The sequence below is a fragment of the bacterium genome, from assembly GCA_004299235.1.
Classification (GTDB): Bacteria; Chloroflexota; Dormibacteria; order Dormibacterales; family Dormibacteraceae; genus SCQL01.
In genome coordinates, this window is the sequence record SCQL01000002.1 from 57,306 (window position 1) to 112,332 (window position 55,027).

General features: G+C 66.5%; 59 protein-coding genes, 3 tRNA genes and 1 riboswitch (2 of these 63 only partly in view). Of the genes, 40 read left to right on the forward strand and 22 right to left on the reverse strand.

The window, feature by feature from the left end; genetic code table 11:
• The 4 genes in view from EPN29_00820 to EPN29_00835 are tightly spaced (at most 37 nt apart) and all read left to right on the forward strand, a layout consistent with a single transcriptional unit that may run on beyond the window.
• A protein-coding gene (locus EPN29_00820; GenBank protein ID TAN34893.1) for a CoA-acylating methylmalonate-semialdehyde dehydrogenase crosses the window boundary here: on the forward strand, nt 1-1,148 show its 3' portion. The gene continues 280 nt to the left of window position 1, outside the view; only the last 1,148 of its 1,428 coding nucleotides appear in the window; its start codon lies beyond the left edge, outside the window; its stop codon occupies nt 1,146-1,148.
• A 37-nt stretch (nt 1,149-1,185) separates the two neighbouring features.
• Complete coding sequence (locus tag EPN29_00825; GenBank protein ID TAN34894.1) at nt 1,186-1,737, forward strand: amino acid synthesis family protein; 552 nt, start codon at nt 1,186-1,188, stop codon at nt 1,735-1,737.
• A 5-nt stretch (nt 1,738-1,742) separates the two neighbouring features.
• Complete coding sequence (gene dhaK / locus EPN29_00830; GenBank protein TAN34895.1) at nt 1,743-2,744, forward strand: dihydroxyacetone kinase subunit DhaK; 1,002 nt, start codon at nt 1,743-1,745, stop codon at nt 2,742-2,744.
• The gene (locus EPN29_00835; GenBank protein TAN34896.1) at nt 2,741-3,397 is read left to right on the forward strand and encodes a DAK2 domain-containing protein; all 657 of its coding nucleotides are present in this window, start codon (nt 2,741-2,743) and stop codon (nt 3,395-3,397) included. The genes dhaK and EPN29_00835 overlap by 4 nt, the downstream gene beginning before the upstream one ends.
• Nucleotides 3,398-3,412: 15 nt before the next feature.
• Here the strand turns inward: EPN29_00835 and EPN29_00840 are convergent, their stop codons facing one another.
• From EPN29_00840 to EPN29_00855, 4 genes are all read right to left on the reverse strand, one after another.
• Nucleotides 3,413-4,573 (reverse strand): sugar ABC transporter permease, encoded by a 1,161-nt coding sequence (locus EPN29_00840; protein TAN35025.1) that lies wholly within the window; start codon nt 4,571-4,573, stop codon nt 3,413-3,415.
• 109 nt (nt 4,574-4,682) lie between these two features.
• Nucleotides 4,683-5,768 carry a sugar ABC transporter substrate-binding protein gene (locus EPN29_00845; protein ID TAN34897.1) on the reverse strand — a complete coding sequence of 362 codons (1,086 nt, stop codon included), beginning with the start codon at nt 5,766-5,768 and terminating at the stop codon, nt 4,683-4,685.
• 430 nt (nt 5,769-6,198) lie between these two features.
• Complete coding sequence (locus EPN29_00850; protein TAN34898.1) at nt 6,199-6,630, reverse strand: hypothetical protein; 432 nt, start codon at nt 6,628-6,630, stop codon at nt 6,199-6,201.
• A 99-nt stretch (nt 6,631-6,729) separates the two neighbouring features.
• A complete protein-coding gene (locus EPN29_00855; GenBank protein ID TAN34899.1) occupies nt 6,730-7,167 on the reverse strand; it encodes a hypothetical protein in 438 nt (145 codons plus the stop codon).
• Nucleotides 7,168-7,308: 141 nt separating this feature from the next.
• Between EPN29_00855 and EPN29_00860 the strand changes: the two genes are divergently transcribed.
• Together EPN29_00860 and EPN29_00865 are read left to right on the forward strand one after the other, a co-directional pair.
• Nucleotides 7,309-8,310: a hypothetical protein gene (locus EPN29_00860; protein TAN34900.1), complete on the forward strand. Its 1,002-nt coding sequence runs from the start codon at nt 7,309-7,311 to the stop codon at nt 8,308-8,310.
• Between the two features lie 124 nt (nt 8,311-8,434).
• Nucleotides 8,435-10,168 (forward strand): exo-alpha-sialidase, encoded by a 1,734-nt coding sequence (locus EPN29_00865; GenBank protein ID TAN34901.1) that lies wholly within the window; start codon nt 8,435-8,437, stop codon nt 10,166-10,168.
• On the opposite strand, the gene EPN29_00870 is transcribed toward EPN29_00865, so the two are convergent.
• Complete coding sequence (locus EPN29_00870) at nt 10,149-10,439, reverse strand: DUF167 domain-containing protein (GenBank protein TAN34902.1); 291 nt, start codon at nt 10,437-10,439, stop codon at nt 10,149-10,151. The genes EPN29_00865 and EPN29_00870 overlap by 20 nt on opposite strands.
• Nucleotides 10,440-10,459: 20 nt before the next feature.
• On the opposite strand from EPN29_00870, the gene EPN29_00875 reads away from it, so the two are divergent.
• Nucleotides 10,460-11,350, forward strand: a complete 891-nt coding sequence (locus EPN29_00875) for a hydroxymethylglutaryl-CoA lyase (protein TAN34903.1) — start codon at nt 10,460-10,462, stop codon at nt 11,348-11,350.
• On the opposite strand, the gene EPN29_00880 is transcribed toward EPN29_00875, so the two are convergent.
• The gene (locus EPN29_00880; GenBank protein ID TAN34904.1) at nt 11,351-12,871 is read right to left on the reverse strand and encodes a carboxypeptidase M32; all 1,521 of its coding nucleotides are present in this window, start codon (nt 12,869-12,871) and stop codon (nt 11,351-11,353) included.
• Between the two features lie 66 nt (nt 12,872-12,937).
• On the opposite strand from EPN29_00880, the gene EPN29_00885 reads away from it, so the two are divergent.
• The 3 genes from EPN29_00885 to EPN29_00895 all read left to right on the forward strand — a co-directional run bounded on the left by EPN29_00885 (nt 12,938) and on the right by EPN29_00895 (nt 15,107).
• Nucleotides 12,938-13,013, forward strand: a tRNA-Arg gene (locus EPN29_00885).
• 697 nt (nt 13,014-13,710) lie between these two features.
• Nucleotides 13,711-14,328 (forward strand): sigma-70 family RNA polymerase sigma factor, encoded by a 618-nt coding sequence (locus tag EPN29_00890; GenBank protein TAN34905.1) that lies wholly within the window; start codon nt 13,711-13,713, stop codon nt 14,326-14,328.
• Nucleotides 14,325-15,107, forward strand: coding sequence for a hypothetical protein (locus EPN29_00895; GenBank protein ID TAN34906.1), 783 nt, complete (start codon nt 14,325-14,327; stop codon nt 15,105-15,107). Before EPN29_00890 ends, EPN29_00895 begins: the two co-directional genes overlap by 4 nt.
• Before the next feature lie 311 nt (nt 15,108-15,418).
• Here the strand turns inward: EPN29_00895 and EPN29_00900 are convergent, their stop codons facing one another.
• From EPN29_00900 to EPN29_00910, 3 genes are all read right to left on the reverse strand, one after another.
• A complete protein-coding gene (locus tag EPN29_00900) occupies nt 15,419-16,297 on the reverse strand; it encodes a hypothetical protein (protein ID TAN34907.1) in 879 nt (292 codons plus the stop codon).
• A 51-nt stretch (nt 16,298-16,348) separates the two neighbouring features.
• Complete coding sequence (locus EPN29_00905) at nt 16,349-16,840, reverse strand: recombinase family protein (GenBank protein ID TAN34908.1); 492 nt, start codon at nt 16,838-16,840, stop codon at nt 16,349-16,351.
• Nucleotides 16,841-18,123: 1,283 nt separating this feature from the next.
• The gene (locus EPN29_00910) at nt 18,124-18,717 is read right to left on the reverse strand and encodes a hypothetical protein (protein ID TAN34909.1); all 594 of its coding nucleotides are present in this window, start codon (nt 18,715-18,717) and stop codon (nt 18,124-18,126) included.
• 6 nt (nt 18,718-18,723) lie between these two features.
• Here EPN29_00910 and EPN29_00915 point away from each other — a divergent pair, with 6 nt between their 5' ends.
• The gene (locus EPN29_00915) at nt 18,724-18,993 is read left to right on the forward strand and encodes a hypothetical protein (protein TAN34910.1); all 270 of its coding nucleotides are present in this window, start codon (nt 18,724-18,726) and stop codon (nt 18,991-18,993) included.
• A 129-nt stretch (nt 18,994-19,122) separates the two neighbouring features.
• Nucleotides 19,123-19,199 (forward strand) — tRNA-Arg (locus tag EPN29_00920).
• Nucleotides 19,200-19,439: 240 nt separating this feature from the next.
• Here the strand turns inward: EPN29_00920 and EPN29_00925 are convergent.
• Nucleotides 19,440-19,859, reverse strand: coding sequence for a hypothetical protein (locus tag EPN29_00925; GenBank protein TAN34911.1), 420 nt, complete (start codon nt 19,857-19,859; stop codon nt 19,440-19,442).
• Between the two features lie 287 nt (nt 19,860-20,146).
• Between EPN29_00925 and EPN29_00930 the strand changes: the two genes are divergently transcribed.
• The 7 genes from EPN29_00930 (at nt 20,147) to EPN29_00960 (ending at nt 26,944) form a co-directional block, all read left to right on the forward strand.
• Nucleotides 20,147-20,572, forward strand: coding sequence for a universal stress protein (locus EPN29_00930; GenBank protein TAN34912.1), 426 nt, complete (start codon nt 20,147-20,149; stop codon nt 20,570-20,572).
• Nucleotides 20,536-21,207, forward strand: coding sequence for a cation transporter (locus EPN29_00935; GenBank protein TAN34913.1), 672 nt, complete (start codon nt 20,536-20,538; stop codon nt 21,205-21,207). The genes EPN29_00930 and EPN29_00935 overlap by 37 nt, the downstream gene beginning before the upstream one ends.
• 44 nt (nt 21,208-21,251) lie before the next feature.
• A complete protein-coding gene (locus EPN29_00940; GenBank protein TAN34914.1) occupies nt 21,252-21,722 on the forward strand; it encodes a DUF1003 domain-containing protein in 471 nt (156 codons plus the stop codon).
• 49 nt (nt 21,723-21,771) lie between these two features.
• On the forward strand, nt 21,772-23,076 hold the full coding sequence (locus tag EPN29_00945) for a magnesium transporter (GenBank protein TAN34915.1): 1,305 nt from the start codon (nt 21,772-21,774) through the stop codon (nt 23,074-23,076).
• A 6-nt stretch (nt 23,077-23,082) separates the two neighbouring features.
• Nucleotides 23,083-24,729, forward strand: a complete 1,647-nt coding sequence (locus EPN29_00950; GenBank protein TAN34916.1) for a divalent metal cation transporter — start codon at nt 23,083-23,085, stop codon at nt 24,727-24,729.
• A gap of 137 nt (nt 24,730-24,866) precedes the next feature.
• A complete protein-coding gene (locus EPN29_00955) occupies nt 24,867-25,802 on the forward strand; it encodes a LytR family transcriptional regulator (GenBank protein TAN34917.1) in 936 nt (311 codons plus the stop codon).
• A complete protein-coding gene (locus EPN29_00960) occupies nt 25,799-26,944 on the forward strand; it encodes a hypothetical protein (GenBank protein TAN34918.1) in 1,146 nt (381 codons plus the stop codon). The genes EPN29_00955 and EPN29_00960 overlap by 4 nt, the downstream gene beginning before the upstream one ends.
• Nucleotides 26,945-26,953: 9 nt before the next feature.
• Here EPN29_00960 and EPN29_00965 read toward each other — a convergent pair whose 3' ends face one another.
• Complete coding sequence (locus tag EPN29_00965) at nt 26,954-27,694, reverse strand: hypothetical protein (protein ID TAN34919.1); 741 nt, start codon at nt 27,692-27,694, stop codon at nt 26,954-26,956.
• 107 nt (nt 27,695-27,801) lie between these two features.
• Between EPN29_00965 and ggt the strand changes: the two genes are divergently transcribed.
• Nucleotides 27,802-29,394 (forward strand): gamma-glutamyltransferase, encoded by a 1,593-nt coding sequence (ggt, locus tag EPN29_00970; protein TAN34920.1) that lies wholly within the window; start codon nt 27,802-27,804, stop codon nt 29,392-29,394.
• Nucleotides 29,391-30,128, forward strand: coding sequence for an SDR family oxidoreductase (locus tag EPN29_00975; protein TAN34921.1), 738 nt, complete (start codon nt 29,391-29,393; stop codon nt 30,126-30,128). Before ggt ends, EPN29_00975 begins: the two co-directional genes overlap by 4 nt.
• Before the next feature lie 6 nt (nt 30,129-30,134).
• On the opposite strand, the gene EPN29_00980 is transcribed toward EPN29_00975, so the two are convergent.
• On the reverse strand, nt 30,135-31,067 hold the full coding sequence (locus tag EPN29_00980) for a nitronate monooxygenase (GenBank protein ID TAN34922.1): 933 nt from the start codon (nt 31,065-31,067) through the stop codon (nt 30,135-30,137).
• Between the two features lie 432 nt (nt 31,068-31,499).
• On the opposite strand from EPN29_00980, the gene EPN29_00985 reads away from it, so the two are divergent.
• A complete protein-coding gene (locus EPN29_00985; GenBank protein TAN34923.1) occupies nt 31,500-32,423 on the forward strand; it encodes a LysM peptidoglycan-binding domain-containing protein in 924 nt (307 codons plus the stop codon).
• Here EPN29_00985 and EPN29_00990 read toward each other — a convergent pair.
• On the reverse strand, nt 32,420-33,715 hold the full coding sequence (locus EPN29_00990) for an MFS transporter (GenBank protein ID TAN34924.1): 1,296 nt from the start codon (nt 33,713-33,715) through the stop codon (nt 32,420-32,422). The genes EPN29_00985 and EPN29_00990 overlap by 4 nt on opposite strands.
• An 80-nt stretch (nt 33,716-33,795) precedes the next feature.
• On the opposite strand from EPN29_00990, the gene EPN29_00995 reads away from it, so the two are divergent.
• A tRNA-Tyr gene (locus tag EPN29_00995) sits at nt 33,796-33,881 on the forward strand.
• A 40-nt stretch (nt 33,882-33,921) separates the two neighbouring features.
• On the opposite strand, the gene EPN29_01000 is transcribed toward EPN29_00995, so the two are convergent.
• From EPN29_01000 to EPN29_01015, 4 genes are all read right to left on the reverse strand, one after another.
• Nucleotides 33,922-34,284 carry a transposase gene (locus EPN29_01000; GenBank protein TAN34925.1) on the reverse strand — a complete coding sequence of 121 codons (363 nt, stop codon included), beginning with the start codon at nt 34,282-34,284 and terminating at the stop codon, nt 33,922-33,924.
• The gene (locus EPN29_01005) at nt 34,047-34,496 is read right to left on the reverse strand and encodes a helix-turn-helix domain-containing protein (GenBank protein TAN34926.1); all 450 of its coding nucleotides are present in this window, start codon (nt 34,494-34,496) and stop codon (nt 34,047-34,049) included. Before EPN29_01005 ends, EPN29_01000 begins: the two co-directional genes overlap by 238 nt.
• A 47-nt stretch (nt 34,497-34,543) precedes the next feature.
• Complete coding sequence (locus EPN29_01010; GenBank protein TAN34927.1) at nt 34,544-35,317, reverse strand: hypothetical protein; 774 nt, start codon at nt 35,315-35,317, stop codon at nt 34,544-34,546.
• Between the two features lie 389 nt (nt 35,318-35,706).
• Nucleotides 35,707-36,543, reverse strand: coding sequence for a hypothetical protein (locus EPN29_01015; protein ID TAN34928.1), 837 nt, complete (start codon nt 36,541-36,543; stop codon nt 35,707-35,709).
• A gap of 143 nt (nt 36,544-36,686) precedes the next feature.
• On the opposite strand from EPN29_01015, the gene EPN29_01020 reads away from it, so the two are divergent.
• The gene (locus EPN29_01020; protein ID TAN34929.1) at nt 36,687-36,929 is read left to right on the forward strand and encodes a hypothetical protein; all 243 of its coding nucleotides are present in this window, start codon (nt 36,687-36,689) and stop codon (nt 36,927-36,929) included.
• 278 nt (nt 36,930-37,207) lie between these two features.
• On the opposite strand, the gene EPN29_01025 is transcribed toward EPN29_01020, so the two are convergent.
• Nucleotides 37,208-38,572, reverse strand: a complete 1,365-nt coding sequence (locus EPN29_01025) for a cobyrinate a,c-diamide synthase (GenBank protein ID TAN34930.1) — start codon at nt 38,570-38,572, stop codon at nt 37,208-37,210.
• A gap of 39 nt (nt 38,573-38,611) precedes the next feature.
• On the opposite strand from EPN29_01025, the gene EPN29_01030 reads away from it, so the two are divergent.
• From EPN29_01030 to EPN29_01085, 12 genes are all read left to right on the forward strand, one after another.
• Nucleotides 38,612-39,508 carry a cobalamin-binding protein gene (locus EPN29_01030; protein ID TAN34931.1) on the forward strand — a complete coding sequence of 299 codons (897 nt, stop codon included), beginning with the start codon at nt 38,612-38,614 and terminating at the stop codon, nt 39,506-39,508.
• Between the two features lie 59 nt (nt 39,509-39,567).
• Nucleotides 39,568-39,626: riboswitch (cobalamin riboswitch) on the forward strand.
• A 159-nt stretch (nt 39,627-39,785) separates the two neighbouring features.
• Nucleotides 39,786-40,661: an ABC transporter substrate-binding protein gene (locus tag EPN29_01035; protein TAN35026.1), complete on the forward strand. Its 876-nt coding sequence runs from the start codon at nt 39,786-39,788 to the stop codon at nt 40,659-40,661.
• A 19-nt stretch (nt 40,662-40,680) separates the two neighbouring features.
• Nucleotides 40,681-41,991, forward strand: coding sequence for an iron ABC transporter permease (locus EPN29_01040; GenBank protein TAN34932.1), 1,311 nt, complete (start codon nt 40,681-40,683; stop codon nt 41,989-41,991).
• Nucleotides 41,992-42,023: 32 nt separating this feature from the next.
• Nucleotides 42,024-42,779 carry an ABC transporter ATP-binding protein gene (locus EPN29_01045; GenBank protein TAN35027.1) on the forward strand — a complete coding sequence of 252 codons (756 nt, stop codon included), beginning with the start codon at nt 42,024-42,026 and terminating at the stop codon, nt 42,777-42,779.
• A complete protein-coding gene (locus EPN29_01050) occupies nt 42,779-44,173 on the forward strand; it encodes a cobyric acid synthase (protein ID TAN35028.1) in 1,395 nt (464 codons plus the stop codon). Before EPN29_01045 ends, EPN29_01050 begins: the two co-directional genes overlap by 1 nt.
• A complete protein-coding gene (gene cobO / locus EPN29_01055; protein TAN34933.1) occupies nt 44,170-44,748 on the forward strand; it encodes a cob(I)yrinic acid a,c-diamide adenosyltransferase in 579 nt (192 codons plus the stop codon). Before EPN29_01050 ends, cobO begins: the two co-directional genes overlap by 4 nt.
• 8 nt (nt 44,749-44,756) lie before the next feature.
• Nucleotides 44,757-46,613 (forward strand): nicotinate-nucleotide--dimethylbenzimidazole phosphoribosyltransferase, encoded by a 1,857-nt coding sequence (cobT, locus tag EPN29_01060; GenBank protein ID TAN34934.1) that lies wholly within the window; start codon nt 44,757-44,759, stop codon nt 46,611-46,613.
• On the forward strand, nt 46,610-47,137 hold the full coding sequence (cobU, locus tag EPN29_01065) for a bifunctional adenosylcobinamide kinase/adenosylcobinamide-phosphate guanylyltransferase (GenBank protein TAN34935.1): 528 nt from the start codon (nt 46,610-46,612) through the stop codon (nt 47,135-47,137). The genes cobT and cobU overlap by 4 nt, the downstream gene beginning before the upstream one ends.
• Nucleotides 47,134-47,865 carry an adenosylcobinamide-GDP ribazoletransferase gene (gene cobS, locus EPN29_01070; GenBank protein TAN34936.1) on the forward strand — a complete coding sequence of 244 codons (732 nt, stop codon included), beginning with the start codon at nt 47,134-47,136 and terminating at the stop codon, nt 47,863-47,865. Before cobU ends, cobS begins: the two co-directional genes overlap by 4 nt.
• 176 nt (nt 47,866-48,041) lie before the next feature.
• Nucleotides 48,042-48,557, forward strand: coding sequence for an aminotransferase class I/II-fold pyridoxal phosphate-dependent enzyme (locus EPN29_01075; protein TAN34937.1), 516 nt, complete (start codon nt 48,042-48,044; stop codon nt 48,555-48,557).
• Nucleotides 48,554-49,120: a histidine phosphatase family protein gene (locus EPN29_01080; GenBank protein TAN34938.1), complete on the forward strand. Its 567-nt coding sequence runs from the start codon at nt 48,554-48,556 to the stop codon at nt 49,118-49,120. The genes EPN29_01075 and EPN29_01080 overlap by 4 nt, the downstream gene beginning before the upstream one ends.
• 359 nt (nt 49,121-49,479) lie before the next feature.
• Nucleotides 49,480-49,740, forward strand: a complete 261-nt coding sequence (locus EPN29_01085; protein TAN34939.1) for a hypothetical protein — start codon at nt 49,480-49,482, stop codon at nt 49,738-49,740.
• Between the two features lie 162 nt (nt 49,741-49,902).
• On the opposite strand, the gene EPN29_01090 is transcribed toward EPN29_01085, so the two are convergent.
• The 3 genes from EPN29_01090 to EPN29_01100 are packed head-to-tail and all read right to left on the reverse strand — an operon-like array spanning nt 49,903 to nt 51,103.
• Entirely contained in the window at nt 49,903-50,307 is a 405-nt protein-coding gene (locus tag EPN29_01090; protein TAN34940.1) for a DUF2255 family protein, read from the reverse strand.
• Entirely contained in the window at nt 50,304-50,684 is a 381-nt protein-coding gene (locus EPN29_01095) for a hypothetical protein (protein TAN34941.1), read from the reverse strand. Before EPN29_01095 ends, EPN29_01090 begins: the two co-directional genes overlap by 4 nt.
• A gap of 2 nt (nt 50,685-50,686) precedes the next feature.
• On the reverse strand, nt 50,687-51,103 hold the full coding sequence (locus tag EPN29_01100) for a cupin domain-containing protein (GenBank protein ID TAN34942.1): 417 nt from the start codon (nt 51,101-51,103) through the stop codon (nt 50,687-50,689).
• Nucleotides 51,104-51,501: 398 nt separating this feature from the next.
• On the opposite strand from EPN29_01100, the gene EPN29_01105 reads away from it, so the two are divergent.
• The 4 genes from EPN29_01105 (at nt 51,502) to EPN29_01120 (ending at nt 54,847) form a co-directional block, all read left to right on the forward strand.
• A complete protein-coding gene (locus tag EPN29_01105; GenBank protein TAN34943.1) occupies nt 51,502-52,191 on the forward strand; it encodes a hypothetical protein in 690 nt (229 codons plus the stop codon).
• Nucleotides 52,192-52,418: 227 nt separating this feature from the next.
• Nucleotides 52,419-53,381, forward strand: a complete 963-nt coding sequence (locus tag EPN29_01110) for an amino acid ABC transporter substrate-binding protein (GenBank protein ID TAN34944.1) — start codon at nt 52,419-52,421, stop codon at nt 53,379-53,381.
• Nucleotides 53,382-53,492: 111 nt separating this feature from the next.
• Nucleotides 53,493-54,167 carry an amino acid ABC transporter permease gene (locus tag EPN29_01115; protein TAN34945.1) on the forward strand — a complete coding sequence of 225 codons (675 nt, stop codon included), beginning with the start codon at nt 53,493-53,495 and terminating at the stop codon, nt 54,165-54,167.
• A complete protein-coding gene (locus EPN29_01120) occupies nt 54,164-54,847 on the forward strand; it encodes an amino acid ABC transporter permease (GenBank protein TAN34946.1) in 684 nt (227 codons plus the stop codon). The genes EPN29_01115 and EPN29_01120 overlap by 4 nt, the downstream gene beginning before the upstream one ends.
• Nucleotides 54,848-54,893: 46 nt before the next feature.
• Here EPN29_01120 and EPN29_01125 read toward each other — a convergent pair whose 3' ends face one another.
• Nucleotides 54,894-55,027, reverse strand: partial view of an amino acid ABC transporter ATP-binding protein gene (locus EPN29_01125; GenBank protein TAN34947.1) — the 3' end only. Its footprint extends 673 nt past the window's final position; the window shows 134 of its 807 coding nt (coding positions 674-807); its start codon lies off the right edge, out of view — the gene reads right to left on this strand; its stop codon occupies nt 54,894-54,896.

Consider the following 55,027-nt stretch of genomic DNA (forward strand, 5'->3'; position numbering starts at 1 on the left):
AAGCCCGAGGTGAATTGCGGCGCGGCATCGAGGTCGTGGACTTCGCGTGCGGGGCGCCCACCCTGCTCCAGGGGCGGACGCTGCGCGATGTGAGTCATAGCGTCGATCAGGACTATTACCGCTTTCCGGTGGGTGTGGTGGCTGGAATCACGCCTTTCAACTTCCCGGTGATGATCCCCCTGTGGATGTTCCCGCTGGCGGTGGTCTGCGGGAACACCTTCGTCCTCAAGCCGTCGGAGAGGACGCCTCTCGGCGTCGCGCGGCTGGCCGAGCTCTTCCTGGAGGCGGGTTTCCCGGAGGGGGTCCTGAATGTCGTCAACGGAGCCAGGGAGGCCGTGGACGCGCTCGTCACCGAGCCGAGGGTGGCCGCTATCTCCTTCGTCGGCTCAGCGTCGGTGGCACACCACGTCTACTCCCTTGCCGCCCAGCATGGCAAGAGGGTCCAAGCGCTGGGAGGCGCGAAGAACCACACCGTCGTCATGCCGGACGCCAACCTGGAGCTGGCGGTGCCGGCGTTGCTGGGCTCGGCGTTCGGCAACGCCGGCGAGCGCTGCCTGGCAGGTAGCGTGGTCGTGGCGGTGGGCAGCGCGGGCGAGCCGGTGGTGGAGGCGCTGAAGGAAGCCGCCGAACGCCTCGTGGTGGGTGCCGGGGATCAGCCGGGTGTCGACGTCGGACCACTGATCCGGCGCGAGCACCGCGACCGGGTCGCGAATTACATCGACGTGGGAGTCGGCGAAGGAGCTCGCCTGCTGGTGGACGGCCGGCGCTACATCGACCAGCCCGGCTTTTTCCTGGGCCCGACCATCCTGGAGGGCGTGCATCCCGAGATGGCCGTCGGCCACGAGGAGATCTTCGGCCCCGTCCTGTCGGTCTCCCGAGCGGAAACGCTCGAGGCGGCGGTTGCCCAGGCCAACAGCATGAGCCTCGGCAACATGGCGGTCATCTTCACCGAGAGCGGGCGCACCGCCCGCGCGTTTCGCGAGAGTGTGGAGGCGGGCATGTGCGGAGTCAACGTGTCCGTGGCCCAGCCCTTCGCCTTCTTCCCCTTCTCGGGCTGGAAGGGCTCGTTCTACGGTGACCTTCACGTCCACGGCACGGACGGAGTCGACTTCTACACGCGCAAGAAGGTGGTTATCAGCCGCTGGTAACGCGGCCGCTCAGTTCGCTTGAACTTTGGAGAAAGCAATGGAACCTGAAATTCGCAAGATCGTGACGGTGACCGAAGAAGTCCGCATTGAGGGCGGCAAGAAGCTCGCCCGGCCGGTGCGGATGTCAGCTGCGATCGCAGTGATCAAGAACCCGTTGGCCGGCAGGTTTGAGGCCGACCTCAGCCTGCTCTCGGGCGACTACAGCACCCAGCTCGGACCGATGCTCGCCGAGCTTGCCATCAAGACGCTGGGGACCAAGCCCGAGGCCTTCGGCAAGGGAGCCCTGGTGGGCACCGCGGGCGAGATCGTCCACGGCTCTTCCATCATCCACACCCCGGCCTTCGGGGGTGCTCTGCGGAAGGTGACCGCCGGCGCGGGCCCGGTGCCTTCGGCTGAGAAGCGCGGCGCGACCGGCGCACAGCTGGACATGTCGATGCGCCACCAGCACGACGCCGGAACCCTCGACGGCACGCGTGCCTCACACCTGTTCAGCTTCTCCGTCAATGTCGCCGACGCTCCCTTCGCGGACGAGATCGTGGTCGTGGCGGCGGTTGCGGACGGAGGAAGGCCGGACGCCCGCCAGGATTGACTCTGATGCAGAAGATCCTCAACCGGCCTGACGACTTCGTCGACGAGATGGTCGAGGGGCTCACCCTCGCCCATCACGATCAGTTGCGAGCGCTCCCTGCCGACCGCCGTGTGATCGTCAGAGTGGCAGCGCCCGCGGCCGGCAAGGTGGCCATCGTGACGGGGGGCGGCTCCGGCCACTTGCCCGTGTTCGTGGGCTACGTCGGTGAGGGCCTGGCTGACGGGTGTGCGGTCGGCAACGTCTTCTCCTCACCCAGCTCCAGCGCCATGCTGAACCTGATCCGCGCCGTCGATGGCGGCGCGGGCGTGCTCCAGCTCTACGGGAACTACGCCGGCGACGGCATGAACTTCGACATGGCGGCCGAGGACGCCGAGGCCGACGGGATCAAGGTGCGGGTGGTGCGAGTGGCGGACGACGTCGCCTCCGCGCCGCGCTCGGCCTGGCGGGAACGGCGGGGCGTGGCCGGCCTCTTCTTCGCCTACAAGATCGCCGGCGCCCGAGCCGCCGAGGGCGCCAGCCTCGATGAGGTGGTGGCGACGGCGCACCACGCGGTGGAGCGGATATCAAGCATGGGCGTGGCCCTTTCGCCGTGCACGGTGCCCGCCGCCGGCCGGCCGACCTTCAGCCTGCCGGAGGGCACGATGGAGATCGGCATGGGCATCCACGGGGAACCCGGTGTCCGGCGCGGCCCGCTGGAATCGGCTGATCGCATAGCCAGGGAATTGGTCGACGCGGTGGCGGCGGACCAGGAACTCGTCCCCGGCACCGGCGTGGCCCTGCTCGTGAACGGGCTGGGGGCGACACCGCGGGAGGAGCTCTACATCCTCTACCGAGCGGTCCACCGGCTCCTTGCCGAACGCGAAGTCAGCGTTGATCGCGCCTATGTCGGTGAATACGCCACGGCGCTCGAGATGGCCGGCGCGTCGGTATCGGTGCTCAAGCTGGATGCCGACCTGACGCGGCTGCTCGACGCGCCGGCACGCTCTCCCTTTTTCATCCAGCCATGAGCGAGGCGGCCGGTTCGACGCTGGACGCAGCCGCAACCGTCGGGCTGCTGCGCCACCTGCTGGCCGTGGTCGACGAGCGCGCCGAGGAGCTCAACCACCTCGATTCCGTCGCCGGAGACGGCGATCTCGGGGTGACCATGAAGCTGGGCATGAAGGGGGCACTCGAGGCGCTGGCGGCGACTCCCGACCCCACTGACGTGGGCAGCGTCCTGGTCACCGCCGGCAAGGCGTTCGGCACCGAGGCTCCTTCCACCATGGGCGCCCTGCTCGCGACTGCCCTGCGTAGCGCCGGCAAGACAGTGCTCGGCCGCCGTGCGGCGGGGCCGGCGGAGGCCGAGGCGATGCTCGCGGCGTCGGTGGCGGAGATCGAGAGGAGGGGCGGAGCCAAGCTTGGCGACAAGACCCTGCTGGACGTCCTGGTCCCGTTCCAGCACGCCCTGGCGGCCCGGCTGGCCGGCGGTGCTGCCTGGCGCGAGGCCTTCGCGGACGCTCTGGCCGCCGCGAAGCGGGGCCTGGACGCCACCGCGACGATGACGCCGCGCGCCGGCCGCAGCCGGTGGCTGGCGGAGCGATCCCTGGGCTCCGTCGATGCCGGCGGCTCGGCCGTGTACCTCCTCCTGGAGGCCGCCGGCAGCTTCCTCCTGGCCCAGTAAGTTAGAGGCGGCGGCTCAGCGCCCCGCCGTCGCCCGGCCCCGGCGCGACACGGCATCGACTGTGACCGCCGCCAGCAGGACGGCCATCTCGACCATGTATTTGACGTCTGCGGGCTGGCCGGTGAGGTCGAGCCCGTTGGAGACGCTCCCGATGACGAGCGCGCCGATGAGCGCGCCCCAGACCGAGCCTCTGCCGCCAAAGAGGCTCGTGCCTCCGATGACGGCCGCGGCGATGGCCTCCAGGAGCAGCGTGCCGCCTCCCGTCTGCGTGCTCGCGGCCGAGCCGCGCGAAACCGCGAGCAGCCCGCCGGCGGCGGCGAGCATCGAGGCCAGCGAGAAGACGGCGATCCGGATCCGTGTCACCTGAATGCCCGCGCGGCGCGCCGCTTCGGCGTTGCCGCCGACGGCGTATATGTGGCGGCCGAACGTGGTCTTGGTCGTGATGAAGCCGAAGACGGCGATCAGGCCGACCAGGATCAGTCCCGCCACCGGCACGCCCTGCCATTGGTTGAGGACCGCCACGCTCACCGCGAGGGCCGAGGCCAGTCCCACCACACGGATCCACAGCTCGATCGGAGACGGCAGCCGTAGCCCGGCCCGCCGCCTTGCCCTGCGCTGCCAGAGCCCGTTCAGCCCGTACAGCAATGAGATGAGCCCCACCGCCACCCAGCCCAAGCTGGGCTCGAGGTAGGTGGTGGTCAGGCTGAGGATCGTGGGATCGAGGACATTCAACGTCCCATAGCTGCCGAGAACGTGCAGCTGCAGCCCGAGCAGACCGAGCAGGCCGGCCAGCGTGACGACAAAGGAGGGGACGCCGACGATCGCGGACCAGCCGCCCTGGAAGGCGCCGATGGCTGCCGCCGCGGCCAGCATGACCAGCGTCGCCAGCCACCAGCTGAAGTGGTGATCCACCACCAGCACGCCCAGGATGGCGGCGCTCAGCCCGACCACCGAGCCGGCTGAGAGATCGATCTCGCCGAGCAGCAGGACGAGGACGACGCCGATCGCGACGGTCCCCGTGACCGCGATCTGCAGGATCAGGTTGTTGAGGTTGCGGGGGGTCAGGAAGTGGGGGTCTTGGAAGTCGAACCAGGCCCACACGAGCGCCAGGCCGACGATGATTGGGACGACTCCCCAATCGCCCTGGACGGCTCGCAGCCGGAGCCCGCGGCCCAGACCCCGGACCGCCGCCCGAAGGCGAGGCTCGGCTTTCGCCGAGGCCTCGCTATCGGGATTGAGTTGATTGGAAACCGTGGTTCGCTGCACCGGTAGGCCCGTCAGTGAATCAGCAGGGACCCGTGCCCGCCGGGATGTCCTTGCAGAGGTCGGCCTTCGTGTAGAGGCCGTTCTGGATCAGCACCTGGATGTTGTCCTTGGTGATGGGGACCGTCGGCACGAAGACCGTGGGGACGTCCACCGCGCCGTTCTTGGTCACCGACTGGAAGAAGTCGGCCGGCGGCTTCTCGCCCTTGATGAGAAACACGCTGAGCTGTGCGGCATCGTCCGCGAAGACCGGGATCGGCTGCAGCACCGACATGCCCTGGGTCCCGAGCAGGATGCGCTGAGTACCCGCCAAGGTGGCATCGAGACCCGTCACCGGCACCTTGCCGGCCAGGTTGTGCTCGCGCAGCGCCGCGATGACCCCGCCTGCCATCCCATCGTTGGCCGAGAGGACGCCCTGCACGTTGTTGCTGGTCTTGGTGAGGACCTGCTCCATCTCTTCCTGGGCCTTGGCCGGGTCCCAGCCGTCGGTCCACAGGTCGCCGACCAGGTGCCGCTCATTCGAATCGAACAGCGGCTTCAAGACGCTCATGTAGCCCTTGTTGAAGAGGTGCGCGTTGTTGTCGGTGGGCGAACCGTTGATCAGCGCGATGTTGTCGCCGGTTTTGGTGTGATCCGCAAGCCACTGGCCCTGGATCTTGCCCACGGCCTCTGAATCCTTGCCGATGAAGTAGTCAAGGTTGGTGTTCTTGATCAGCCGTGAGTAGGCGATCACGGGGACCTTCTGCTGATGCGCCTCGGTCACGATGCTGGCGGCGGCGACGGCGTCGACCGGAATCACGATCAGAACCTTCGCCCCTTTGGCCAGCGCCGCTTCGGCCTGCGACTGCTGCTTGCTGGGATCGTTCAGCGCGTTGTAGACGACGACCGTCGTGCTGGGTGAATGCTTCTTGAACGCGGCTATCAGGTTCGGCCGGTCCTGGCCTTCCCAGCGCGAGGTGGTGTTGTCGGGCAGCAGAAGCGCCACCAGCGACGGGGGGGTGGTGGGAGTGGTTCCGCCCACGGATCCACAGCCGCCGAGGACGACCGCGGCAGCTAATGCGATGACCCCGATCAGACCACGCCCTAACCGGAGCCTCTTGGGAATCATTGAGTTAATCTCCTCCTCAGTCTCTTGCGGCGACTTCCGCTGGCCAGCCAAAACCTGCTCTAGGCGGGCGAATCAGGTCACCGTAGATCCGGGTGATTCGCGAAATTGTGCGAGCGGCAACAAAATGACCGAGGGGCGTGTTTTGCGGCCCTGACGCCGAGCCACCCGCGCCTCGACGAGACGCGGGGCGCGGTGTCGTGACCGACGTCGCCTTACAAGGCGACGACCACGGTCGCGTGCACGATCGGCGAGGTGAAGCTCCAGCAGGAGAATGCGACGATCGTCACCGCCGCGGCCGACAATCCCGGCCGCGCTTGAGCCGCGCCGGATCCGTTCCGGGGCGGCAGGAGCCGGGCATGACCCCTGCCGCCGCCGGCATCAACTTCTACGCGGAGCGGCTGGTATCAGTCCAGGTCATCGTTAGAACCCCCTAGCCGGCCGGGTGCCCGGCGGCCTCGCAGGCCTTGACCTTCGCCTTCTCCGAGGAGTCCTCTGTGCGGTCGGCGGCTTTCTCCGACTTGTCCTCGGCGTGGTCGCCGGCCTTGCTGGCGCGGCCGCTCTTCTCGGAGGTGTCTTCGGTGCGGTCGCCCGCCTTCTCAGAAGCGTCTTCGGTGCGGTCGCCCGCCTTGCAGGCGTCCTCGGTCTTGGACTCGGCCTTGCTCGATGCGATCGCGCTGACGCAATCGCCGTGGGTGTCGCCCGGACCGTGCGGGCACGTCGTCCGTGCCGCCAATGAGACGCTGTCGCCGTGCGAATCGGAGTTGCCGTCGCCGGCGGTCGTCGCCGTGCTGGCGAGGGCGGTTCCGGTTCCCAGAACCACGACGGCGCTCACCCCGAGAATCGCGAGTCGTAACTTGTACATCCGTTGCCTCCTGGCTTCCTGGCTTCGGGCAGGGATACCGCTCCCATCGCCCTCTCCGGCCAGAACAAACGCTGGAGGGTGCGGAAGTACCCGAAACCTCTATGTCAGGTGCCGGAACGGCTCCGGCACGTAATCCGCCAGCACCTGCTTCCACTCGTCGCTGAGCGTGGCCTTGACGGTGGCGTCTTCTTTGGCGAGCCACGCGAGATGGCGGAGGCCGTGCTCCAGGACCTGCCAGGAGGCGATCGCGGTGGGTGCGCTCGTGGTCCCCGCGCGGGCGAGCTCGATGCGGGTGATCGGTACGCCGGCCAGCTGGGGCGCCTGGTGCTCCGCGTTGACGACGACAAAGCTCAGCACGACCGACCCGCGGTGGCGGCGCCACGAGGTCGAGTGCACGAGGAGAGGGGGGCCCATGAGGTCGCGCGAGAGCCGCGCTACGACCGCCACCGGATCGTCGTCGGCCCCGACCTCGACATACCAGGGATCCGGGCCGCAGGGCCCGGCCAGCTCGGCGCTCCCAGCCCGCAGCCGGAGCACGAACACCTCGGCCTGGACCGGCCCGGAGGTCGCCCAGGGTTCGCCGCGCCGAGGGCGTCGTGTCAGCTCGGGCGTGCCATTGCGAGCACCTGCTCGCGCGTCACTTTCATGTTGTGCGCTTCCCGGCCGTGCTTCTGAACGATGGGGACGAGGGTCTTTACCCGGCCGCGAGCCTCGAACCCGCATTCGCATCGCACCACCAGCTCACTGTTCACCCGGACCTCGGTCATGGTGGGCAGAGGCTACCACCGGCGGGCGCGCCCCGGGCGGCGTTCGAGTGGCTGCGGACGACGCCCGAGGCCGCACGATAAGAAGGTGATGGGAGCCAGGTCACGGCTCGCCGGTCTGGCCCTGGCCGGTCTGCTTCTGGGCGCCTGCACGGCCGGCTCCCAGGCGGCGCCGCCGGCGCCGCGGCACGTGTTCGTGATCGTGATGGAGAACAAATCGCCGCAGGAGGCGCTGACCGGGCCCTTCACGGCGTCGCTCGCGGCGAGGTACAGGGAGGCGGTGAACTACCGGGCGGTGGCGCGCCCCAGCGTGCCGAACTACCTGGCGCTGACGTCGGGGCAGACCTGGGGCGTGGCGGATGACGGCTACCACGTCCTCCCGAGATCAGACCTCGGCGACCAGCTGACCGCGGCCGGGGTGAGCTGGCGCGCCTATATGGAGGGCCTTGCCTCGCGGGACTGCCTCGACAGCCCCCTCCCATATGACCCGGGCCACAACCCATTCGCCTTCTACGGCGGGCGATGCCCCGCCAACGTCGTGCCCCTCACCTCGCTCGCGGCCGACCTCGCCGGCCCGGCCCCGCGTTTCGCCTGGATCACTCCCGACCGGTGCCACGACACCCACGACTGCCCGGTGCCGGCCGGCGACGACTGGCTGCGCCAGACCGTGACCCTGATCATGCGTTCGAAGGCTTGGGGCGACGACGCGATCCTGCTCATCACCTGGGACGAGGACGACGGCAGCGCCGGAAATCGCGTCCTGACCCTGGTCGTGGGGCGCTGGCTCAGCCACCGGGTGAGCCACCAGCCATATACCCACTACTCCCTTCTGGCGACGATCGAGGACCTGTTGGGCGTCGGGCGGCTGGGCCAGGCGGCCGGCGCGCGTCCGATGCGAGACCTGGTTTCGCCCTAGCGGCGGGTGCGGCTGAATTCGAGACTGGCGGGGGGCGGCGGTTTGTGGCAGGCTCGGTGGAGAAGGCAGGGGCACTCGAGCGGCGTGGCGCTCGGCGCTCCGATCGGCCAGCAAGGAGGTAGTGGTGAGACGAATTCGATTCCTGCTCTTGCCGTGCACCCTGGTCGTGGTGCTGGCCCAAGCCTCACCGGGCGCGGCCGGCCCGCCGGCCAACATCCGGGTGACCCATGACGCGGGCAGCGTGTACCTCAGCGCCGATCAGCTGAGTGGCGGGACCTATACCGACACCACCCTGGTCCGATGCGGCACCGACCGGCGCATGCAGAACGAGCCGACCCTGGCGATCGATCCGCGCAACACGATGGTGCGCACGTCAGGCAGCAACGACTACTGCACGGTGCCGACCAACCACGACGCGTGGGCCGGTTTCTACCGCTCCGGCAACGGGGGCACGACCTGGGTCGACACCCTGCTCCCGGGCTACTTGCATGACGCCTCCGCTCAGGGCCTCGCCAGCCCGGTGCACCAGATGGCGCTCGGCGGCGCCATCGCCGCCGGCGACCCGGTCCAGGCCTGGGACAAGGATGGCAACCTCTTTTTCATGGGCAACAACTTCAACCGCGGCTTCGAGGATGGAAGATCCGGGGCGTTCCGCGACAACACCGGCGATGTGTGGGTGGCGACCTACGCCCCAGCCAACCCCTCCGACAGCACGACTGACGGTTCGCGTTACGTGCGGACCGTGATCCTCGCGGCCAACACCTTCGGGCTGGGATCCTTCAATGACAAGACCGGGATCCAGGTCGACCAGACCGGCTCGCCTTTTGCCGGCAACGTCTACGCGGCGTGGTCCGATTTCCACGGTGGAGGCTGCAACGAGATCGTCTTCTCGCGCTCGACCGACCACGGCGCCACCTTCAGCGCGCCGATGAAGATCAGCAGCGTGTGCAACAACCAGGGCCCGAACATCGCGATCGGTCCCAGCGGCCAGGTTTACGTCTCGTGGTTCGCCACCACCGGCGGCACCAGGGCCCTGGGCGGCAATTTCGTCGAGGGGGCCGCCTTCGCCAGCTCCTCCGACGGCGGGCAGACCTTCAGCAAGGCGAGCATCGTCGTGCAGTTCAACCCCTTCACCTCGAGCGCTTTCTCCGGGAATGGCGCTCGTGACTGTGGCGACGGCCTGTTCGCCTGCCCGACCGGCTTCACCTTCCCTCGCTTCGACCTCGCCCAGCCGACCATCGCGACCGATGGCGGCAACATCTACATGGCGTTCATGACCGCCCTGCCTTCCGGGCAGGGGCAGACCCAGTTCGTGAAGTCGAGCAGCGGCGGCGCGATCTGGTCCACCGCCGCGGCGGTCGACCCGCAGGCGTCCGGCCATCAGTTCTTTCCGTGGATCACGGCGTCGAGCGGGCGGCTGAGCGTCGTTGATTACGACAGCCGGCATGACGTCAACTACGAACCGACCCGCCCGCCCTGCAACAGTCCGACCGGCGTGGGCAGCGCGTGCCTGGCGGTGCGGTACTCGAGCTCGACCAATGGTGGAGCCAGCTGGTCGCACCAGGAGCTGACCACCGCGTTCACCAACCCCAACCTCGAGCAGTTCGGCGGGCGGCTGGTGCCGTTTTTCGGCGACTACATCACGGTCTCGGCCGTCGGCGGCTCCATCGCCGCGGTCTGGACCGACCAGCGTGACGCGGTCCTGGGTGGCGGGGGCACCGGGGGCGTCGACGGCGATGACGTGCTCGGCGACCCGGCGGCGGGCGGAACCTGCTTGTCGTCGTTTCGCGCCTGCTTCGACACCGGCGGTCTCGACCAGAACATCTACACCGCCAACGTCACGGCCGGCGCCGGCTGATGATCGACGGGCGGCGGGGCGCCACGCTTCCGCCGCCCGCCCCTCGTCGCGTGGCGCGCGCAACCTCCACCAGCTTGGTCCGGCCGCGTGCTCCTGAACGCAACCTGACCGCCGAGATCGGCACTCCGAGCTCGCCGGCGACCGCTTGCAAAACGGCTTGATTGGCGGCGCCGGCGACCGGCGGCGCGGTCACCCAGACCTCGAGCCCCTCATCCTTCCAGGCCACCTTCGCCCGCGACGCGCGGGTATGGACGCGGACGCTGATGAGCACAGCCGATCTACCTTATCTGTGTGTCGGTCATCGTCTGCGACGTCGGCCCCCGTGACGGGCTGCAGAACGAGGCGCGGGTCCTCGACGTCGCCGTTCGGGCCGAGCTGTGCGATCGCCTCGCCGCGGCCGGCCTCAGGCGCATGGAGGCGGCGAGCTTCGTCAACCCCAAACTCGTCCCGCAGATGGCGGGGGCGGAGGGCGTCATGGCGGCGCTGCGGCGGCGGCCGGGAACCGCATATGCCGGCCTGGTCCTCAACGAAAGGGGCTACGAGCGCGCGCTGGCGGCGGGCGTCGATGAGGTCCACTACGCGTTTGCCGCCACCGACGAGTTCGGAAGGCGCAACCAGAACGCCACCACCGAGCAGGGGCTGCAAACGGCGCTGGCGCTGGTGGCGCGAGCGCGCGTCGACAGGCTTCCCATCACGGTCACGGTGAGCGTCTCGTTCGGCTGTCCGTTCGAGGGACCGGTGCCGGCGAAACGGGTGCTCGGCATCGTCGAGCGCCTGATGGCGGTGCCCGCGGATGAAATCTGCCTGGCCGACACGATCGGGGTCGGGGTGCCGGCTCAGGTCAAGGAGCTGGTCGGGGGGGCCAGGCGACTCGGGGCGGCCGCCGGGGCTCATTTTCACAACACGCGCAACACCGGGTTCGCCAACGCGGTGGAGGCGCTCAACCAGGGGGTGGTTTCACTCGATGCCTCGGTCGGGGGAGCGGGAGGGTGCCCGTTCGCGCCGAAGGCGACGGGCAACATCGCCACCGAGGACCTGGTCTACTTGCTACGCGGCCTCGGCGTCGATACCGGCATCGACCTGGCGGCGTTGATCGAGACCTCGCGGTGGCTGGGCGGGCAGCTCGGTAGAGAACTGCCCGGCCTGGTCGCGCGCGCGGGCGACTTTCCCTATCGGAACTAGCTAGTCCCTGGTGGACTCCAGCCCGTACAGGGCGCCGAACTTGCTCTGGACGTACTCGATCCACGGTGCCGCCGTGAGCGGCTTGCCCGTTGCCCTTTCGAGCAGCTCGTTCGGCGTGAACTTTCGGCCGTGCCGGTGCACGTTCTTCCGCAGCCAGCCGAGCAGGTTCGTGAACTCGCCCTTTTCGATCTGCGCGTCCAGGTCGGGGATGTCGGCCCGCATCTTCTCCATGAGCTGCGCGCCGATCAGGTTGCCGAGGGTGTAGCCCGGGAAGATCCCGAAGCTGACCGACGACCAGTGGATGTCCTGCAGGGCGCCCTCGCGGTCGTTCGGCACATCGACGCCAAGGTACGACTCGACCCGAGCCCTCCACGCTTCCGGTAGATCCCTCACCTTGAGCGTGCCCTCGAGCATCTCGTTCTCGAGCTCGAACCGGAGCAGGACGTGCATGTTGTAGGTCACCTCGTCCGCCTCCACGCGGATGAGGGATGGGTACGACTTGTTCACCGCCCTGAAGAACGCCTCGTCATCGACCCCGCGCAGCGGCTCCGGGAAAGTGGCGCGGAGGCTGGGGTAGAAGTGCTTCCAGAACGCGCGGCCGCGGCCGATCAGGTTCTCCCAGAGGCGGGACTGCGACTCGTGCACACCGGGCGAGGCTCCATCCCACAGCGGAGTGCGATCGAGGTCATGGCCGATGCCCTGGTTGTACATGGCGTGGCCTGACTCGTGGATCGAGCCGAAGAGGCACTCGTTGAAGAAGTCGCGCGATACGCGGGTGGTGATGCGCACGTCGCCGGGCCCGAACGAGGTGGAGAAAGGGTGGGTCGAGATATCCTGCCGGCCGCGTTCGAGGTCGTAGCCGAGCGTGGAGACGAGCTCGAGGGCGTACCTGACCTGAAGCGCCGGCTCAAACCCGCGATACAGCACCCGGTCGTCGACGGCGTCGGCATGCCGCGCGATATCCGCGATCAGTGGCACGATGGCCTTCTTGAGCTGGTCGAAAATCGTCTCCAGCTCGTTGGTGGTCATGCCCGGCTCCGTCCGGTCGAGCAATGCGTCGTAAGGCCGCTTCTGGTAGCCGAGTGAGTCAGCGATCCGGCGGTTGAGCTCGACGTTCTTCTCGAGGTATGGGGCGAAGAGCTTGAAGTCGGCGTCGCGGCGCGCCCTCTCCCATACCGGGCGTGCGGTGGAACCCGCCGCCGCGGCCTCCGCCACCAGCTCGGGCGGCAGTTTTCGAGCCTGCTCGTAATCCCGTCGCGTCACGCGGACCAGGCTCGCTTCGTATGAGTCGAACGGCCGGCTCGAAACCTCGTCCTCGAGCGCGTCGAGCAGGCGGCCCACGTCGTCGGAGATGAGGCGGACGTGGGACATCCGCAGGAGCGTCGAGAGCTGCTCAGCGCGCGCGGCGACACCGCCGGGCGGCATGTAGGTTTCCTGGTCCCACTCGAGCAACGCGGCGGCGCGGCTGAGGTCGGTGACCTCGGCCAGGATTGCCTTCAGCCGCTCCAGTTTCTCGCTCATACTCTGTGCCCCAAGCGTGTGCGCGTGCTCGCGAGCCTTGCGCGTATTCTCCCGAATGGCGCAGCCGCCCCGCTAGCTCAGTGGATAGAGCATCTGCCTTCTAAGCAGAGGGTCGGGGGTTCGAATCCCTCGCGGGGCGCCAATGTCCTGTCTCAGGACATAGTGGACTCTTTTGCTCTATGTCTCATGAGATCGTAGACCCGGTGTTGAGAGCGGCCGGCTGACTGTCACGGCCGGGGTCGAGCTGCGGGAGATTGGGTGAGACCGTGCCAGCTCAGTTGGGCTGGCTCCGCTGACGACGACTGCCTCCACGAGGAACCGCCCAAGATCCATGGCCCCACCTCCAGGTGGAGTCCACTATGTCCTGAGACATGCACCCGACTACCGGTCGCTTATGTCTTGAACTCAGACACCTCGCGGGGCGCCAACCCGGCAGCTTTGATGTCTTAGTGTGGGCAGTTGGTGATTGGCCCCAGCGTCGACACCCTTACGCTTGAAAGTGTCTCCCTGGTACCTCGGATGCCAGTGAGCACAAGCAAATCGCCGGCTCCGGCGGCAGAGCCTCCGGGAAAGTCGAAGCCTCTTCCCGTGCTTAGGTCGACCAACGTGGTTAGACCTCCCGACCACCAAATGAGATCATTGCCGGCGATAAACGGAAACTGCGCGAAGTGCATGCCGTCCGCCGGTAGCCCGAAGCTGGTCACGCTTCCGTCCTGGACATCTTGAGCGACCCAGGAGTGGCCGTCAGGCGTCCACACGACGTAATCTGCCGAGCCCGCGGCGTACTCCATCATTCGCGGGCGCTACCCATGGCCCACTCGGCGTGGCCATGAGGTCAAATGGCGAATGTGAGGCAGCCGCGGCCGCTAACTCCGAATCGTGGCGTTAGTAGTTATGTGAGCGAGGTCGCCGTGGCAACGCTCGAGGGAGATCGGCGTTCCCGTGCTAGCACCGGTGCTTTGACGCCACAGGAGCTCTGGGACCGCTATGGGGAGTCTGTATGCAGGTTCGCCGCGTTGGTCGCCAGCAGCGATGCCGAAGCCGAGGACATCGCGCAGGAGTCGTTGCTCCGCGCCATGAGGGCACTTCCACGCTGGACGGCGAAGGGACGCGGCATCGAGGCTTGGCTGTGGCGGATCGTCCAGAACACAGCCCGCGACTTCGGTCGTGCCGCACGCCGGCGAAGGATGTTGGTCGAACGAGTATTCCTGTTACTCGAGCGGAAAGGCCAGCCTTGGCCTGACGTCGACGCTCGCGTCGAGTCCGCGGACATAGTCGCGGCGATCCGCTCGTTGCCTGGGCACAGCCGCACGTTGATCGGTCTACGCTTCGGGGCCGATCTCGACTACGAGTCAGTCGGTAAGGCGGTGGGCCTCTCGCCAGTCGCTGCTAGAGCCGCTACGCGACGAGCGCTTTTGGCGCTCAAACAGGAACTCGAAAGGAGGGGCTCAAGATGAACGCAGAGTTCAGCGAGGGGACGTTGGCCACCCGGATTAGAACCGTCCGTGTGATCGAGCCAGATGTCGTGTGGGAGCGAGCGCACGGCATGCGACCACCAGTGTCCCGAATCACCGGGGTCCATGTTGGTCAGCGTCACCGTCTGGCGGTTGCAATCGTTGCCGCTATCCTCGTGACACTCGTTGGTGGGACGGCCATTGCGGTCACGACGTTGACGCGACCTGCCTTCGTATTCGGGAAACCGGTCACGCAGTCGTCGGGCGGGAACTTTCCGGCCCACATGGGTTGGCCGGGTCACCCCATCATCACGTCTATCGACGAGGCGAGTCGCCTTTCAGGATTCCAGGTGCTAATCGTGGAGCCGCGTGCGGGGATTGCGCTGAACTCGGTCACATACGTGCCAGAGGTTGTTCCGGCGAGCGAGCCGGCCCCAATGACAGGCGGGTCGGTGACGCTGGATTACACGATAGACGGGACCGAAGTTCAGCTCAACGAATTCTTGGATCTCCACCCGTCGGCTCCTCTCGTGATTAATCAGAAAATTGGGCCAGGCTATACGGGACCGCTCTGTTCTAGCGTCGAGACGATTCAAGGCGGACAGTACGTCTTTGTTCGCTGTCCAGATGGCAAGGCCATCGCTAGCGTCTTTTGGAAGACACTTGATGGGGTTGACATTTCACTGGTGCCGGTGATGACATCACCGTCAGGCCAAAAAGGTAGCCAGTCGAATGGGCTGTCGATAGAGGTGATCCAGGCTGTGATCTCCGGCCTTCGATAATCGCCGCGTTTCATGTAGTACATCTTGTAGTCGTTCAGCTGAAGACTTGGCGGGCCGCAGTGACGATCCAGAGGCCTGGCACAGCGTGTTCGAAGGCGTCTGAATGTCGTTGGTCTCTTGGTCACGCAAGCTCACTCGACTCTGGGTGCGGCTGGATTGCGCGCGGCGGAGGATCTCCAAGGCTCCTGTCCGCCGGAGCGTCGCCTTATATGAGCTACGGCCCACCACTGCTTCCGTAACGCGAACCGGCGCAGTGGGAAGCCGGAAGGTTGGGACGATCTTGTCGCGACTCTCGACCCTGACCTCGACGATCAGCTCTTTGAGCAGCGCTTTCGCTGTCCGGGCGTGCCGTTGAGCATCGCGTCGCGGAGTGCCTCCTCCACGTCCCGCACGGCCTTCTTGCTCGGCGCCTCGACGCTTTTCGCGGAGTCGCGGACTTCCTCGAGCTTTGCACGAAGGTCAGTCAACCGACGCTCAAGGGCGTCAACTCGACTAGCGAACCGCGTCTCAGGTAGCCGGCCGTTCTCGAAGGCGTCGAAGTAGCGCTGCACGGCAGACTCGTTCCCTGAAATCTCCGCCTCCAGGCGCCGGACCTGTGACGCGCTGTCGGGTCCTTGTTCGGCGGCCCGTGAGTGCCAACGCTCGATAGCGGCACCGACGACTTCTGAGTCCGCATATGTAGCCATCAGAGACTCAAGGACCGCCTGGTCGAGCAGATCCGCCCGCAGAACGTCAGAGCGACAGCCTTGCCTGCCGTGGCGATTCCTTGAGAAGCACGTGTAATAGCGATAGCGCGCGTTGCGGCCATGAGCGGCGGTACCCACGTAGCGCTTCCCACACGAGGCGCACACAACGAGCCCACTGAGCAGAAAGTCGGTGGTGTTGCTGCGCCGTGCCGAAGCGTCTTCGCAACGCAATCGCAGAAGGCGTTCGGCTTTGGCGAAGACGTCAGCTTCGATGAGCGCAGGGTGAGGCGCGTCGTACCGCACGTCGCGGAAGGCGATCTTGCCCACGTACGCCGGATTCCGGAGCACGTTGAGGACGCTGACATGGCTCCAGAGCTGACCGGGTCGCGACCGGTAGCCGTGGTGCGACAAATAGCTCGCCACGCCGCGCGCGCCAAGTCGCTTCTTCGTGTAGAGGTCGAAGATCAGGCGTGCGACGGGCGCTTCTGCCTCGTTCGTCTCCAAGAGCGCCGTGTCTCGGTTGAGGCGATAGCCGTAAGGAGCTTGCCCACCGAGTCACTCGCCGCGAGCAGCCTTGCGCTCCATGCCCGCAATCACACGGTCGATCAGAGTCGCCCGCTCGAACTCGGCGAATACGCCGAGCATCTGGACCATCATCCGACCCGCCGCCGTACCGGTGTCGAAGGGCTCCGTCGCGGAGCGGAAACTCACGCCGGCGTGGTCGAGGTCTTCGAGGATCTGCGCCAGGCCTCGGACGGAGCGCGACAAACGGTCGACTCGATAGACGAGCAGCATGTCGTAACGCTTCGCTCGCGCGAAAGCGAACGCTTGCTGAAGACCGGGACGATCCAGAGTCGAGCCGCTCATCTGATCGGTGAAGCGATGAACGAGTTGCCAGCTGTCCTGGCTCTGTATGTACGAACCCAGACGTTGCGCTTGGGCTTCGAGCGAGAACGGCTGGTGTTCCTCGTCGGTTGAGATTCGTGTGTACGTCGCCACGCGAACGGCGCTGCTCACGAATGGCGATGGCTTATCAGACACGGACACGTCTTATCACGGACTTCGTTGAAGGGGAATCCCCTTCGCGTCGTCCTAGGTCCACCAGCAGCTCGGCGAGGACTTCAACCGCGCGCGCAAAGTGTTCATCCGACATCGGGACGATCCGCGGCGAAGCGATGTTCAGCACCAGCGAATCCCGTGGATACCGGGGTCCGAGTCTGACCCCCGGTCGCACGTGGGCCGAGGGCGAGGTTCGCCAGCGAGGCGCGTGCCGTTTCATATCTATACAATCTCCATTCAGAAAGGTCCCACTCACCTTGAATCTGCGAGATTTGGTGAAATGCGAGCGCTGAGGCTGGTGAAGCTAGACAAAGCTGCCCACCGTCTGAGGTGCCACGTCGAGACGCTGCGAGTCCACATCCGGACGGGACGGCTGCGGGCGATTCGAGGGCCGCACGGCGCTTACTACGTGGACGCTGAGGTCCTTGCGTCCTATCCGAGACCGCATAGGGGCTGGCCTGCGCCGGAGAAGTTCGCGGAGGAGGACCTGGAACGGTCGTGGTCTTTTGTCGAAGGGGTCCTTCCAAAAGCGAGAGTGTGGCGCGATCGCGAGCTTGCACTCGTGGATGAACTCCACGCACATCCTGAGCGGAACCGTCGGCTGTACCGCTTGATTTCGGTGCATTGCCTTCGCCGGCTCGGCCTGACATTTGGTCAGATCGCCGCCGAGTTGGGCATCACGCCGCGGCACGCCCGTCGCCTCAGCGACGCGAGCCTGTTTCTCGCTCTGCGTCGCGAACTCGTTCGGAGAGACAAAGCTCAGACACAGGCCGCCGCGCTGGCTATGCGCCGCCAGGACCGGGACCTACTTCGACGCCGGCGCTGGCCACCCCGCCGCGCCAGTTGACTCGCGGTCTCGGCGCTTGTCGATGGTCTCTGCGCGGAGGCTCAGGTGACTCGGAGCTGGTTCCCGATCAGCCCATTGGTCGATGTCGAAACTGATTTCTGGCCAACTCTCTCTCGGGTGGTTTGGTCTTCCGGTGAGCTCGAAACGTAACTGGCATGCGCCACTTGAGCGACTACTTGACTGGCAGTAAGCACACGCATGTGTTTACGGATACTGTCCGGAGTTGTGAACGCGTTTTTGATCTCGTTTAGGCCGGTTTTGTGGACTTGACTGCGACCCCCACTGCGAACCCTCTTGCGAAATTGTCGTCGGCTCTCGTCTTTCCGTAACGCGAACCGAAGTCACTCTGTCCTACCGAGTCCAGCCTCCGAGTACGTGTTGGCCGCGCCGCGCCCCCACCCGATCCTCCAGAGACGCTTGGCCGTCAGGCGAGGCGCCACGCGTGTGGATCTTCAGGATCGGGTGCACCGGCGTTCGAGCCGGGCCCCCAAACGATCGCGCGACCCTCTTCGAACACGACCATCGAGCCTTCCGGCATACATAGGTACGGCATGACGAATGGTCGCGGGTGGACCAGGTGAGTGAGGTGGTGACGGTGCCACTGGTCGGCGGGATGATCGGCGCCACCGCAATGCAGCTGCCAACCCGAGCCCCAAGGCGAGGTTGATCGGTCGACCGTACCGCGCTCGGCGACGAGCCTTCCTGTGTAGTCGTCGGTGATGTGGACGCACGCAAGAGCGAAGTGTCCTCGGTTCGGGTAGTCGGCCTGGCCCGTGAGCCGATTGCGGCGCATCACTGCTTCACCGGCCCGCCGCAACGCGATCGCTCGCTGAACCCCCGGTCCCCAATGTGTGGGATGGTCGGGACCCAGCGGTTCGGTGTCTTCCTCGATCTCCAAGATGCTCGGGCGTGAATCGTTGAATCGCAGCATGGTCCATCCGTACGCGAACGTCTGGCCGGCGATGATCCGAGCCCCGGAGTCGATCACATACGCGGCGATGAATCGCAAGACACTCATTACCTGGTGGTCGGCGTCGTGTGGCAGGCCGGCGGGCACGCGGGCGCCGATATCACGCTGACCGATAGCGTCCAGCCCTGCCGATCGCACGATCCGATCGCCAGCTGGCAGCTTGTCGACGGCGTACTGGATTTGCTGCTTGGGGTCGTCGCGCCTGTCGGGAGCCACCGCAGAGATGCTGGCTACTGTACAGGGATGACCTTGATCGCTACGCCCGACTGGGGGATCCTGGCCACTGTCGCGGCGCGCATTTCGTGCCTGATCAACGCCTGCTAATCGGCGGATTCGACACCATGTCGCCGGATCGTCCGGCTTAGGTCGATCGTCGGTCCACACACCTCGATCCGGTTCGCGTTACGGAAACTACGGCCCAGGTCGGAGGACTCGAACCCCAATTCGAAATCGGCCTTCCTAGCGCTTACTACAGTAGGAGCTGCCTTCTAGGCAGAAGGTCGGGGGTTCGAATCCCTCGCGGGGCGCCATTTTTGAAGCCTGAGCCCGAGGTGGGCCCGCGGGATACGTCACACTTGCACACCGTGCCCGTGCGCGCGCTTGAGGTCGAATGGCAACTGACGGACTTCGTCCAGCCATTCGACCCGAGCTTTTCGGCGCGGTTCGCGGAGCCGAAAAATCAATAAGCGGGCCGTAATCGTCGCGGTCGTCGTCGGAGTCGCGGCCGTCGGCGCGCTGATCGGCATGTCCCTGGCGCACAGGTCCGCGGGTCACGCCCGCGCGGCGACGGTAGCCGTCTCCCCGTCACCGACCGTCGCGACGCCGTCGTCGTCTCCGAGCCGGTCTCCTTCCCCGAGCAGCGTCGGCGTACCGGCTCCGTCGCCGGCGCCCGCGGCAACACCGCGTTCGACACCGTCACCGCGGCCGGGAACGTCTCCGGCACCATCGTCGACGCCGTCGCCCTCGCCGTCTCCGAACCCCACGCCGGGCCCATCACCGGTGCCGGCCCCGGTTTCGCTGTCGTGCCGAATCGACAGCCAGAACACGAACGTGCTGGTGACAGCTCCGGGCCAGCCGGTGACCTTTGAGGTCGTCGTGACGGGTACGACCCAGTCGTGGACGTGGACCGCGACCGTGTATCCGAAGTTCGAGAGTCCGACGACGACGAGCGGCGCCGGTACGTCGACCACGGTCGTCCGTCGGACCTGGGCGCGGGTCGTTGTTCAATTCACCGGCGGACCATACGGCGTCACGTGTATCGCGAACCCGCGCCAGGGTGAGTTCAACCAGACACGATGACGGCCGCGCCGAAATAGGCCGGCGCATCGCGAACCCGTGGGCGATGGGCGAGAGGGGAGCCGGCAGCAGCGCCCCGGAACGCGATCGTCTCGACGTGGATCTGCCAGATACGTCAGCGGACGGTGATCCGCTCCGATAATCAACCCCGAGGCAATCGATTCATCACGAGGAGGGCTTGATGTTCGGCAAGATCCTGCTGGCCGTGGGTGACTCCGAAGACGCGGGTGAGACCGTGCCGGTGGTCGCCGGGCTCGCCCATGCGTTCGGCTCCACCGTCCTGGTGATCCACATGCGGGAGCGGATCGTGACGCCGGTGGCCGTTCTGGAGCAGGAGACCATCCCGGAGTCGTTCCGGTTCGGCGAGGCGATCGCCCGGCAGCTCGTCGAAGCGGGTGTCAAGGCCTCATCCGACATCGACAGCCACCGGCCCGACCAGCTCGCCCAGTTCATCCTGGCCAAGGCGGCGGAGTTTCAGGCGGACCTGATCGTGATCGGCAGCCACCGCTCACACAATCTGCGCGAGCGGATCTTCGGCGACGTCGCCAAAACGATCGCTCATGGCACGGAATGTCCGCTGCTGCTGATGCCGAGCCCGCCCGAGTGAGCACGGCGGCGACCCGGCACCGAGCGCACGCCGTCGGGATCGGGGTCAGGCTCGAATTGGTGACCGTCGGCTGGATGGTCGTCGAGGCGGTCGCGGCGCTGGCGGCCGGAATCATCGCCCGCAGCGTGCTGCTCAGCGCGTTTGGCTTCGACTCGTTGATCGAGCTCCTGAGCGGCATCGTGCTGCTGCGGCGCCTGTCGGTGGAGGCTTCAGGCGCGGCCTCGGGCGAGGTCGAGCGTCTGGAAGCGTGGACGGCCCGCGTTGCCGCGGTTCTCCTCGTCCTTTTATGTATCTATGTCGTGGGCACGTCGCTGGCGGGGTTGTTCTTCGGCTTGAAGCCCGACGGTTCGCTCCTCGGAATCGGCGTCGCGGCGGTGGCGCTGGTGGCCATGCCGGTCCTGGCCCTGGGCAAGAACCGGGCGAACCGGATCATCGACAGCGCCTCGCTCCGCGCCGACGTCGCCGAGACGATCACCTGCGCGTTCATGGCCGGCGTCACGCTCGCGGGACTCGGACTGAGCATGCTGTCGGGCATCTGGTGGTTGCAGTACGTCGCCGCCCTGGCGCTTCTGATCTGGCTGGTGCCCGAGACTCGGGAAGCGATCGAGGTGGCAACGGGCGGGCATCGTGACTGAAGGGATCACATCACGTCCACTTCTTGATTGGAGGCAAGCGCGCCATGGCAACGGTTGATTTCGTCCACGAGCCACATCCGCATACGGAGAAGAGAAAGCTGAAGGCGCCACCCAAGGTGGCCGACGAGCACGTCGGCTTCAATGGCCGGCTGGGCGCGGCCATCACTCGCAGCGTGGGCACGATGTGGGCCTTCTATGTCGCGGCCGGGGTCATGGCCGTCTGGATGGTCCTGGCCGGCTTCGTCTGGGGCCCGCTGCACGGCGTCGACCCCTACCCGTTCGCCTTCCTGCTGTTCCTCGGCAACATCGTCCAGCTGCTGCTCATGTTCGTGATCATGGTCGGCCAGCAGGTGCTTGGAGGCGCCGCCGACAAGCGCGCCGTGGTCACCTACCAGGACGCCGAGGCGATCCTGCACGAGTGCCTGCAGATGCAGAGCCACCTGAAGGCCCAGGACCGCGCGCTGGAACACATCATCGCGCACATGCAAGGGCTGGACAGGAAGATGGCAAGATAGTCGGCGCGGGCTGGTTTGGCGAAGTGGAGGACCGCTCAGCGGTATTCAGATGACTGAAAGACCACAGGACGGACACGTGGATCACCCGAAGCGTGCACGGGACCATCGGCGGGTCATGGTGACGCAGCTCCTGCGCAGCCCCGTGCTGAACCCTGCCGGCGAGCCGGTGGGTCGAGTCGAGGATTTGATCGTCAGGCTCCTCGATGGCGGTTACCCGCCGATCACCGGGTTGAAGGTTCGCGTCGGCGCGCAGGATGTCTTCGTCGGGCGAGAGCTGATCGACAAGCTGGCGCCGGGTGCCGTGCGCCTCAACACTCACACCCTGCATACGGCAGCGTTCCAGCGGCGACCCGGCGAGGTGCTGCTGGCCGCTGACGTGCTCGGCCGCCATCTCGTCGACGTCGCGCGCGGCCGCATCGTCCAGGCGCACGACCTCGTCCTGGCGCAGGACGAGGATGGCTGGCGGCTGCAGGGCATCGACCGCAGCCCTCGCGCGATGCTCCGGCGCTGGGTGCCTCGTCGAGGCCGGCCCGACCTCCGCCGTCACGCGATCCTGGACTGGAAGGACGTCCAGCCCTTCGTCGGGCACGTCCCCACCGCCAAGCTGCTGATGCCCCTGCAGCGGCTCCGCCGCCTCCATCCCGCGCAGATCGCGGACATCGTCGAAGGGGCCTCGCACGAGGAAGGCGAGGAGATCATCCACGCGGTCGAGGGCGACGCCGAGCTGACGGCCGACGTGTTCGAGGAGCTCGACGCCGAGCACCGGGTGGAGTTCCTCAGGTCAAGGTCGAATGAGGAGGCGGCGCGGGTGCTCGACCGCATGGCGCCCGACGACGCCGCGGACCTGCTCGGGGAGCTGGACCAGGCACGCCGCAAGCCGGTGTTCGACCTGATGTCGGCAAGCCAGCAGCACAAGCTGCGCAAGCTTCTGCAATACCACCCGAGCACCGCGGGGGGGACGATGAGCCCGGACTACGTCTCGGTGAACCGTGACTCGACCGTCGATGCGGCGCTGGAGGCGGTACGCGCGGATGACAAGTCGCCTCACGCGCTCCTCGGCACCGTTTTCGTCACCGAGCCGGATGGGAAATACGTGGGCAGCGTGGCGGTGGTCGACCTGCTGCGCACTGACGGCACCCGCACGGTCGACGAGCTGGAGCTGACCAACTGCTGCGTCCACGGGAACGCCGACTTCGCCGACGTGACCCTGTTGATGGCGGATTACAACCTGACGGCGCTCGCGGTGACGGACGCCGCCGGGACTCTGATCGGGGCGATCTCCTCGGACGATGTCATTGAGGCCCTGGTGCCCGAACAGTGGCGCAATCGGGTCGAAGCGAGCTCCGGGGTCTGAGCCAGGATGGCTGAGCGCGAGCCACTGCAGGAAAACTCGCGCCCGGTCCCCACCTCGGCCGTTCTCGACACCGCGCACGTCGGCGACATCCACGGCGCCTTCGGCACCATCCGGCTCAGCGACGTCGCCCCCCGCCGGACCTGGCGCCGCCGCCTGCTCACCCTCGCCGCGATCGTCGGCCCCGGGATCATCGTCATGGTCGGCGACAACGACGCCGGCGGCGTTTCCACCTACGCGCAGGCGGGCCAGGACTACGGCTACTCGCTGCTCTGGACGCTGCTCCTCCTGATCCCCGTCCTGATCGTGAACCAGGAGATGGTGGTGCGGCTTGGGGCGGTGACCGGCGTCGGCCATGCGCGCCTTATCAATGAGCGGTTCGGCCGGTTCTGGGGATGGTTCTCGGTTGGCGACCTCTTCATCCTCAACTTTTTCACCATCGTCACCGAATTCATCGGCGTGAGCCTGTCCGCGGAATACTTCGGAATCAGCCAGTACATCGCGGTGCCCCTGGCGGCGCTGATCCTCATCCTCATCACGGTCAGCGGGAACTTCAGGCGGTGGGAGCGCGCCATGTTCGTGTTCCTGGGCGTGAGCTTGCTCGTCCTGCCGCTGGCCGTGCTCAGCCACCCCGAACCGGTGGCGTCGCTCAAGGGCTTTTTCGTCCCCGGTATCGAGGGCGGGTTCACCTCCGACGCGGCTCTGCTCATCATCGCCATCGTGGGCACCACCGTGGCCCCATGGCAGCTGTTCTTTCAGCAGTCCAACGTCGTCGACAAGCGCATCACGCCGCGCTGGTTCAGCTACGAAAAGGCGGACACGGCCATCGGGTCCGTGGTCGTGGTCGTCGGCGCGGCGGCGATCATGATGGCCGCCGCTTCCGCCTTCGCGGGGACCAAAGACTTCGGCAATTTCAGCAACGCGTATTGGACCGCGATCGGGCTCCAGCAGCACATCGGCCCCGTCGTCGGCGCGATCTTCGCGGTGCTCCTGTTCGACGCATCGATCGTCGGGGCGTCCGCCGTGACCCTCGCCACCTCGTACGCATTCGGCGACGTCTTCGGCATCCACCACTCGCTGCACCGCGGCATTCGCGAGGCGAAGACGTTCTACGGCTCATACGCGGCCATGGTCGCGTTGTCGGCGGCGATCGTCCTCATCCCCAGGGCGCCGCTCGGACTCATCACCACCGCGGTGCAGGCGCTGGCGGGCATTCTCCTGCCCAGCGCGTCGGTCTTCCTCGTCCTGCTGTGCAACGATCGCGAGGTCCTGGGGCCATGGGTCAACAAGCCCTGGTTGAACGTCGTCGCGACTTTGATCGTGAGCGTGCTGCTCGAGCTCTCGCTGATCCTGGTCGTCTCGACTCTGATTCCGTCCCTGAACGTGGGCACGCTGGTCGTCGTGCTCAGCGCGCTCCTGGCCGTGGCCATGCTCGCGGCCGCCGTCTTGATCTTGCGAAGCGGTCGTGGTGTCGCGGAACCGCCGATGTCGGCGGCCGAGAAGGAGAACTGGCGCATGCCGGGGCTGGCGCTGCTCCAGCGCCCGCAGTGGTCATTGGGCCGGAGGGTCGCGATGCTGGCGCTTCGCGGCTACCTGGTGGTGGCCGTCATCCTGCTCGTCGTCAAAGCGGTTCAGATCGCTCTGGGTCACCACTAGCTTCTTAACCAACCGCTTACAAGCCTCAACCGGGCCCAGGGCTAGAATGTTCGCCCGTGCCGCTCGGTAGCCGACCGGGGCACCGCGCCCGAGCTTCGCGCCGGCGCTTAAGCCCTCTACGCAGCCTTCTCCTTGCCGTGCTTGCCATCGCCATATCGGCGGCGGCGGGCGGCTTCGCCTACTTCATCCCGGCCGCCGCCGCCGCGATCGGGGCCACCGGCCAGGTGGTGAAGGTGCCATCACCCGCGCCGACGCTGCTATTCACCCCCTCGCCGTCGCCCAGCCCGCAGGTGCAGGGGGGGCCCTTCACGGTCCTGCTGCTCGGCTCGGACGACGACTCGAAGTTCAACGCCGACCACGTTCTGACCCAGTCGATGATCCTGGTCCGCGTCGTCCCGGCCACCAAGCAGGTCACGATGCTGTCGATCCCGCGCGACCTTTACGTGCCGCTGTCCGTCGGGGGTAGTGGGAAGATCGACGGCGCGTACTCGTATGGGGGTCCGGGCGCCGCGATCGCCACCGTCGAGCAGGACTTCGGCGTGCACGTCGACGACTACATCTGGGTGGGCCTGCTCGGCCTGATCAAGGTCATCGACGCTATCGGCGGCGTCGACGTGGTGACCAGCAACCCCGTGATCGATGACTACTACCCGCTGGACATCAACAGCAACTACCCCTACGGCTACCAGCGGGTGGCGGTGCTGGCTGGCCCGCAGCACCTGGACGGGACCCATGCGCTGCAGTACGTCCGGTCGCGGCACGGCGACCTGCAGAGTGACTTCGGCCGATCACAGCGCCAGCAGCAGGTCCTGCTGGCGATCCGTCAGAAGGCCAAGCAGCTCTCACCTGAGGACATACCCGGCCTGGCCACTGCCATCGGCGGAGAGCTCAAGACGAGCATCGGCCTGGATCGCGTGGCGCGCCTGGTGCCCCTGGCGGCCAGCTTTGACAACCCGGACTCGATCAAGCAGATCGTGCTCCTGCCGCCATACACCCACGGCGGAGGTCCGGACGGCAGCGTGATCGCGAACTGGAGCCTGATCCTCCCGCTGGTGCACCAGTACTTCCCATGATCTCGCGCTTCCTGCTCGCCGCCGGACTGGCCCTTTTGATGCTGGTCACCGGGTTCGGCTCGTACATGTACCTGGGCGCCCGCCAGTCGAAGGTCGCCGTGCCGCCGCAACGACCGACGGCGGCGACGCCGCGCGCGCAGGCGGTCACCCTTCCGGGCACGCTCTACCTCGCCCAGGGAGGCGCTCTGTACAGCCTGAGCGCGGGCCGGTTCCACCAGCTGACCGCGGAGGCCGGCTGGACCCAACCCGCTCTGTTCCCCGATGGCAGTAGCCTGCTCGCCGTCAAGCGGAGCGGCTTTTACTCGGACGTCTACCAGCTGGGCCTCTTCGGCCAGGTCCAGCGCCAGCTGACCAACAATGCCGCCGGCCCGCGCAGCTACGACACCGCCGACAACCATTGGTCCTTCTATCCCCGCCTGGCGGGCGACGGGAAGACGCTGTTCATGAGCTACGACGCGCCCAAGTTCGGTTATGACGCCCTGATGTCGGTGTGGGCGGTGCCATTCGGGGGCACGATCCACCAGGGCCGCCTGTGGACCAACTCCAACGACTACACGGGCGGGGACATGCAGCCCGTGCCCCTGCCTGGGGGCGGGATCGTCTACACCAAGTACTCGTACGGCCCAGACGACAGGCTGATCGGCCAGCTGTGGGTCACCACCCGGCCTCTGACTTACGGCCGGGAGTACGGTCATGCCCTGACGTCGCCGTCCGAGGACTGCGCCGAGCCCTCGCTGTCACCGGATGGGCACCAGCTGGCGATGATCTGCACCTACGAGAAGCAGCTCGCCGAGCTGGTCATCGCCCCGTTCGACGGCTCGAACCTGGGTGCACGCAAGACGGTGATCACCGACCAGATGGTGGCGCAGCCGGCCTGGGCGCCGGACGGCTCCGGGATCGCGTATTTCGCGCCGGCGGCGCCTGACGCCCCCTTCCAGCTGTGGTTCCTGCCGAAGGCTGCCTACAATCCGCCGGCGCCGAGCCCGATACCGACTCCGACGCCGACACCGGGAGGACCCCACAACGGCCCGCTGCCGTCCCCGACGCCCGTCGTCGTACAGCCCCCGCCGGTGGTGAGGCCCATCCAGGTCACGACCAACCTGGGCTTCGACGCCACGTCGCCCATCGCCTGGGCCGGCTGAGCGGCAACCTCAGCCAGCGCACCCAGAAGGCTGCGGGGTGCGAACCAGCACCGGCTCGCCGGCGGCGGCTGCGGCCTGAGCCGGCGTGATGTACCCGTGGAAGGCCATGGCCGACAGCACCTGGCCGCGGCGGGCCTGGGCGGCGCCGGGATTCACCGTCGGGTCGTAGATCGACGGCGCCTGGGTCACGCCCGCCAGCAACGCGTACTGCGCGATCGTCAGGTCGGACAGCGGCGCTCGGAAGTAGGCGCACGCGGCCGCGCTCACCCCGTACCGGTTCTGACCGGTGGGGATCTCGCTCAGGTAGTCGGCCAGGATCTGCTGTTTGGTGAGGACGAGCTCCACCTTGAGCGCCAGCACGAGGTCCTGCAGCTTGTTGTAGCCGCGGTCCGATCCATTGAGGTACACGTCCTTGACCAGCTGTTCGGTGATCGTCGAGCCGCCCTGGCAGAGGCAGGCGTTGGCGAGGTCGTAGAGCAGCGCCCGGCCCAGGCCGATCGAATCGATGCCGTGGTGGGAGTAGAAGCGCTCGTCCTCGGTGGCGACGACGGCGTCGGCCAGCAGCGGCGGTATCTCGCCCTCGGACAGGAGGACGACGCCATACGCGTCGGTCCGGTCACGGACCCGCTGCTGGACGTCCCCACCTGAAGGGGTCCAGATCCACATGGTGAGGGCGCTCGGGCTGAGCAAGGCCACGACGGCGGCCAGGGCGAGCGCCAGCCGGCGCGCCGGCACCGGCACCCAGCTCATGCCCTTCCCACTCAGGCTAGCAACGGGCCGGGCAGGAGGCGAGTTACGCAAGGTGGCAAGGACGATCGCCCGCGGCGCCCGGCTCCAAGCCCGATACGCTTACGCCCGTGGCCATCATCGTCTGCCCGCAGCCACAGGCGGCGGAGATCGGGCTCGAGGTCATGAGGCGCGGCGGCAATGCCGTCGACGCCGCCGTCACCTGCGCTTTCGTGCAGGGGGTGATCGACCCGCAGATGTGCGGCATCGGCGGGTGCGGCGTGATGCTCGTGCACGGCCCGAGGAGCGGTGACGCGCTGCTGGAGTTTTACGCCACCGCCGGTTCGCGGGCTCGGGAGGACCAATGGGAGAGCCTCTTTATCCGCGAGGCCGCCGACCGGTACGGGTACGTGCTCGACGGCTGGGTCAACGACGTCGGGTATCAATCGGTGGGCGTGCCGGGCACGGTCGCCGGCCTGTTCGAAGCGCTGACGCGCTTCGGTACGATCTCGTGGGAGCAGGCGATCGCGCCCGCCATCCCGCTGGCGCGCGAAGGCTTCCCGGTGAGCGGCTTCGTGCATGGTTACTGGACCGCCGACTACGGACCGGATGTCGTCCCGAACCGGCAGCGCATCCAGGCGACGCCCGCGGCCAAGGCGATCTACACGCACGACGGCCGGCTCTACGACATCGGCGAGCGGCTGGTGCAGTCCGACTACGCCCAGACGCTCGAACGCTTGGCGCGCGAGGGCCCCGAGGTCTTCTACAAGGGTGAGATCGCGGAGGCGATGGCGGCCGACTTTGAAGCCAATGGTGGCTTCATCACCAAGGACGACCTGGAGAGCTACCGCGTCAACGTGACCGAGCCCCTGCGCGGCACCTACCGCGGCCTGGCGCTCACGGTCGCCGGCCCTCCGGCGGGCGGCCTGACGCTGCTCCAGATGCTGAACTTCCTCGAGGGCTACGACCTGGGCGCCCACGGCTGGCCGAGCACCGAAGCCGCCCGGCTGCTGGTCGAGGCGATGGCCTGGGCGGTGGCGGATCGGGAGCTCCACATCGCCGACCCGCGTTTCATCGAGATCCCCACCGGCGCCCTGGTCGACAAGCAGTACGCCGCCAAAGCCCGTCAGGTCGTCGCCGCCGGGGCCAGGGCTCACGATCGCTCCGACACCACGCAGGTCTGCGTCGTCGATGACCTCGGCAACGCGGTGTCGCTGACGCACACCCTCGGTTCCGCCAGCGGCGTCGTCACCCCCGGCCTCGGGTTTGGCTACAACGACTACATGAACTGCTTCGACCCGCGGCCGGGCAGGCCCAACGCGGTGCGCCCCGGCAAGACGCGCGTCACGATGATGACCCCGACCCTTGTCTTCGACCGCGGGCGGCTGCGCATGTGCGTCGGCGCGCCGGGCGGAACCAAGATCGTGACGGGGATCCTGCAGGTGCTGGTCAACGTTCTCGACCATGACATGTCGCCGGTCGAGGCGGTGAGCGCGCCCCGCGTCGATTTCCAGGGCGACGTGGTGCAGGCCGAGGCGCGGATTCCGCTCGTCGTGTGCCAGGGCCTGGAGAAGCTCGGCTATCAGGTCAACCGGCGAACGCTGAGCTACGACCCGTATTTCTCGCGCCCGCAGGTGATCGTGGCCGAGCGTGATGGCTTTTTGAGCGGGGCGTCCGACCCGCGCAAGGACGGGGGCGCGGCCTTCGACACCGAGACGGCATGAGATTCTCAGCCAAGGTCGCCCTGGTCACCGGCGGCGCAAGAGGCATCGGAGCCGCGACCGCTCAGCTGCTGGCGGCGGAGGGCGCCAGGGTGGCGGTCTCGGACCTGGACGCGGCCCCGGCGGCGGAGGTTGCCGGCCCGATCAAGGGCCTTGCCATCGGGTGCGACGTCACTGACCGCGAGCAGGTAGAGCGGATGGTGGAGCGCACGGTCAAGGAGCTCGGGAGGCTCGACATCCTGGTGGCGTGCGCGGGCATCACCCGCGACAACCTGCTGTTCAAGATGACCGACGACGACTGGGACGCCGTCATCGACACCCACCTCAAGGGCACGTTCCTGTGCGCCCGCGGCGCCCAGAAGCACATGGTCGCGCAGAGGTACGGAAAGATGGTCTTTCTGTCGTCGACGTCGGCGCTGGGCAACCGCGGCCAGACGAACTATTCCGCCGCCAAGGCGGGGCTGCAGGGGATGGCGCGCACGCTTGCCATCGAGCTCGGGCCGTTCAACGTCAACGTCAACGCGGTGGCGCCCGGCTTTGTCGAGACGCGGATGACGAGGGCGACCGCCGAGCGGTTGGGTATCGACTACGAGGCGTTCAAGATCGGCGCCGCATCGCAGATCCCGCTGCGGCGGGTCGGGCAGCCGGCCGACATCGCCGCCGTGATCGCATTCCTGTGCAGCGACGAAGCCGGTTTCGTGTCGGGGCAGACGGTTTACGTCCGGGGCGGGCCGTAGGGCGATTCAGCCGAGAAGCGCCTCCGCCTCCCGCGCGATCCTGGCGACCAGCTCGCCCGCGGGCACGATGTCGTGGACGAGGCCGCTCGACTCGCCCGCGAGGACGAAATCCCCGGCCGCGACAGCGGCTTCGAGAGAGGGCCGCAGCTGGTCGGCCGCCAGCGCCCATTCCTGAGGGCGTTCGGCCCATTCGTCGAGGAGCGGATGCTGGATCGAGCGCACCACGGCGCCCGGCCACAACCGCCCGAGCACGTCGTCGTAGAACTTGCTGGCCACGGTCTGACTGCCCAGCGCGTTGAGGATCACGTCCTTGGAGCGACCGCGGGAGCGCGCTTCGGGGGTGGCCAGGAATCGGGTGCCGATCAAAGCCCCCTGCGCGCCCAGCATGAGCACGGCCGCGACGCCGCGCCCGTCGGCGATGCCGCCCGCGGCCACGACCGGGGTGCCGCCGACCACGTCGACGACCTGGGGTACAAGCGGCAAGGTGGACATCCTGCCGACGTGGCCGCCGCCCTCCGTGCCCTGCGCGACGATGACGTCGGCGCCGTCGGCCGCGACCTGGCCTGCCTCCTCCGGCGTGTTCACCATGTGGACGACCTTGATCCCGGCCTCATGCGCTTGGTAGGTCAGCTCGGCCGCCCGCCCCCAGGCGAGCGAGAGCACCGGCACGCGCTGGGCGAGCGTCATCTCGACGGCGGCGGCGTCGAGATGGCAGACCACGTGGTTGACGCCGAACGGGCGCGAGGTGAGCTCTCGGACGCTGCGAATCTCGCGGCGCAGCTCGTCGAGTGAGCGGCCGAGGCCGCCGATGATGCCGAGGCCGCCGGCGTTGCTCACGGCGGCCACCAGTTCGGGGGTCGTGTTGGTGGCCATCCCCGCCTGGAGGATCGGGAATTCGATGACGAGGAGGTCGCACAGTTGGGTGTGGAGACGGGCCATGCTCCCGACAAGGATAGGTTCGGGCGGCAGACGAGGGCGGGGGCGAGGGGTCGCGCGCGTCACTTATATACCGGTAGGTCAAAGAGGTCACCGCGGTCACGGCCTCGCGCCGGCTCCCGGCAAGGACCGGAGCCGTCTGACGTTGGACTCCTCATGCTCAGCGATGGGCCGGCTGAACCGGCGCCCGGAGTACGAACTGTCGTTCGTCGTCAGGCCCTCTGGGGGACCGCAACCTCGTATTCGGGTCGAGTTGGGCCGGGGGGGCGCGCCAGGCCGTTAAGTGGGGCGGAAGCCAAAGCCCCAGGGTTGACGCGCCGGACGGAGGTCTGCTAGGGTGACGCCCGTCTCTGGGGAGCCCAACCACAGCCGGGCGGGTTCGCTGTTCACGGGGTAGATTTATTGAGAATCCATCGATATTTAACGCATGCTGTCGTGCTCGCCGTGGCGGTCGCGATCTCCAGCTATGCGTCGATGGATCGCCACTTCCCCTCGTCCCTGACGGCTCGGCTGGGCGCCGTGAATGCCGAGGCGGTGGCTGTGACCGAGGGCGGCACCGTGGGCGACGTATCGCTCGGCCGGTACAGCACGATCATCAAGCCGGTCGCCATCCCGACCTCCGCACCGATCAGCCACAGCCCGTTCGTCTACACCGTGGCCGCCGGTGAAAACCTCGCGGCGATCGCGGCCAAGTTCCACGTCACCGTGAGCCAGATCCGGTGGTCGAACTCCAACCTGATCTCCACCGACTCGGTTTCCACCGGCGCCCAGGTCGTGATTCCGCCGGTGCCGGGAGTCGTCGTCACCGCCAAGGCGAGCGATACGCTGGCCGGCCTGGCCACCAAGTACCAGGTCGACCCGCAGGTCATCCTCGACTTCAACCGGCTGCGCAGCTCGCAGCTCACGGCCGGCGCGGTCCTGGTCATCCCGGACGGCGTCGGCGGCGCCTTCCCGCCGCCTCCCGCCCTGTGGCAGCTGCTCGCGCGCACCGGTTCGGGCCAGCCGTTCTCAGCCCACGTCGTCGGCTGCTGCCTCGGCCCTTACCCGGCCACCGGCTTCCCGGCCGGCTGGTGCACCTGGTACGTCGCGACCAAGCGCAACGTGACCTGGCGCGGAGATGCCGGTTACTGGTACGCCAATGCCGCAGCCCAGGGCTACCCGGTCGGCCCCACGCCCAGGGTGGGCTCGATCATGGTCACCTGGGAGAGCTGGGCGGGCCACGTGGCCTACGTCGAGAGCGTGAATCCAGACGGCTCGTGGGTCGTGTCCGAGATGAACTGGCTCGCTTTCAACGTGATCGACGAGCGGACCATCAAACCGGGTCAGCTCGGCAGCAAGCTGGTCGGCTTCATCTACTAACCGAAAGCCTCGGCCGGCTGCGCCGGGCGCGCCGCCCACTCGTCCTCCATCGCCTGGATGTCCGGCCGAACCGTGCGCAAGCCGGTGGCGGCGATCACGGCCGCGACGACGAGCAGGGTCGGCGAGGTGATCAGCAGCGCCGTCTGAAGGCTGCCGATACGGTCGGAAAGGAATCCGATGTCGAACGTCGAGTGCGAGTCGCCGAAGACGTGGGACACGAACAGCAGCATCGTCACTCCGCTGCCGCGCAGCGCGGGCGAGACCACGTTCTGCGAGACGGCGGTGAACGGTCCGGCATGCAGGTACAGGCAGACGACGGTGACCAGGAAGGCGGGGATGAACACCGGGACCGGTCCCACGTTCATCGGAGCGATCAGTGCGATGGTGATGAACACCGCTCCGATCAGAAAGCCGGCGATGCCGACCTCGAGGTGGGCGCCCGGCGTCTTGCGCGCCCGGCGGTCGGCGATCCAGCCCCCCGCCAGCGTGCCGATGAGGCCGCCCCCGACCAGCACGACCCCCGCGAGTAGCCCTGCTTGGCCCACGGACAGCCCGAATCGCCGGTGCAGGAGCAGGGGCAGCCAGAAAGCGTTGGAGGCGAGCACGAAATAGAGGACGGTCTGAGCCAGGATCGCGGCGCGCAGAGTGGGGATGCGCATGAGATCCAAGAACTTTCGCCAGCCGGCGTCATGGGTCTGTTTGACCGCCGGGCCTCGACTCTCGGCGCTGCCGCGAAGCGGTTCGCGCAGCCCGAACGCGAGCAGCGCGAAAAGGATCCCTGGAAGCGCGGCCATGTAAAAGGCGCTGCGCCACCCGAACTTCTCGGCGATGTAGCCGCCCCCCGCAAAGCCGACGGCGATGCCGAGAGTGCTGCCGGCGCCCCAGATCGACATCGTGCGGCCGCGCTGCTCCTTGGGGAAGTAGTCCGACAGCAGGGAGGTGCCGGCGGGGTAGTAACCGGCCTCGCCGATGCCGAGCACCGCGCGGCTGAGGAACAGCTGGGTGAAGCTGCGCGCGAACCCGGTGAACAAGGTCGCGAGGCTCCAGAGCGCGACTCCGACCCCGACCACCGTGCGGCGGACGCCGCGATCGGCCCAGTAGCCGAAGGGCAAGGCGGCGACGGCGTACACGAGGAGAAAGGCCGAGCCGAGCAGGCCGATCAGCGCGTCGCTGAGGCCGAACTCCTTCTGGATGAGGGGCGCGGCCGCCGAAGCGACCCACCTGTCCATGTAGTTGAGGAAGTTGATCCCAACCATGACGGCGAGGACATACCTGGCATAGCCCCGCGCCACGGGGCCATTATGGCGTCGGGCCCAACGCCTGAACGGCTACGATAGTTTTCGCGCCTCCGACTGCTTCGGCGGCAAGCTGTGGGTCGGCAATGGGCATCTGGCGAGCCCAACGGTCTGTAAAACCGCCGCGAAAGCTTTGGGGGTTCGACTCCCTCCCGGCCCACCAGCCCGATTTGTTCTGGGTTCGCAGGTGCTGGATGCGGCATTTAGACGACGAAGGGAAGGCCGTTATCGCTCATCAGTTGCAGCGGCCGGCCGCACAGCTCAAAGCATTCGTCGAGCCATCGAAGGATGGGCGCCGCCTTGGTTTCGGTCAGGATTCGAAGTCCGATCACGAAGCGCGAATGGTCGTCGACCAGGCCAACGATCCAGGTCTTGATGTAACCCCTGCCGCTGAGGTTGATGAAGAACGGACCCTTGATGTCGACGTGCCAGAGCTCGTTGGGTCGCAGGCCGGGATCGTCGGGCGCAGTTGGAGCGGGCTCCGGGACCGGTTGACCAGCCCATCGATGCCGGTCTCCTGGTAACGGACCATCCAGCGATACAGAGACCTGCGAGGGACTCCCGATTCTCGACTCGCCGTCTCCACGCCAGCCTCCAAGGCTCGCTTCACAGTTCGCATCCTTCGCCGCACTCCCTCAAGGCCAGGCCCGGCCTGATGCTCCATAGTCGGCCGGCCGTTCTGAGTGGCCAGGAAAAGGAAACCGGGCCCCTCCTGGTAGTGGTGGCGCCGAACCCCTCGGCGCGGGTCGGACGCGGTGGTTTCGTAGGCTTCTGGCACACCAGCAACGTAGATCCGGCTGTGCCATATCTATCCGGGAACTTCAACTAGTTTCCGATCGCACCGACTTGGGCGAAACGGATCGTGCTTGTGCCACCGTCATAACCGGGAGCGACAGCGAAATACAAGCGGCCGCCACATAGCGCAAATGGACCTTGCGGATCGGGCCAGCTTCCGAGCTCAAGGCGGTTAAGTTGATGGTCATGCAATCCAAACATGAGAAATCCATGCGACCGGGAGTCATACCAAACTACTACCGAACCATTTGTTTGGGGAATGCCCAAATAGTTTCCGATGACAGTTAGATGCCCCCCTCCTAGCGGCATGGTTCTTATTGACGGCCCACTTAGAGCCTGCGCAAACCAGGTGACCTGTGAACCCGCCGCCTGGACCGCGTATGCGGATGGCTCAGTATCTAGTATGGTCGTTCGTCCCGTGAGGATGTCGTAGCGCACGAGACTGCCCTTGCGCCCGAGCCAATCTTCCTTGTTGCTATTGGGATCGGTACTGTTATCAACAAATACGATTTCATTGCCTGAGATCGCCGGGTTGACGGGGAAGGTGCCGGCGGGAGTTGCGACCGTAATTGCGCGCAGCGTCGCAAAATCGTACAGACGCAGCACCGGATTGCCACCTGAGTCGAACTGATCCCAAACTGCGTGTCCGTCCGCCGCATCGTAGCGGGGCAGTTCTTGTAGGGCGGGTCCCGCGGTTGCGTTCGCTAGTTCCAGGACCTGACCGGAAACTACGTTAGCCGCGTCCAAATACCAGAAATCTGCGCTCGACGACTCGAGATGCTGCTGGTACTCAATGTATACCAACCAAGGATATGTAATGGGCACTGGCGAGTCGAGGTCGCCACCGTGCTGTGCCGTCGCAACTACTCTCGGCGGGCCCCCGGTTGTTGTTATGAGTTCGACGATATCCCTTCTTGGCACGATGCCATTTGCAATTGGCGCCGAGTCGGTCGGCCAAGCTACCTCAGTGGCGTTGCAGTTGATTGCGCCCACTCCCCGCGGACCCAGAGCTGCGAGAGATTGGGGCTCCAATCGCAGTGGGCTAGGGCTTGAAGAGCTCAGGGATGGTGACGGAGGTGGAACCGCGGTCAAAGTCCCGCAAGCTGTCAGCTGGAGAACAAGCAACAGGCTAGCAATCACCGGGGAAGCCGCGCAGCGGCTGCCCCGAAGGTCTACGTGACTAATGAATCTCCTTACCAGGTGATTACCGCGTTGTTGCTACCCAGCAAGTCGAAAATGAAGTGGTAGATGGCGGTATCCGTATAAGCGTAGTTCGCATCGAAGTGAACATCAGCGACATAAACGTTGTAGTTCGCGTCGTATCCGTAGGCGGGAAACCAGTGCGTCCAGTTTACCGTCGCATATTGCGGATATAGGGGGTGGCTGTAATAGCCATCGGTCTCGCCGTCGTACGCGACTGGATAGTAGTAGCCGCCGATGTCTACGGCCGTGTAGTCATAAACGTCACCGGCACCACCGAGGTGCTGCATCACGTAGTAATTCGTGCTTTGACGATGGTTCATTTCCCAGGCGATTCCGGGAAGGTCTGTACCCGTGGACGAATGAAAATATGGCCCAGGAGACGGAGCAGAAGCCATGTCCTGCTCCGCGGTTGACTGGCTGACATACGGATCGCCAGCAAAGTAATAGTTGTAGGACGAGTACATCTCCTCAGCAGTGGCGGGACCACACCATGTGTCTGATCCCCCCTCAAGTACATCCTTCATATATTCGTAGCGATAGTTCGGAACGCATTGTGGGACACAATATTGGGGTTGAACGCCGCTGCCTTGCGCCTGCTCGAACGCCTTCAGCAATTGGATCTTCGCTTCGTACGCCAGCAATTGCGAATTTGTCATAGCGTGCAACTGCGATTGCAAGCTCAGTGGCACATTGGCAGGGTTTGGGCTGGGGGCGTGGTCCTGAGCAGAAACAGGCATTGACAGCACGAGGCTGGGGACGAGTACGCAGGCAACGACGGCTACCATGCGTCGAATCGTGCGGCTCACCGGATGGTGCAATTCATTCACGCTCCTTACCAGTAGTCGGTGACGTCGTTGAATGCGTCACTGTTTCCGAATGGCACCCGCATGCGTGGCGTCACTTTAGCAGGCAGGCCCCGCATGTCAAGGAAATAGTTAACGTCGCGGGGGGCGAGCTTGAATCCTGAAAGATGACCATGGTCGAGTTAGCGTCCGGGGCGGTGGCGTCCGCTCAGGCGAGGGCGGTCTGCGACCCCGGCTTTGGCGAGCGCACTGCTGACCGCGAGAACTCACGCAACGGATACCGGCAGCGGGATTGGGACACCCGAGTCGGCAGCATCCAGCTGGCGATCCCCAAGCTGCGCCAGCGAAGCTACTTTCCCACCTGGCTTCTGCAGCCGCGACGCCGGGTCGAGGGCGCGATGGTGGCGTGATCGCCGCGGCCTACCTGCTCGGGGTTTCGACCAGACGCCCGGAGTGGCCTGGATGTCCGACCCGGACCTGATCCGTCGATAAAGGACGCGGTGACGATCCCTTTGGCTTCAGCTCGATCCAGGACGACCGGCTGGGGAACGCCTCGAAGGCGCACATGTTGCATCGTTTCGCACACCTCTGCTGCGTTCCCCTATCGAGTCGGGGATCTCCGCACTGACGTCCACGAGTTCACTTCTCCGCTTCGCCGGCAGACACGTCGGCCGGACGTGAGATGTCCCTACGAGATCAAGGCGTGGGCGCCCGAGCGAAATGCCTCGCAGCGATCCACAAGGGCGACGGCGAGGCCGGGGTCGCTGGCGAAGTGCAGGTGGATGTAGCTGGCGAGGACGTTCCGATGGTGGTATCCCTCCTCGCCCTGCTCGCCCCTGCTGGTTCGGGTCTGGTAGCAACGTGCAACGGGTTGGTCGCCGCTGATCTCGGAGCGGTGAAACACATGGCCCCGGGCGCTCCGACCGCCGCCGAACAGGCCGCCGGTGGTTTCGACCTCGACGTACGCAAGCTTGAGCCGCCCGGGCATCGTCGTGCTGAACGGCAATATCCCGCACAGTGGGTACACCTCATCGCCGAGGCGGAGCTGCTCGGCCAGGTACATCAGGCCACCGCACTCGGCGTAGATCGGACCGCCGGAGGCAGCGAATTCCCGGATTGCGGTCGTCGCGTCACTGTTCTCGGCTAGCTCTTGGGCATGGAGCTCCGGATACCCGCCACCGATGTAAAGGCCATCCAGGTTGGAGGGCATCGGATCCCGGATTGGCGAGAACTCGACCAGCTGCGCTCCCGCCTGAGCCAGCAGTTCGAGGTTGTCAGCGTAGTAGAAGCAAAACGCCTCGTCGCGGGCGACTCCGATACGAACGCGCGGCTCAGGCTGGGCGGCCGGAAGGGGCGCACGGCGCCGCTCGATCCTGGTCATGCGGAGCAGTTGGTCGATGTCGATGTGGGCTTCGAGCAAGTTCGCCGCCTGCTCGACAAAGTCCTGACGCCCCTCGTGGGGCAGGTATAGGCCGAGGTGGCGCTCGGGGATCACCAGGTCAGCCACGCGCGGGAGGGCGCCCAGGATGGCGATGCTGTCCCCGACAGCGTCGCGGATCATGTTGGCGTGGGCTGCGCCGCCGACATTGTTGAGGATGACCCCTACCACTCGGACGGCTGGGTCGAAGCTCACATAGCCATGAATGAGCGCAGCGGCACTCCGGGCCATTGCGCCGGCGTCGACCACGAGGATGACCGGAAGGTCCAGCAGCTTGGCCATCTCGGCCGCGCTGCCGCGGTCGCTCTTGCCTTCACTGCCGTCGTAGAGACCCATGACCCCTTCGATGACGACCGCGTCGGCATCCGCTGTCGCGGCCGCGAACCGCTGCCGGTTGGTGTCCGCGCTCAACATCCAACCGTCGAGGTTGCGGGATGGGCGGCCGGCCGCGTGCCCGTGGTGCAGTGGATCGATGAAGTCGGGCCCGACCTTGAAGGGCTGCACGGTCAGGCCGCGACGGCGGAGCGCTCCGATCATGCCGAGCGTGATCGTCGTTTTGCCGACGCCGCTGTGGGTGCCGCCGATCACGACGGCGCTGAGCGGTCTTGAATCCAAGCCAGGCTCTGGAATCCTCAAGCGAAGCCTCAAGCTACCATGCGCATGATGAGGATCGTCTCCATGCTTCCAAGCGCGACGGACATCATCGCGGAGCTGGATCTGCTCGACTCGCTGGTCGGCATCTCGGAGGACTGCAACTGGCCCCCTGAGGTGGCGGGCAAGCCGATCGTGGCCCGCACCCGCATCGATGCCTCCGGCCTCACCAGCGCGCAGATCGACCAGCTCGTCAACGATTCCAAGTCGGAGAGCCATTCTCTGTATGCCGTCGACGCCGGGCTGATGAGCGAGCTGAAGCCTGACCTGGTGATCACCCAGGACCTCTGCGAGGTCTGCGCCGTCTCGAGCGGTGATTTGACGACTGCCTGCCCGATCGGCGTCGAAGTGTTCTCGATGAACCCGCGCAGCTTCGATGACGTCGTGGAGTCGGTGATCGCCCTCGCCGACAAGCTGGGCGTGCATGAGCGGGGAGTGGCCGTCGCCGACGCGATGCGCGCCAAGGTCGACGCGGTCCGCGGCGCGGTGGCGGGTCGCAGGCGTCCGCGTGTTTTCGTGGCCGAGTGGGTTGACCCGCCTTACGGGTCTGGCCACTGGCTGCCCGAGATGGTGGAAGCCGCCGGTGGTGTCAACGTGCTGAGCAAGCCGGGTGAGTACTCCTTTGCGACCACCTGGCAGGCCGTGCTGGCGGAAAAACCCGACGTGATCGTCCTGGCGGCATGTGGGTTCAACCTTCAGCAGTCGCTGGAGAGGACTCGTGACTTGCGTTTGCCGGTGAGGACGATAGTCGTCGACGGCGACGCACATTTTTCGCGACCGGCGCCTCGGATCGCCGACGGAATCCGGCAACTCGCGCACCTGATTCACGGCGACGTGGTGGCCGACCCAGGGCTGCCATACGCGGAGCTGTCGCTCGAAAAGGTCGGAACGCCCCGGTAACCCTCAGCGCCCTATACTTCGGCTGCCGGGCCATGCCCGGCCGGTGTTGTTGCAGCGAAGCCGGTGCGATTCCGGCGCTGTCCCGCAACTGTGAGGCCCCCGACGGGGCCGAGCCAGGTCGCCTGCGCTACACCGAGCCAGCAGCCCTCGAAGGAAGGGCGGTGAGCAGGCCCCGGCCGGCAAGCCCTTCCTTTTTTCCGAGTCAGAAAGGGAGGAGGTTCCGGTGTCGAGGTTCAAGGTCACAAGGTCCCTGGCGGTTGCTCTGGCATTGGCGTTCATGGTGGCCTGCGGCGGGAGCACCCCGACCACCGCCACCAGCGCCAGCTCATTTCCCATGTCGCTGACCACTGCGAAGGGCACGGTGACGATCCCCCACCGGCCGGCGCGCATCGTCTCGCTGTCGGCGACCGCGACTGAAGACCTCTATGCGGTCGGGGCTGGGACGCAGGTTGTCGCGGTCGATACCTACTCCACCTATCCCGCGCAGGCTCCTCGGACTTCGCTCTCCGGATTCAAGCCCAACATCGAGGCCATTGCCAAATACCAACCTGACCTGGTCCTGGCGGCCGACGATACGGACAATCTCTTCGAGCAGCTGAGCAAGCTGCAGATCCCGGTTCTGGTCGAAGCACCCGCCGCCGATTTGAACGGTGTCTACGGCGAGATCAACCAGATCGCGCAGGCAACCGGCCACTCGGCCCAGGCCGCATCCGTCGTGTCCGGCATCAAAGAACAGGTGAATGCGATCGTGCGGTCGGTGCGCCCGCCGGCCAAGCCATTGAAGGTTTACCACGAGCTCGATCAGACGTACTACTCGGCCACCTCGGGCACCTTCATCGGTCAGATGTACAAACTTCTCGGGCTTCAGAACATCGCCGACGCCGCACCCGGCGGCAATGACTATCCCCAACTATCGGCCGAGTACATCACTTCGAGCGACCCCGATCTGATCGTTCTCGCCGACACGGTGTGTTGTGGGCAGAGCGCGGCGACCGTCGCGACGCGGCCCGGTTGGAGTGCCATACGTGCGGTCAAGACTGGGGCGATTGTGCCCGTGGAAGACTCGATCGCGTCTCAGTGGGGGCCTCGCATAGTTCTGCTCTTGCAGGCGGTCGCCCGAGCAGAGAAGTCCGTCGAAGGATCGACGGCATAAGGCGGGCACCTGACAAGCGATGGCCAGGCCGGCCCAGGAACCGTCCAGCGGAATCATCAAGACGTGCCCGCTCTGCGAGGAGCAGTTCGAGTGCGCCCAAGGCCGGCCCGGCTGCTGGTGTGAGACGGTCGTCCTCGAGCGCCAGACGCTTGCGGAAATTCGCGCCGTGGCCTATGGATGCGTCTGTCCCAACTGCTTGTCCAGTTTCGCCCTAAGAGAATCGGTGCGGCGCAGCGGTGACGGCGATGGGGTGGACGGAAGTCAGGCGCCGGCCAAGGCACCGCCGGACATCGCGGTGCGCTCACGCGGGGTCTCAGCCGTATGGGCACCCGTCGCCCTGGGGTTTCTCGCCGGAGCGCTGCTCTTGGGCCTGGGCACCGGCGCCGCTTCGATCGGACCGGCATCGATCATCGCCTCACTGCTGGCGCACATCCAGGTATTCCACGTTTCGCCTCCGCTGAGCAGCGTCGATGACGCCATCCTCTGGCAGATCAGGGCTCCGCGCGTGGTGCTCGCCGCACTGGTGGGCGGAATGCTGGCCGTTGCGGGGTCCGCATACCAGGGTGTGTTTCGCAATCCACTCGCTGATCCTTATCTCTTGGGCGTCGCCGCGGGCGCCGGCCTGGGGGCGACGCTGGCCATCGCCTACACTGCCGCGGGGACCGACATCGGCATGCTCCTGCCGCTCGCCGCATTCGCGGGCGCGCTGATTGCCGTGATCGCCGCCTATGTGCTCGGCCGATCCGCCGGCGGGGTGCGTGGCACCAGCACTCTGATCCTGGCCGGGGTCATCGTCGCCCTGTTCATGACCGCGATCCAGACCTTCGTTCAACAGCAACGATCTGACACGTTGCGCGCGGTCTACTCCTGGATCCTGGGCGGGTTCGGGACCGCTGACTGGCACTCCGTCGTGGTGGTCGTGCCGTACATCGCCGTCAGCTCGGTGATCATCCTGCTGCATCGGCGCGTGCTCGACGTTCTCAGCTTGGGCGACGAGGAGGCAGCGAGCCTGGGAATCGACGTGCGTCGGGCCCGCCTGGTGATCGTGTTGGTGGCCACCGCCGGCACGGCGGCGGCGGTCGCGGTCAGCGGCTTGATCGGATTCGTCGGCATCATCATCCCGCACACGATTCGCCTGCTGGTGTCGCCGAGCTACCGAGCCATCGTTCCGCTCTCACTGCTTGCCGGCGCGGGGTTCCTCATCCTGGCTGATGCGCTGGCGCGCACGATCCTATCCCCGGCCGAGCTGCCGATCGGAGTCGTCACCGCCTTTTTCGGCGCCCCCTTCTTCGCGATCCTGCTGAGGACCTCGCGGAGGACTGTCATGTGAGCAGCGCCCTAGAGATTCGCGAGGTCTCAGTGATGGCCGGTGCCGCCCACATCTTGTCCAACGTCTCGGCGACCATCGAACGGGGTGAGTGGGTGACGGTGATCGGGCCCAACGGCGCCGGCAAGACGACCCTTTTGCGAGCGATCGCCGGGCTGCTCGCCTTTGCCGGTCAGGTGCTCGTCGAAGGCCGGTCCGTCCAGGGCAGCACCCGGCGTCAGATTTCGCGTCAGATCGCGCTGGTGCCGCAGCACCCTCAGACCCCAAGCGAGCTGACGGTCGCCGAGTACGTGCTGCTCGGCCGGACTCCGCATATCCGCTATTTCGCGACGGAGACGCGGATCGATCGCCTCGCCGCCGAGCGAGCGATCGCGCGCCTTCGTCTGGGTCAATTCACCGATCGCCCTCTGGGTTCATTGAGTGGAGGTGAGCTGCAGCGCGTGGTGCTGGCTCGCGCGCTCGCGCAGGAGGCGCCGATTCTGCTCCTCGACGAGCCGACCAGCGCACTCGACCTGGGCCGCCAGCAGGACGCGCTGGAGCTGCTTGACGAGCTGCGCCGCGACCCCGGACTCACCGTCCTGTCCGCCATGCATGACCTCAGCCTGGCTGGGCAGTACGCAGACCGGCTGCTCATGCTCGATGGCGGCCGCGTGGTGGCTGAGGGCAAGCCCAACGCGGTGTTGTTGGAGGACGTGATTGCCGCGCACTACGACGCCAAGGTCCGGGTCACCTGCGAGGACGGCGCCGTAATCGTCCTGCCGCGACGCGAGGAGCGGCGATGGGTGCACTGATGGTGCAGGGGACGTCCAGCTCGGCCGGCAAGAGCCTGATCACGACCGCGCTGGCGCGGGCGATGCATCGGCGTGGAATCGATGTGGCTCCCTTCAAAGCCCAGAACATGTCGAACAACGCGCGCGCCGTCAATGGCGGCGAGATCGGCACGGCTCAGTACCTGCAAGCGCTGGCCGCCGGAGTCGAGCCGGACGTCCTGATGAACCCGGTCCTGGTCAAACCTGAAGGTGACGACCGAAGCCAGGTGGTCATCCTGGGCCAACCCGACCTCGAGCTCAGCCGCATGCCGTGGCGATCGCGGTCACCGCTGCTGTGGCCGGTCATCGAGCGGTCATTGCGGCGGCTGCAGGCGGAGCACGACTTGCTGCTGCTCGAGGGCGCGGGCAGCCCCGCGGAAACCAACCTGCGGGAGGCCGACCTGGCCAACATGCGGACGGCGGCGGCGGCTGGGGCGCGGGTCGTGCTGGTGGCCGACATCGACCGCGGCGGTGCCTTCGCCCACCTCTATGGGACCTGGGCGATGCTCCCCGACGGTGAGCGGGCGATGATCGCCGGTTTCGTATTGAACAAGTTTCGGGGCGACCCGGCTCTGCTCCCGCCGGCTCCCGAGCACCTCGAGCGGTTGACCGGAGTGCGCACCCTCGGTGTGCTCCCGTGGTTGCGGCACGGGCTGCCGGACGAGGACGGCGCGGCGACTCCGCTCGACTCGCATCGCCGGTGCTCAGTCGCGGTGGTGCGATATCCGACCGCCTCCAACCTGGACGAATTCAAGCAGCTCGAGCAGGTGGCGGATGTGCGTTGGACCAATCGGGCCGAGGATGTCGAGCACAGCGACTTCGTCGTCCTGCCGGGCTCGAAGCACGTGGCGGCTGACATCGCGTGGCTCGTGAGCACCGGCATCGACGAGGCGCTGAAGAGGCGAGCCGGGGCAGGCAGGCCGCTCCTGGGGATTTGCGGCGGCTTGCAGATGCTGGGGCAGCGGATCGAGGACGAAGCTGACGTCGACGGCTCGGGCGACGGACTGGGCCTATTGCCGTTGCGCACGACATTCACCGCCGCCAAGCACACGGATCGGGTCTCGACATGCTTCCAGCCTCTCTCCGGACCGTGGGCGGTTTTGAGCGGGAGCTCCTTCGCGGGTTACCAGATCCGGCACGGTCGAAGCATCACCACGGCGGCTGTCTGTGAGGCCCTTCCCGGCGGGCTCGGATTCATCAACGGCTCGGTGCTCGGCGTCTACGTCCATGGACTGTTCGAGGAGCCGGGCATACTCATGGCTCTGTTTCACGACCGCCCTCGCCGCACCCTGGATCAGGCATTCGATGAACTTGCGGATGCCATCGAGGCGCACCTGGACGTTCCGCATCTGCTTCGCGAGGCGGGCATCCGATGAACGACGTGCACAAGCCGGGCATCGCTCCGCCGCCGCGGCCGCCGGCGCCTGAGGTCAATCCGCGTTCGCTGGTTCTGGTCAACACCGGCGATGGCAAGGGGAAATCGACCGCGGCCTTCGGCGTGGTCATGCGTGCGGTGGCCCGCGATTGGCGTGTCTGCGTGATCCAGTTCATCAAGTCGGACAAGTGGAAGGTCGGCGAGGAGAAGGTCGCACGCCGGCTCGGCGTCGACTGGCTCAAGGGCGGCGATGGGTTCACCTGGGAGTCGCCCGACCTCGACAAGAGCGAGGGACGTGCGGTCGCCGCCTGGCAGCTCGCGGCGGCGGCGATTGCGGGCGGCGAATATCAGTTGGTCGTGCTGGACGAGATCACCTATCCGATGAACTGGGGTTGGATCGACAGCGACGCTGTGATCGATGCGATCCGGACGAGACCCGACCGCGTCAACGTGATCGCCACCGGCCGGGACGCCCCCCAAGCGCTGATCGAGGTCGCCGACACGGTGACCGAGATGGTCAAGGTGCGGCACGCATACGACCGCGGCATCCGAGCCCGCCGCGGCATCGATTTCTGAAGTTGCCGATGGATTCGAAAGACCGCTTCGACCGACCCGGCCTTCCCGCCGGCTTCGATGACTCGCGCGCCCGCGAACGCCGCGACGATCCCACCGGCTGGCGCTTCGACGACGACGATCTCGCGGCCGTCATGCGTGTGATCGCGGAGCGGCGTGACATCCGCCGCTTCCGTCCCGACCCGATTCCGGACCAGCTCCTGCGCCGGTTGCTCGAAGCGGCGCACCAGGCGCCTTCGGTCGGCCTCATGCAGCCCTGGCGTTTCATCCTGGTCCGCAGCGAGGAGACGAAAGCCGCGATGCAGGCGATCGCGGCTCGCGAGAGGCTGGTCCAGTCCGAGCACTTCGACGAGCGGGCCCGCCAGTACCTCGACTTGAAAATCGAAGGCATCCGGGAGGCGCCGCTGAGCATCTGCGTCTGCTGCGACCGCGACAGCGGCCGGGGCGAAGTTCTGGGCCGTCACACGATTCGCGACACGGACCTGTACAGCACGTGTCTGGCGATCCAGAACTTCTGGCTGGCCGCTCGCGCCGGGGGGGTCGGCGTCGGATGGGTGTCGTTCTATCGACCCGACGACGTCAGCGCTCTGCTTCATCTCCCTCCCAGCGTCGTGCCCGTCGCCTGGCTTTGCGTGGGCTATCCGGACGAGCGGCCCAGCCGGCCCGGCTTGGAGGCGGCGGGTTGGGAGCGCAGGCGGGCGCTGGAGGGATTCGTCTTCTCCGAGGGTTGGGGCGAGCCGGAGCCCTCCGCGCTGAACGGAGCGCAGGTGGTTGCGGGCCCATCGCGGGACCTCCCTGAGCTGCCGGAATGGTGGAGCGCATTCGCCGCCCCGGTCGTGCCCGGCGATGCCGCCGCGGCCATCCGCATCCGGGACGCCTCCGACGAGCTGGTCAAACCCATGGGCAGCCTCGGCGGCCTCGAGACGCTGGTCGAACGCTGGGCGATGGCGACCGGAGCGCCTCCACCGATCAATCCGCGAGTCGGCATCCTGGTGGTCGCGGCCGACCACGGTGTGGCCCGCCATTCGGTCAGCCTGTACCCGGCGCGCGTCGGCGGGCAGGTCGCGCAGGCGGCAGCACGTGGCGAAACCGCCATCGGAGTTCTGGCACGCGCCCTCGGCGCCGAGCTTGTCGTCGCCGATGTCGGCCTGACCGGCGCCGATCGGCCCGGCGTGCTCGATCATCGGGTGGCCGCGGGAAGCGCTGACATCACGCTCGGGCCCGCGATGACTCCGCAGGAGCTGAGAGCCGGCGTTGCCGCCGGGTACTCGTTGGCCTCGGCTCTGGCCGAGCGGAGCGATGTGATCGTGGTGGGCGAGATCGGAATCGGCAACACGACCGTGGCCGCGGCGCTCCTGGCCGCTCTGACCGGCTTATCGCCCGAGGCGGTTTGCGGCCGCGGCACCGGGCTGGACGCACAGGGCCTGGAGCGAAAGCGGGCAATCGTCGCCGCCGCGCTCCGAGTCAATTCAGTGAATCGGGCTGATCCACTCGAAAGCCTGCGCCGTCTCGGCGGACACGAGTTCGCGGCGCTGGTGGGCGCGATGCTGGCCGCCGCGGCGTCGCGCCGCCCGGTTCTTCTGGACGGTTTCGCCACCGGCGTCGCGGCCCTGGTCGCCTGCCGGCTCCAGCCCGCCGTCCGCGATTACCTGATCGCGGGCCATCGGTCCGCCGAACCGGCGCACGCGCTCGTGCTGACCGAGCTCGGGTTGGAGCCGCTGCTCGATCTGCGCCTACGTCTGGGCGAAGCGAGCGGAGCTGCACTGGCTCTGCCTTTGATCGGGCTTGCCGCCCGCCTGCATGCGGAGATGGGCCGCTTCGATGAGACCGGGGTCGAGCGTGCGCCGGCCCAGCCGTCCAGCTCGTGATCCTGCTGCTGGGAGGGGCCCGGAGCGGAAAGTCGGACACGGCCGCCCGTCTCGCGGCCGGAGCCGGCGCGCCGGTGACGTTCATCGCCACCGCCGAACCTGGCGATGCCGAGATGGCCGAACGCATCGCCCGCCATCGCGCTCAACGCCCGACCGCATGGACGACCGTGGAGACGCCGCTGGACCTGTCTTCAGCCGTCAAAGCCGCGCCGCCGGCGGACTATGTGGTCGTCGATTGCCTGACGTTGTGGGTCTCCAACCTGTTGGGTCACGGCCGGACCGGTAGCGACGTGCTGGCTGAAGCGCGGCGCGTTGCCGATCTGCTGCGGCAACGCCGAGCCGTGGTCGTCAGCAATGAGGTCGGCCTCGGGATCGTGCCGGCGAACGAGCTTGCCCGCGTCTTCGGCGACACACTGGGCGGCGTGAATGCGATCTTTGCCGAGGCGGCCTCGCGGACTCTGCTCATGGTGGCGGGCCGGGCGCTGGCCCTGCCGTCGGCCGAAGACGCGCTGGCCGCGGAATGAGCCTCCGCACCTTCAGATCCGCGGTCGCGTTCCTGACGGTGGTGCCGGTCGCTGCAGCCGCGGGCCATCCCGGCGAGCGTCTCGGCCGCGCTTACTTTCCCGCCATCGGCGCGCTGCTCGGTCTGGTCGCGGGCGTTGGCTTGGCCTTGATTGCGGGTCTGACCACGCCGCTGATCGCCGCGGTGGCCGCAACCGCGCTCCTGGCCGCGCTGACGGGAGCGCTGCACCTGGATGGTGTCGCCGACGCCGCGGACGGTCTGTTCGGAGGCAAAGACGTCGCGCGGCGCCTCGAGGTGATGCGCGACCCCCGAGTCGGTTCGTTCGGCCTGGTCGCGGTGATCCTGGTGCTGCTCGGAGATGTCGCCGCGCTGGCGTCGATGTCGCCGTCGCGGGCGATCGTCGCCCTGGTGATCGCGGGTGCGATCTCCCGCTGGGCGCTGCTGGTGATGATCGCCACGCTGCCTTACGTTCGGGAGGCGGGACTTGGCCTCGCCGCCGCGGGTGCTCACAGGCCCTTTGACGTGGTGCTTGGTTCCGCGATTGCCGCGATCGTCGGCTTGCTGGCCTGGCGAGGCGCTCTCGTCGCTGCCCTGGTGGCGGTGATGGTCGCGCTCGCGATACGTGCGCTCGCCCGCTCGCGGATTGGCGGGGCGACCGGAGACGTGTACGGGGCGACGGCCGAGCTGACCCAGCTCGGTGCGCTGATCGTGTTCGCCGCCCACCGTTGAGCGACCTCAGACCGTTGGGCGTCATTGGCGCGCTCGGCGAGGCGATCTCGATATGGCGATGAGCAGGCGAGCTCTCCTCTTGCTGGGTGCGATCGCTGTCGATCTCACGCTCGGCGAATTGCCGGATCGGTTTCATCCCGTGGTTGGCATCATCGGCCGCGCCCTGTCTTTCGGCCATGACCGGTTTCGTCAGGCGGGGAAGAGGTCTCGAAAGCGATAGACCACCAAGCAATGCGCTGGTTGTCCGGTCGCTGACCAAGGAGCTGGGAATGCCGGGGCTTCGGATGGGCTACGTCGTGAGCGAAGCCGACCTCGCTGGTCAGCTTCCCGGGGTACTACCCGCCTGGCCGCTTTCGGCACCGGCGATCGCCGCCGCGGTGGCCGGGTTCGGCGACCCGAGCCACGTCGCGGCGGGAGCCCATCTGGGACATCTTCACGTTGCGCAACTGGCTGAGGCGCTGGCCGCGACGGGCGCCGTGCCAATGCCTTCGGACGCCAATTACCTGGTCGCTCACGCGCCAGGTGCTGCACCCGTGCTGCTGCGCGGCGGAATCGCCGTCCGGGACAGCACTTCATTCGGGCTTCCGGGTCATGTCCGGCTGGCGGCCCCTAAACCGGGCGAGATGAAAGCCGTGCTGACCGCGATCGCCGGTCTGGCGGCAACGACCGATGGCCTGACGCGTCAAGCATGACCACGGTTTGGCTGGTGCGACACGGCGAAGCACATATACCTCCTGGCGTTGCGATTGGTCATGGTGATCCGCCGCTCAGCCAGCGGGGACGACGCCAGGTCGCGCAGCTGGCGAAACGACTTGGGGCCGAGCCTTTGCGGCGAGTCTTCTCGAGCGACCTTGTGCGGGCGCGGTTGACCGCTGAGCGGATTGCTGCCGTCCACGGACTTCCCGTGCATGTGTGCCCCGAGTTGCGCGAGATCGACTTTGGGGAGTGGGAGGGGCGATCGCTGAATGAGCTCTGGAGCGATAAGCCCGACGAGGCCGATGCGTGGGAGAACAACTTGCGCTGCGTGCCCAGTGGATTCGGCGAGCGATTCGAGGAATTCGAATCGCGGGTGGCGCGGTTCCCCCGCCGGCTGGACGGTGGCGAGCTGGCAGCGGTCGTCTGTCATCGAGGACCGCTGGCTGTGCTGCTCCACCAGCTGACCGGCGTATCGATTGAGGAGGCTTGGCGGCAGCCACTCCACACCGGCACCGCGCTCAAGGTGGAGGTTGCCGGGCCTCTGGCGATCGGAACGTAAAGGCAGGACGGGAGACTGGGAAGGGGCGTCTGGGAAACGTTTGGCGGCCCGGCGCCTGCCGGTGGTGGAAGGCGTGGAAGAGCGGTCCCAGCGCTGGAATGCGGCAAACGCACGTTCTGGGCGTTCCGCTATAGTTGGGGCCGGTTTTTCTCCACGACCTCGGGGCGGGCAATTCCCCGGGGTCGCTTCTTTTTCCAGGCGTCCGCCAGCCGGTCCCCTCTCCCCTGCGGGGAGTACGACCGTATTGAGGGCGAGGGTGAGGGGCGTGGTGCTCGGCTACCGCTGCGCGAGCGAACTTTTTTCGTGATTTACAGCCGTCTTTGTTTGATTTTCGAACGGATGTTTGGTAGCATATCCGTATGTTGGGGGAAGGGGGCACGGACCTTCACAAGCTGGCGTTGGCCGTGCGCGAATTCCAGGCCCGCGACGCGCGCCGCGTCGACGCCAAGGGCCTGCGCTCACTGATCGACGCCCTGGAGGGCGAGTTCGCTGCCGAGGCGCGCTGTGTCCAGCGGTCGGGCGAGCATCTGGCCGGCGGTAGCGTCTCCGCCGTCGCCTGGTTGGACCAACCTGACCAACCTCGTGCTTTTGTGCTTCGCCCACCATCGTCTCGTCCATGAAGGCGGATGGCAGGTGCTCAAGGCCGGGCGGGAGTTCCGCTTCCTGCCCCCCGAGCGGGTGGTGATGCGGCGGGCGCGGGGACGGGGGTGCACTGGGCGGCGTGAGCCGCGCTACCGCGGAGTCGGTGTCTCGCCTACTCGGGGACTGGATACGCTGACTGATTAGCCGTTTGCCTGACGCTCCTGTAACGATCGGGGCAGCAATTGGATCGTGGTGGATCGCGCCTCCGGGGAGAGCACGCTGTTGAGGATGCGCCCGGCGTATCGGCGGTATTTGGCGCGGTAGGCGGCATCGATTTCGTCGTCGATATCGTGGCCGGCCTCCATAAAGGTGGCGTTTTTGCTGACGACGCCGGCCCAGATCCGACCTTCGTGCGTCTCCTGGACACCGCGAAACCAGGCTGCATTGCGCCCCTTGACGGCCGATCGGACGTAGAGGTCGTCGCCGTGACGGACCACCCAGACGGTCACCGATCTTGCGAGCGTGCCGTCGCGCCGAAGCGGCGCGATCTGCACTTCTTCTGATGCTCCGAGCTTGGCGAGCTCATCTCTTGTCCAAGCGGTCATCGGCGCGCACCCGGCTGGACCCGCACGAGCGAATTGTCGAACCTGTTGGTCCCAAAGAAGCCGGCGGCGACGCAATTCGCCGTCCATCCCGCGCGGCAGTGCGCGCACGTGCCGTCGCTGTACGCGAACGGAGCGATGACCAGATCGCCCTCGCCGATACCGCGAACGTCCGCGGCGACCTGCTCGACGACGCCGATGAACTCGTGGCCGATCGGGCCGAGAGCGTGGGTGGACTCTCCACGGTAGTACCAGAGGTCAGAGCCGCACACGCACGAGAGGACGACGCGGACGACAGCGTCGGTAGGCGCGGTGATCATCGGGCCGGGGCGCTCTCCGACCTCGATCGATCGGGGTCCCTTAGAGATGGCACCGCGCATCGCTAAGCGCGCTCGATGGAAGGTGCAGCCAGGTACTCTTCGTCGCTGACGTGGGCGCCCCAGGTCGCGCTGTTGCCCTTGCTGTCGACGTCGAGCATCGCGAGGTGAGTCATGAAGCGATTCGGCGCCGCGCCGTGCCAGTGCTCCTCGCCCGGCGCGAAGAACACACGGTCGCCCGGGCGGATCACCTCGATCGGTCCGCCGCGACGCTGCGCGAAGCCCGCGCCTTCGGTGACATAGATCGTCTGGCCGTTGGGGTGGGTGTGCCAGGCGGTTCGCGCGCCCGGCGCGAAGTGGACGCTGCTCGCGCTTAGCCGCGAGCCGTCTGACGGGGCCGCGACAGAGTCGATGTACACGGCGCCCGTGAACCACTCGCTCGGCCCCGCCGTGGTTGCGGAATTGTTCCTTGTGAGCTGCATGTCGCCCTCCTAGTGCACTGTCCCGGAAATACGTTCGGGGCGACAGCGACCAATATCACCACGACACCTTCGAGCGTACGCGGCGCCTCGCGCAACCGTCAGTGTCCTCACCGGCCTGAAACCGCCACGCACGCGGGTGCATTTGGAGTCAAGCCTTCGGTCTGTCGCCCGGCCTGGGTTGGGTGGTTACGGCCAACCCGTGACGAAGGTCGGCAACCGTCGCATAGTACTTCCAGGTGATGCCGGAATGGCCGCTCGAGGCGAGTTGACCGCGCCTGCGGCAAGGAGGGTACATGTCGACCCACGCTCCCGCGTCTTGCGTCTCTCCGAACCGCTTCAACCGCTCTCGTCGCTGCGTCATTTCCCTACGGCTCTCGTCGCTGTCCTCTGTTGCATTGATGACGATCCTGGCTTCGGTGATGAGCGCATCGGCATCGACAGCGACGGATCCTTATCCAAAGGGCCACGCCGGCTACGACGTCTCCTACCCGCAATGCGGGGCCACCACGCCCGCGGGAGGCTTCGGGATCATCGGTGTCAACGGCGGCCGGCCGTTCAGCTACAACAGCTGTCTGGCGACCGAACTTTCGGCGGCACCCACCACCACGCCGCCTTCGCTCTACATCAACACGGCGTACTCCGGAGCCTACCGCCGCCAGATCACGCATGGGTGCTCGACGCTTTCGGCGTCCGTCACCGGGACCAGCGCTCAGAAGCAGGCCTGGGCGATCGGGTGCAGCGAGGCATCTACATCGATGACCTACGCCGCACAGAAAGGGGCGGCGAACATCGCCATGTGGTGGCTCGATGTGGAGGTCGGTAACAGCTGGTCGTCGAGCGACCTGACGTTGAACCAATACGCCATAGATGGCGCTGTCGTTGATCTCGAAACCTCGGGGCGGCCGGTGGGCGCCTATTCAAGCGCGGCGATGTGGGCGACGATCACAGGTGCCAAGGTTTTCACACCGACGAACGTCGCGGCCGACTGGGAGGCTTCCGGAGGTTCGTGCACGGCTCCATTCACCGTCTCCCCCGTGTGGCTTCTTCAGTCGGTGACATCCGGTGGTGACTCGGACTACGCCTGCTGAACAGCGTCTGAAAGCCGGTTGATCGAGGCCGGCGGCGATCCGACCCGATGCCCGGCCTCGAACCCAAAGGCGATGCCATCTCGGGAGTGGCCTCATCTCCGTAGCCGACCGAGCGCTCGGTAGACACAACAGCCAAGACCTGCTACTGTACGAGGACGCCGGGCGGGTGTTCGAGCGACCCGAACACGGGTCCTCATCGTCCCGGTGATCACCCGAAAGGAGATGGAATGCGTTACCGAGAAACGGCCGAACAAGAGCAGTTGCCCGATCGGAAGCTTCCCGACCGCCGACGGTTTCTCAAGTGGGGTTCCGCCGCCACGCTCGCCGGGGGCGTAACCGCCCTGGCTGCCGCCTGTACGGTTGGGTCTTCGGCCAGCTCCACCGGCAGCGGGAGTCAGCGGGAGTCCGGCTTTGACAGGTGGAAGAGAACGGGTACCGCTCGGATTGCGATCGACCTCACTTTTCCGCCCATCTCGTTCAAGGACTCATCGAACAAACCCGCCGGATATGCCGTTGATCTGCTGAACCGGATGGCAGCCGATTTCGGTGTCGCCATCGATTACATCGAGACGCCCTTCGCGCAGCAGATTGCGGCTGTCGAAGCGGGAAAAGCCGACATGCAACAGTCAGCGACGATCCTGCCCAGCCGCGCCCTTCAAGGACTGTTCGCCGACGTTCCGATCATCTACGAGTCGAACATCGTGATCCTGAAACCCGGCTCCACGATCACCGACGCCTCGCAGCTCAACAACGCCAACGTGACGCTGGCGGTTCAGCAGGGAACTTCGGAAGAATACAGCACGAAAATTCTATTTCCGAAGGCCAAATTCGTCGTCCTCGCGCAGGTCGGGGACCTCGCCAACGAAGTCGCCACCCAGAGGGCCGATGCGGCGGTGCTTAACGAGTTCAACATACCGAGCATCAAGACGGCCCACCCTGACGTTAAGCTGCTGCCCGTCCCTCTCTGGGTGGACGCGGACAGCTTCTTCATGCCGCTCGGTGACTACAAACTCAAGGAGTGGGTGTCGAACTGGGTTCGCTATCAAGCGGCCCACGGCACGCTCGCGGCGCTCTGGAACAAGTGGGTCGGGGACGACGTGCGCGGTAAGTACGGTTTCGCCAGCGCTGTGGTCGGGTCCTCCGGCCAGGCGATTTCGATTGATGCCAATGGCAAACAGACCGTCCTCTAGTTCAGATTCCCCCGGGCCGGCATACGAACGTAAGCCGTAACTGGATGAAAACGGAGATGCTAGTCCTGCCACTGTGGCGACGCGTGGCGGGCTAGCTCCCGGGAATTGCGCATGGCCCCTTTACTTGACCTGCAGTTCGACTGGACCGCCGTCCTGGCTCACAAGCAGCAACTCATCGCGGGCGCGTGGATCGATCTCTGGGGGGCGTCCGTCTCCTTTCTCATCGCCTGTGTTGTGGGTCTGCTGCTGGCGATACTGCGCAACTCTCGAATCAGGATCATCGACATTCCGTGCTTTTTCTATGTGCAGCTGGTGCGGGGGGTGCCCCTCTACGTCCTTTTGCTGTGGGTCTATTTCGGAGTGGCAACGGTTGTCGGCCTCAATTTCAGCGCCATTCAAGCCATGATCATCGCCCTCGCTCTCACCGGGTCTGGGTACACGGCGGAGATCTTCCGCGCCGGCATCGACGCCGTCCAGAAGGAGCAGATGGAGGCTGCCCAGGCCCTGGGGCTTTCGAAGACCGACGCCTATCTGAACGTGGTCCTGCCTCAGATGTTTCGGATTGTCGTCCCACCCTTGGGCAACCAGTTCATCGGTCTGTTGAAGGGCGCCACGATCGTGTCGGTGATCGGCGTGCAGGACATGGTTTTCTACGCCCAGGACATCAACCTCGCTTACTTCACGCCGTTTGAGGCGTTCGCCGCGGTCGGAATCATCCTGGTGTTCCTGGTGACCGTGTTCGCGGCGGGCGTCTACGGCCTCGAGCGAGCAATAAGGCTGCCGTGACCCACTTGTATCTCTATGCGTTCGATTGGAGCGTCGTCCTGAAGGCTTCGGGCCAATTGTTCAGTGCTGTCGGCCTGACCGCCGAGATCGTCATCCCCTCCCTGATCGCCTCTCTATTGCTCGGCCTCGTCGTGGCCGTTTGTCGCATGTCTCACGTGCCGGGGCTGAGCATGCTCGCTTACGCGTACATCCAGGTCTGTCGCGGACTCTCGCTCTACGTCTATATCTTGTGGATCTACTTTGGGGTGGGGCTCGCGTTCGGCATCGATCTCAGCCCCTGGGCGGCGGCGGTGGTATCGCTCACTCTCCTGAACAGCGCCTATATGGCGGAGATATACCGGGCCGCCCTGGAAGCCATCGATCCCGGGCAGACAGAAGCGGCGCGAAGCCTGGGCATGGATTCATTCGCGACGTTCGTAAATGTCCTCCTGCCGCAGGGATTCCGGATTGCATTGCCGGCGCTGGTCAACCAGTTCGTGGACCTGTTGAAGGATTCGTCGATCGTCGCGGCCATCGGCGCGAGCGATCTGATGTACACCACGATCAGGCTCGTCGGCTATTACAACCGCCCGTTCGAGCTGTACACGATGACCGCGTTCATCTATATAGGGCTCGCGGTCGTGCTGTCACGATTTGCCAAGCGCCTCGAGACGCACATGCGGCGGCACCTGGTCGTTTGATCGGCCGCCAACTCTCAACCGAGTCGGTTCGCTACTGACGCCGGCCTTAAAGGATGGCGCGGAGGAAAGTCTGGGTCCGCGGATTCTTGGGGTTCTTGATCAAGTCTCGCGCCGGCCCTTCCTCGACGATTGATCCACCGTCCATGAATATCAGCCGGTCGCCCACCTCGCGGGCGAAGC

Excerpts from the sequence above, each read along its gene's own strand:
- EPN29_00835 (TAN34896.1), top strand. The coding sequence starts at position 2,741 with ATGAGCGAGGCGGCCGGTTCGACGCTGGACGCAGCCGCAACCGTCGGG.
- EPN29_01045 (TAN35027.1), top strand. The coding sequence starts at position 42,024 with ATGGCCGGTGCCGCCCACATCTTGTCCAACGTCTCGGCGACCATCGAA.
- EPN29_01115 (TAN34945.1), top strand. The coding sequence starts at position 53,493 with ATGGCCCCTTTACTTGACCTGCAGTTCGACTGGACCGCCGTCCTGGCT.
- EPN29_00910 (TAN34909.1), bottom strand. The coding sequence starts at position 18,717 with ATGAGTGTCTTGCGATTCATCGCCGCGTATGTGATCGACTCCGGGGCT.
- EPN29_00980 (TAN34922.1), bottom strand. The coding sequence starts at position 31,067 with ATGGCCCGTCTCCACACCCAACTGTGCGACCTCCTCGTCATCGAATTC.
- EPN29_00890 (TAN34905.1), top strand. The coding sequence starts at position 13,711 with ATGGCGAATGTGAGGCAGCCGCGGCCGCTAACTCCGAATCGTGGCGTT.
- EPN29_00940 (TAN34914.1), top strand. The coding sequence starts at position 21,252 with ATGGCAACGGTTGATTTCGTCCACGAGCCACATCCGCATACGGAGAAG.
- EPN29_01020 (TAN34929.1), top strand. The coding sequence starts at position 36,687 with ATGACCATGGTCGAGTTAGCGTCCGGGGCGGTGGCGTCCGCTCAGGCG.
- EPN29_00860 (TAN34900.1), top strand. The coding sequence starts at position 7,309 with ATGGGGACGAGGGTCTTTACCCGGCCGCGAGCCTCGAACCCGCATTCG.
- EPN29_00960 (TAN34918.1), top strand. The coding sequence starts at position 25,799 with ATGATCTCGCGCTTCCTGCTCGCCGCCGGACTGGCCCTTTTGATGCTG.
- EPN29_01035 (TAN35026.1), top strand. The coding sequence starts at position 39,786 with ATGGTGGCCTGCGGCGGGAGCACCCCGACCACCGCCACCAGCGCCAGC.
- EPN29_01030 (TAN34931.1), top strand. The coding sequence starts at position 38,612 with ATGCGCATGATGAGGATCGTCTCCATGCTTCCAAGCGCGACGGACATC.
- cobT (TAN34934.1), top strand. The coding sequence starts at position 44,757 with ATGGATTCGAAAGACCGCTTCGACCGACCCGGCCTTCCCGCCGGCTTC.
- EPN29_01050 (TAN35028.1), top strand. The coding sequence starts at position 42,779 with ATGGTGCAGGGGACGTCCAGCTCGGCCGGCAAGAGCCTGATCACGACC.
- EPN29_00950 (TAN34916.1), top strand. The coding sequence starts at position 23,083 with ATGGCTGAGCGCGAGCCACTGCAGGAAAACTCGCGCCCGGTCCCCACC.
- EPN29_01100 (TAN34942.1), bottom strand. The coding sequence starts at position 51,103 with ATGCAGCTCACAAGGAACAATTCCGCAACCACGGCGGGGCCGAGCGAG.
- EPN29_00845 (TAN34897.1), bottom strand. The coding sequence starts at position 5,768 with ATGATTCCCAAGAGGCTCCGGTTAGGGCGTGGTCTGATCGGGGTCATC.
- EPN29_01090 (TAN34940.1), bottom strand. The coding sequence starts at position 50,307 with ATGACCGCTTGGACAAGAGATGAGCTCGCCAAGCTCGGAGCATCAGAA.
- EPN29_00945 (TAN34915.1), top strand. The coding sequence starts at position 21,772 with ATGACTGAAAGACCACAGGACGGACACGTGGATCACCCGAAGCGTGCA.
- EPN29_01110 (TAN34944.1), top strand. The coding sequence starts at position 52,419 with ATGCGTTACCGAGAAACGGCCGAACAAGAGCAGTTGCCCGATCGGAAG.
- cobS (TAN34936.1), top strand. The coding sequence starts at position 47,134 with ATGAGCCTCCGCACCTTCAGATCCGCGGTCGCGTTCCTGACGGTGGTG.
- EPN29_01095 (TAN34941.1), bottom strand. The coding sequence starts at position 50,684 with ATGCGCGGTGCCATCTCTAAGGGACCCCGATCGATCGAGGTCGGAGAG.
- EPN29_00850 (TAN34898.1), bottom strand. The coding sequence starts at position 6,630 with ATGTACAAGTTACGACTCGCGATTCTCGGGGTGAGCGCCGTCGTGGTT.
- EPN29_00880 (TAN34904.1), bottom strand. The coding sequence starts at position 12,871 with ATGAGCGAGAAACTGGAGCGGCTGAAGGCAATCCTGGCCGAGGTCACC.
- cobO (TAN34933.1), top strand. The coding sequence starts at position 44,170 with ATGAACGACGTGCACAAGCCGGGCATCGCTCCGCCGCCGCGGCCGCCG.
- EPN29_01085 (TAN34939.1), top strand. The coding sequence starts at position 49,480 with ATGTTGGGGGAAGGGGGCACGGACCTTCACAAGCTGGCGTTGGCCGTG.
- EPN29_00825 (TAN34894.1), top strand. The coding sequence starts at position 1,186 with ATGGAACCTGAAATTCGCAAGATCGTGACGGTGACCGAAGAAGTCCGC.
- EPN29_01105 (TAN34943.1), top strand. The coding sequence starts at position 51,502 with ATGACGATCCTGGCTTCGGTGATGAGCGCATCGGCATCGACAGCGACG.
- EPN29_00965 (TAN34919.1), bottom strand. The coding sequence starts at position 27,694 with ATGAGCTGGGTGCCGGTGCCGGCGCGCCGGCTGGCGCTCGCCCTGGCC.
- dhaK (TAN34895.1), top strand. The coding sequence starts at position 1,743 with ATGCAGAAGATCCTCAACCGGCCTGACGACTTCGTCGACGAGATGGTC.
- EPN29_01040 (TAN34932.1), top strand. The coding sequence starts at position 40,681 with ATGGCCAGGCCGGCCCAGGAACCGTCCAGCGGAATCATCAAGACGTGC.
- EPN29_00895 (TAN34906.1), top strand. The coding sequence starts at position 14,325 with ATGAACGCAGAGTTCAGCGAGGGGACGTTGGCCACCCGGATTAGAACC.
- EPN29_00935 (TAN34913.1), top strand. The coding sequence starts at position 20,536 with ATGTCCGCTGCTGCTGATGCCGAGCCCGCCCGAGTGAGCACGGCGGCG.
- EPN29_01080 (TAN34938.1), top strand. The coding sequence starts at position 48,554 with ATGACCACGGTTTGGCTGGTGCGACACGGCGAAGCACATATACCTCCT.
- EPN29_00975 (TAN34921.1), top strand. The coding sequence starts at position 29,391 with ATGAGATTCTCAGCCAAGGTCGCCCTGGTCACCGGCGGCGCAAGAGGC.
- EPN29_00930 (TAN34912.1), top strand. The coding sequence starts at position 20,147 with ATGTTCGGCAAGATCCTGCTGGCCGTGGGTGACTCCGAAGACGCGGGT.
- EPN29_01075 (TAN34937.1), top strand. The coding sequence starts at position 48,042 with ATGACCGGTTTCGTCAGGCGGGGAAGAGGTCTCGAAAGCGATAGACCA.